Raw genomic sequence first — 57,671 nt, 5'->3', positions numbered from 1 at the left:
CGCAGGTAATTTTGAATGGAGGAGTACTACAGCAGTTTACAAATATAGATTTAGCTGCTTACTTTCAACCTAATAATTTAATAGGTATTTCACCTCAGCAGTATAATAAACCTTTGCCAGAAGGAATGTACTCCTTTTGTTGGGAAGTGTACGATGCATATACAAATCAACAATTAAATCATCCTACAGCGGGTTGTTCAAATGTTTATTTATTACTAAACGATCCACCGTTTTTAAATTTACCTTATAAAGGAGATCAAATAGTGGCGCAAGATCCGATGAATATTATTTTTCAATGGACGCCAAGACATATGAATGCTACTAATGTATCGTACGAATTTGAGTTGCGAGAGTTGTGGGATACGCAAATAAATCCGCAAGCAGCTTTTTTAGCATCGCCTAACTATTACTCAGAAACTACGTATACAACAACATTATTATACAATATAGGGAAACCTACCTTATTACCTAATAGAAGATATGGTTGGCGAGTAAAAGCCAAATCTACTACAGGAGTTAGTGAAAACTCAATTTTTAAAAATGAGGGTTATAGCGAAATTTATTACTTTACCTATACCAATGCCTGTTATCCACCAACTTTTGTATTGTCAGAAGTAGTAGCCAAAGATAGAGTTAAACTTACTTGGCAAGGACACCCAGACCATAAAAAATACCATGTACAATATAAAAGAGCAGATATACCCGATGCTGAATGGTTTGAAATATATACTTATAACACACAAGCACAAATAAGTAATTTACGAGCAGGAAAAACATATATGTTTCGAGTTGGAGGTACTTGTAATGAACTGACAGATTTTGACCAAAACTATTCATACAGTCATATGAGTCAGTTTACCATGCCTGCAAAAGACGAAATGGGGAGTAGTTATAACTGCGGAATTATTCCAGAAATACAAATTGATAATAACGATCCACTAAAAAATATAGGGATAAATGAAACCTTCACCGCAGGTGATTTTCCTGTAACGGTGAAACAAGTACAAGGAGGAAACGGAACCTTTACAGGAGTAGGGTACATTGTAGTTCCTTATTTAGGGGATACTAAAATAGCGGTAACCTTTGATGCTATAAGTATCAATACCGATTATCAATTGATAGAAGGTGTGGTAAAAACGACCTACGACCCAACTTGGGGAGATGTAGAAAGTGTAGATGCTGTGGTAGAAGATATTAGTAATTTGATTGATGAAATTGAAAATGTTGTTAGTACCCTTTTTGAAAATGGAAAAATATCAGAAGAAGAAAAAGAAGATGCTTTAACTCAATTAAACGAAGCTACAACAAACCTACAAGCAGCAGAAGAACAACAAAACCAAGCAGACGAAATAAAACAGCAAGCAGAGAAAGCTGAAAGTCCTGAAAAAGAAAAACTACAAGAAGAAGCTGAAAAACTAGAAAAAGAAAGTAAAGAAACACAACAGCAAGTTAGTAAAGCCCTTAAAGAGTTACAAGAAAAGTTTGGAGTTAAAGGAAAAGAAGGTAGTTTAGAAATAAAAACAGACGCCTTTTTTGATGGAATTATTAGCTATGGAGAAGGAAAAACTATTATTACGCATAAACGTTTAGATGGAAATGGAGAAATTTCTATTAATACAACTGACCCAAACAATAATATTCCTGATGCAAGTGATTATAATTTTACTCATAACGGAAAACAGTACAACATTATAGTAACACATTCAAATTCTACAATTGAAGCTATAAATGAAGCCAAAGAAAAAGCAGTGAGCCCAAGTACAGGAATTATTATTTATTTTCATTACGATTTAAAAAATGAAAACTTAGGTTATACCGTAAACTTTGCTCGGGATTACTTTGATAATTTACCTAATAAAGATTTTTTAGAAGTTCAACAATTGCATAAAGAGGCTTTATTAAACCTGTTAAAACAAGAACAATCATCAGAAGACATAATTAATGTAATTTATAATAATGTCTTAGAAATTAATACCCTTTTCCAAGAAGCATTAAACAAAATACAATTGCCTGAAGCTATTTGGAATCCTGATGCTGAAAATTATGCCAGTAATGAATTTCATTTTGAACCATTAGAAGCAGGTCTAATCGATGGTGCTATCGAAGAAATTAAAAGCATTCCCTTGCTTATTAGTTTAGCCGTAGATTATAGTACCAACCCAAAAACTAGGGAAAAAATAAACAAAGCTTTTTCTGATTTTGATTTTACAGAAGCCATGAAAAAATGGTATGAAAGCAGAAAAAACCTTTATACTACAGAAACAATACATAAAATTGAACACCAAACAGGAAAAGATGTTGTAGAAGTTGGAACATTAATTGGTACAGGAGGTCTTGCCACTTTGGGTAAAATTAAAAAAGGAGCAGACTTTGTTGAAGGGTTAGCAAGTGCTGTTAAAAAATTTACTCCAACAAGTGCTAATTTAACAGAGTTTTTAGCTAAAAACTTATCAAAAAAATTAGATGATATAGCAGAAGCTTGGAAAGCTTACTATCCTCAAATATTTTTTGAAAGAAAGCTTTTTGAAGATATAATGGGACATTTTAGATATAAAAAAGCAGATGGCTGGAAACATACCAGTGATATTTCTAAAAATTTTGAAGCTATTGATTTTTATAAGGTTGCTTCAGAATTAGAAGATAAAATTTTCGCCAGTGTTGTCGTTTCAATGAAAACAACAACGGTTACAGATGTCAATAAATGGCTAAAACACGCTGCTATTAAAAAGAATATAAACGAATTAAAACGAGAATTTGGTGTAGAAAAAGGTTTTACAGGAAAAGGCAAAACTATTATTTATGATAAGGCAGAAATACATATTTATTTTCCCAAAGAAAAATTTACGGATGTACTTAAAAATACTTGGGGAAAAGTTTTAAAACAAAAACACCCTGAAATAAAATTTAATTTATCATCATTAGAAGAATATATAAAATAATTATGAAACTAAATAAAATACGAAATATTGAAATAGCCAAAGAGAAATACGAATGGGTTAACGATGTTAAAATTAAAGTTGACTACAAAAAATGGGTTGAATTTATAGACAATAATCAAGATTACTTTATTTGGGATGAAAACACAAAAAGTGGAATCCATCTTAGGGAAAATATGGATAAAGTGCCTAAAAATTTTAGAGTCCCTTTAAGCAGTATAAGTAAAACTAAAGCTCATTCAAATTATAACGAAAAAGAAGAATATTATGAAACCCGAATTCTCTACCATAAAGAATTTGGAATTATTATAATTAAGTTTGAAAACAAGCCTAAAAGAAGAGATGTTGAAATTTTTATTGAAATGGCAGAATACTTAGAAGCTTATTTATTAATTGATGGCACAAAAATAATTACACGAGAAGATTTAGACAACGGAGAAATAGTGTAAAAGTTTACTATCCTCAAATATTTTTTGAAAGAAAGCTTTTTGAAGACATTATGGAGAAATATCGTTATACTAAATCAAAAGGTTGGTTTCATACAGGAGAAATTTCTTTTAATGTAAAAGGAATTGATTTTTATAAGGGAATAAAGAAAGGAAACGTAATTGATGCTTCTACTGCCGTTTCAATGAAAACTACAATACAAACCAATGTAGATACTTGGTTAAAATACCCTTCTATCCAAAAGAATATTAAATTTTTAAGAGATGGTTTAAGTAGTAAAGGTCTGTCAGACCCTAATAACAAGCTAAATATGTTTTTTGAAAAAGCTGAAATTCACATTTATATGAAAAAAGCTAATATTACTGACAATTTAAAGACTGAATGGATAAATAAATTAAAAACTGAATATCCAGATATAGACTTTGAAATAAAAACACTAGAAGATTATATTAAATAGAACAAAAATGAAATTTACAAAAGGAACACGTTTTACAATTGCTAAAGATAAAAGACCAAAAGCAAATACAAATTTAGAACCTTTAGATTATGAAAAATGGGTTGAATTTATAGATAACAACCAAGATATTTTTATTTGGAATGAATATACAAAAGAAGGCAAAGAAACCCTTAAAAATATTAATGACTTTTCTGACAGGGTAAAATATAAAATTTTATCAACATTAAATAAAGGTGTTTGTTATTCAGAATTTAATCAAAAAAAGGATAGTTATAATATAGGTGTCACTTTTTATGAAGATTTGAATTACATTAAAATTCAATTTGCACGAACTCCAAGGTTAGAAGATTTAAGAATTTTTATAGAAATGGCTGAAAATTTAGATGCATACTTATTAGTTAATGATAAAACAATAATTACACGAAAAGATTTAGAAAACGGAGAAATAGTGTAAAAGTTTATTGTTCTTAAAATATTGTTTCAAAGATTTATTTTAAATATTATAGAGACGAGTAATTTGCTAAAAAAGAATTTACATATAATTTCACTCTTACTATTTCTACTTTCACAAGGAATAGTTTTCGGGCAAGAGTTATCTACTCTTACTATTGTTATTTCAGATGTGCAGATAGATCCGAATGGAGATATATTAGTTATAGGAGAAAACGGAGAAGTAGTAGAATTACTGGGGGGTGAAGATACTGTAATTACTGATAGTAATGGACAGGTTTGGACAGTTGATGAACAAGGAAATGTTAGCAACGAAGGAACAGTAGCCGAAGGAGGTGCTAGCAACCCTGAAAACACCAATGGTGTTAATAGCAACGGTCAAGCTACTGCCATATCAGCCAAAGGGGTACTAGTTACCTTTACAAAAGCACCTAATAGTAAATATGGATTTGACACTTACGAAAGTAGCCATAATGCTACGAAAGATTTATACAAAAAATTAGGTAACAATTATTATGTTCCTTATAAAGCTGTTGCAAAAAACGATACAGAAACTATTGTAGCGAATTTAGCTATTACAGATAGCAAAATTAAACCTCAAGACATTGTTTTTAAAACAAAAGAAGGAGTAGCGATTACAAAAATAGACAGTACAGCTACTTCTTATACCTTACAATTAAAAGGTGTTTTTGATGATGCCGAAATAGAAACCCAAGCTTTAGTAAAACAAGGAACTAAGTACGAGGTTGCAGGAGCATTTATACAATATCAAGCAACTCCTAAAAACGTAAAAGTAGTAGTAGTAAATACCTCTAATACTAATGTACATACAATAAAAGAATCGTTACAAAACATATATCAACAAGCAATGGTAAACCTTACCATTACTGAAATTAACGATTTTAAAGACGATTTAGAAGCTTTAATTCCAAATGGTACTATAGAAAGTGGAGAAAGTGGTTTTGCAGCTCAGTATACCGAACAACAACGTCAAATAAATAATAAGCTAAAGCAGCATCCACAATACCAGCAAGATGCTTATTATTTGATTGTAACAGATAAAACACCTTCTTCTTCTAGCGAAAAAGGTTTAATGCCATTAGGTAGACAGTTTGGGTATGTGTATACGACCAACTGTTCAACTGCAAACTGTGCAGCATTAACTGCTGCTCACGAGTTAGGGCACGGAGCCTTCCAGTTAAAGCACCCCTTCTCTTCACAGAGTTATCAATATGCGCAAAAAGCTACCAATTGGTTACTTGATTATAAAGACGGAACAAAACTTCCTTTTGTACACTGGCAAGCCATACATAACCCTAAACTACGTATAGGGGTTTTTGATAGAGATAGTGAGGGGCAAAGTACTGTAGTTTCAAGTATTCCAAAAGAATTTGTAAATTCAGATAAAAAGACACTTACTTTTATGACTCTTAATGGTAGTTATATAACACTACCTAAAGGAGTAAAAGAACTTACGTTTAGTACTGGTTTAGATAATTTTGACAAGTTTATTGAGTATCCAGTTGGAGCATTAATAAAATTTAATATAAATGATGTTACTTTTAAGGCAGAAGTTACAAGAAGTAGCGTACTATCGGATATAGCAAAAGGAGATTTAACCTTTACATATAAAGGTTTTAAATCTCTAGGAGATGGTCATTTTTACGGAACGGAAAAAGAAGAAAAGGATTATAATAAGTTTGAAGAAGGGAAAGTAATCGCACTGATTCCTCATTATACTACAAAGTATAATGATCCTTATAATTTAAGCGGAACAATAGAATCGGGTTATCAGTTGATTAAAATTCCTAGACAGGATTTAAGTTTTTCACCTAAAACAGGAGAACAAATTACGTTTAATTTACTAGATGACTATACCAGTATTTCCAAGTTTTTTAGTGGTTATAAATCAAACCCAAAACCTTCAAAGTCGTATACTTACAAAGAGATTCCTTTTAACTCTCAATTTGAGTTACAAGCTGAATATGTGAATCCAATATTAAAAGATTTTAGTTGGACAGATAAGCATGCAATTTTAGCAAAGTATGCTGTTTTAAACAATGCACAACCAGAATTATTTAAATCGTTTTTTAAACAAAAGTATGGAGGAAAAAGCTATACAGATATTTTTAAAGAATTGAATATTGATAAGTTAAAAGAGACTTATATAGATTTAATTAACTCTTTTTCTAAAGAAAGAGATAGTTTAATTGAAGAGCTCCATAATTTATTAGCAACTGTTAAAGTAACTACACCATCTCTTGTAGCTGTAGAATCAGTTAGAATTAATGAAATTTTAAAACAGCTTACTACTGAACAAATTAAGAACTATATAAACCCTAATCAAAGAGAGACAGCTGTAGAACTTTTACTATCAGTTAATGGAGAAACACACTATGAGAAAGGAAAAGGAGTTGAGAATAAATTTGACGAACAAATATTAAAGCTTGTAAAGTTTGTTAGAGAAGGAGATAAAAAGGATGCCTTAATTACTTTAACCCAAGATGATTATAAGTTATTCTGGAAATCAATTAAGAGATTAGATGAAGATATTATTCCTGATTTTCTGAATTTATATACTGAATATGTAAATAAAAAAGAAAGTGATAGAATAAAACATAGAACAGATATTCTTACAAAATTATCTGATGCTAAAGAAGACGATTGGGGTAACAAAACAGAAAAAGTTTTTGCTAGCATTATTTCAAATTTAGATAATAGGTCACAAGATCAGGCTGACTTAGTTGCGTTTTTTGAATCAAAACCAGAAGTGTTAAAAAATGCTTTTACAGCGCTTGATAATTTTGTAAAAGTAGAAGAGTTAGCAAATTTTGTATTTACTATTTGTTCATGGAAAGTAGAATTAGGAGACACTTCAGGAATCAATGAAGAGGCTTTTATAGAATATGCAGAAGTTGATTACTTAGCAGGTACAAATTATAATGAAGTTAAGTATATAAAACCAATAAATAAATCACATAACTATATTCCATATTTCAGGGAAAGTTGGATTAAAAGCGCACAGAGAGGAGATAATTATTACTTAGATACTGAGTTTACCGATAATAAAATTAATTTAGAGTTATATAGGTATGGACACGAAATTATAAAAGATAGTTATTCTCCACTTGAATATGTATATGTACATTTTAGAGAAGATAGTTCATATAAAACTCATCAATTCAAAAAAGGAACAGGTTTAAAAGTACCCGCAATATTTATTCATTGGTTAGATGATAGTGTAGATGATGATCAGAATATGGCTGTAGCTAGAGTTGTAGGAAATATTATAGCTATAGCTGCTGCCCCAAGTACTTTTGGTGCAAGTTTAGCCCCATTTGTAGTAAATGTTGAGGTTGCAGCAAATCTTATAGATATTTATGTAACGGTAAATAGGCAAGAGTTAATAGATACTGGTTTACAAGAAGAGTTAGCATATTGGGATGCAGCATTTGCTATTTATAGCTTAAAAGATTTACCAGACGCTATTATAGGGCTAGGAAGAGCTGGTAAAGGATTTATCAATACGATAGATAACTTTGCTGGGGCAATTCAGCAAAATAGAACAATACTAAAATCTGAGAACTTAAATAATGCAGTTGATGCATTCCATGCGATTGAAAGTACGGCGAAAAAAGAAGAAGTTATTAAGGTATTAGATGAGATGCTTTATGTTTTAAAGTATAAAAACCCGCAAAAATTAGATCCTGTTTCAAAATTAATTAACTACAGAACATATTTTAAATTTAGAACAAAGTTAGCAACAGAGTTTAAAAAAGGAGCCCCTACTATTATTGATATAGAAGCTTCAGGGGTTGATTTTAAGCCATCGTTAGTATATACAAATGGAAGCTCAAAAGTAAACCTAGGAACTTTGGAGTTTAATTCAAGTAATGTATTAGTACTTTCAGACTCCAAGAGACTCTTACCATCTGGTATCACAAATACAGAAGAGCTAGCTACCATTAAAAATGTGTTAGTAGAAACTACAGCGGGTTCTAAAGGAATTAAGAACATAAGTGTTGTTAAAAACCTTGATGATGGTGAAATATATCTTAGTTTAGTTGGAGGACTTAGAGAAGACATTATAAAACTACAAGTAGATGAGTTACTGGCGTTGAGAGATATTCATAATCCTAATAAGCTTAATCACAATTGTTTTACTTGTGCTGTTAAATACCAAAATGAATTTACAAAAGGTACGAATGAAGTTATTGAAGAAATAGCCAAAAAGTACCATGCAGGTGTTGCTCCAGAAGAGATAAATAAATTGATTAATGATGTATTTGGGTTTGATAATGTAAAAACTAGCACAGCATTTAATTTTGATGATTTAATAACAAAATTAAATGGTATTCATCAAGAAAGTGTTATCCTTATAGGATCTATAAGAAAGTCTGAGATAGAAGAATTTGCTTCACACCATGCTTTTAATGCTAGGAGAATGGCAAATAGGGAATGGGAAATTATCGATATACAAAACGGAGCAAGGTATGATAAGAATACTATAAATAAATATTTTATTTCTACTGAAATATTTGAAATCTTATATAAAGACCATACATATATATCTAGAAATATTTTAAAACGAGATTTACCTAAAGAGATACATGTATGGGTAGATAACATGCCCAAAGAGTTTCTTAATACTTTAGAAGGATTACCATATACAAAATTACAGCAATTTGTAAGAGAGTTTGATAATAAAGTAGAAATATTATCAGAGTTTAATAAGGATCCACTTTTATTTAAGGTATGGGAAACCATGGAAAGAAGCCCAAATATACCTGTAAGTATTAGAACCAAAATAGCAAACTTACAAAGTGCAAAACGTGTAATATGTAAATAAATAAGTTTTGATTATGACCATAGAGAAATTAGAAATATTATTAAAAGATATCATTGAAGAAGGTAAATATATTTATAAGACATATGAGGATAAGGATTATATATATGTGTTTACTAAATTAAAGACATTAAAAGGTATAGATTATGATGATAGATATGCAATCGTAGGGGGGCTAGGACCAATATTAGTGGATAAACAAACTAAAGAGTTCAAAAGAATTCATTTTATGGATGTGCCTTCGGAATTGCATAAAAAATATTATGTTGAACCTACGATTGATAGTATTGCTAAAGGGATTATAAAAAGACAATATGTAAATAAAGGGGATATGTTAAGTTTTGTTGAAATCTATTATAAAGGAGAGAGGGATGAGTATTTTGATTATGGAAAAGTATTTTATGATTATAAGTTTGAAAAAGAATTCATCAAGGTTAATTTTAAAATAAAAGAACTAAGAGATAAGTTTATTTCCTTTTTAGAAGTTCTCAATGTAAAATGTAAGGTAGAAGATGATGGTTGGTTAGTCATAACAAGAGTCCCGGAGCAGTCTTAAAGAGGTAATATGACAATTGAAGAACTAGGAATATTATTAAAGGACATGATTCCAAAAGATGAATACATATACGATACCTATGAAGATGAAACCTACATTTATGCATTTACAAAATTAGAAAAATTAAGAGGGATAGACTTTGATGACAGGTATGGAAAAGTTGGAGGACCTGGTCCAATAAGAGTAAATAAAAAAAATAAAGAGTTTAAAAGGGTTTCTAATAGGGATGTACCTTCACATTATTATGATAAAAATCGTGTTGAACGGACTATTGATAGTATTGCTAAAGGTATTGTAAAAAGGCAGTATGTAAATTTTAATGATACGTATAATTTTTGTAAAATTAAATTTAAAGAAAAAGATGATTCAAAATTTAATTTTGGAAAAGTTCTAGAAGATTTGAAAAGAGAGACTACAGATATTATTAGTTTACAGTTTAAAGATGAAGAAGTCAGAGATAAACTTATATCTTTTCTTGAAGTTATAAATGTAGATTGTGAGTTAACAGATGATGGTTGGTTATTTATAACAAGAGTTCCAAAGCAGTCTTAAAGAGGTAATATGACAATTGAAGCGTTAGAAATATTATTAAAAGACTTTTTTATAGAAGAGGATATAATAGGAGATACTTATCAAGATGAAAAGTATTTGTATGTTATTAGAACAACGAAAGAATTACAAGAAAACGGGCATGATGATCGTGTTGTTCCCGAAAGACATGCTATTTTTCGTATTGAAAAAGAAACTAAGCAGTTTGAAGAGATACACCCTTTGTTTTTTCCGCAAAAATTGTTACCTAAAAAAGCACTCCCAACAATAGAAGGAATTAGAGAAGGAATAAAAAAAAGAAAGTTTATAAATAGATTTGATGTACTTAATGTTGTACAAATATTCTATGGAGGAATTGATGACCCTATATTTAATTTTGGCAACATATTTTTTGATCATAAATATGAAAGAGAAATCATTAGACTTCACTTTAAGAGTGATGAAATACAAGAAAGATTTGTGAAGTTTTTAAAAGATGTAAATATTAAAAGTTTTGTAAATGAAGAAGGTTATTTGATACTTGAAAGAGTTCCTGAGAAATAATAAAATGTTATTTGAATGAAAATAAGAGAATTAAAAAGAAAACTAGTTGTATTACTAACAATATTTAGTGTAGTTTTTTCTTTTGCCCAAACAGACTGTGAACTCAAATGGTCTCGCTTTACAAAAGATATTGATGTTACCACTGATATAGGGAAAGCTTTAGTAACAGCTATAGATGAGAACCCTGAAACTATTACTAGTTGGTGGGTGTTTGATACAGTTGGAGAAGATGCTTTAAGAACAAATTTAGAAGAGCTAAGTTTTGTAACAACACATCTAAAAACTAAAAACAAAACAGCGGAAGTAATTGTAGATGAGATCAAAAATGCTGGTGGGTATGTTAATTGGAAAAACTTAGTTAAGAAGGGGGCTAAAGTGTTTAAAACATTTTCTAAACCAATAGAATTTGGTGGTGACATTGTTAAAAATGCAGGAAAAAAATTGAATATTATAGGTAGAGTAAACCCCAGCGGTTCTATGGGAACAAAAAGATTATTCAACGCTTTGAAAAGGCAAGGTATTGAAGAGTCTGAAATGACAGGGTTATTTAAACCTATGCCAACAGAATGGGTAGATATGAAGGTTATTGATATGAACACAAAATATTGGAAAGAAATTAATGCTCCTCATATCGATGACGTTATTGCCAATGGTGGTGATATACGATTTATTCATGACCCTAGGTTGGTTAGGAATCAATATAATTTGGTAAATGATATGAGTGATAAGAATCCTTTTAAGGCTAAATGTATAAAGGAAGGTTTAACAAAGATTAAAACCTTTATGAGTATGGAATATGATTATTTGGTGTCTAAAGGCTATACCTTATTAGATAATGGATTAATGGTAAAAAAATAATTATGTGGGATTTAGATTATAATACTTTTTTTGAAGATTGTGATGAAGTATTTAAAGACTTTTTAGCAAAGTATGGTTTCAAAGATATAGGAGGAGACGAAGAGGAGTATGAAAAATTTTATAAGAGTGAACATTGGATACTTGAAATTAATATGCTATCTAATTTTCCTTGGATTGGTGTTTCTAGTAATTTTCTTAGTCTATCAAGAATATATACTAAGCCTAGTCTAATAGATAAATTTATTGAAAATATGTCTATTTCAAAATTTTCTCCAAACTCTTTTGAATCTAGAATTAACAAAAATGATTACAAAGGCGAAATGCTTTATATCCGTGAAAATTTAGAAACATTCTACAAACCTATTCTTACAGGAGAATTTACTTATGAAGATTACAAGAAGTTTGAAGCTTTATTGGGTGAGGATGTTTAAGATAGTTCTATTAAGTTAAAAATAAGCATAGTTTGAAAACAATAAGACATAAATGTATAAAGGAAGGTTTAACAAAGATTAAAACCTTTATAAGTATAGAAAATGATAAATATGTTTACTGATATAAAAGAGCTATCTAAAGATAAAATGTTCTTGTTATTAAATATAAAAGATTTTAATGATAAAGGGTTTGAAAATGTGTTTCAAAATTTATCTAAAAAACAAAAATTAGATTTTGAGAAATTTGAATTATCACAAGAAGCTAAAAATTACAGATGTCAAAGAAATGTAAAATGTAAGGGTATAGATTTTAGAAATTTACCTGAACATTTTGATAATCATATTCTTAATGATCTTGTATTGTGTTATAGAGATAATTTAATTTGGTTATCTGTAAGTGAGTTGTTTACTCATGAACAGCTAAGGCAGGTTTTCGATAAAGACATTGAACTTCAATATAAAGAAGAAGAATCTCGAAAAGCTGCAATGACGGAAGAAGAAAAAGCAAAAGAAGCTGCTATTTGGAAGAAAATTAGAGAAGATTCTGAACCTAAATTTTATGGTAATATGGGTGAACCAGAAACTCCAGAAGAATTTAAAAGAAAATACGGTTATGATCCTCGTGGAGCTGAATATAATAAAGAAGAATAGATTAAGTTGATTTTCTTGTGGTGAATTATTATATAAAATAACAGCTATATAAATGATATTTCTGATTATGGTAAATAATATGACAGAATTATGAAAATTATTAAACACCTTATTATTGAGTTAATTCAAATACAGTAATTATTAATTATGGTTGATAAGAACATAAAAATTGGAGATTTTAAGGAGTTATTAAATGAATTAAAATATATAAACCTTAATAGTGATGAAAACTATATTAATTCACTAAATAGCTTGTTGTTATCTGTAATGCAATTTGATTCTAGAAAGGATTTATTCGAGATGGTAGTAGAAGAATTAGAATTGGTAAGAAAAAAGGGATTAGAAGAATATTTGAAGAAAAGACCTGATTTGAATAAACAATCTTATATTGATAAAACCTTTATTGATAGAGTGATTTATTGGTCGGGAAGATTACATCAACAAATGCGCTGGCAAGTAGAGAGTGGTCTAGATCCTTATTCTATTTATACTCCAGAGTGGTATCAATCGACAAAGAAATTTGAAACTAATTTTGATAAGATTATGGATGAAGTATTTTCTAAATATTGGGGTACTGGTGCAGATTGGAGTAAAGAAGAATATTTGAAAAGAATAAAAAATGAGAATAATTAGGTTGTCTATATAGCAACTCTAAAAAATGTAGATCTACTTTGTAGGTTAAGGAATTGTATAAGGGACAGAATTATGATGTTCAAAAAAAACACACAAGAGGAAATATCAAAACTTTCTTCTGATGAGCTGAGATTGTATATGGATTCATTCAGGTTATTTAATGAGAAAAAAAAAGATGAAGAGTGGAAGAAAATGTCACGGGAAGAAAAAAAGAAGTCAATTCTTGGTGACTATGAATTTATAATCAACCAAAGAGGTATTGAGGGAATTACTTTAGAAGAACAAATTGAGTTTGCATTAAATAGCGAACCGTCTGAAAACACTAATTATGTAACTCCTTTAGTTGAGCACTATCATGCAATTAAAGAAAATGAAAAGTTTACTTTTTTCTGGGAAACCAAATCTCCTTTTTCTCAATGGCATAAATCAAAATTTACGGCATCTACTTGTCTAATAGAAGGGGCATGTATGAATAAAAATAAACGAGAATATGTACTCCAAGATAAGTTTCCTTACCCTGATCAAGAATATTCTTCAGCTGAACAGTTTATGATGTATCATAAAGCAATCATTTTTTTAGATGTTGATTCAGCCAAAAAAATAATGAAGACAAACAATGTTCGAAAAATTAAAGAATTAGGACGAAATGTTTCTGAGTTTAATGAAGAAGTATGGAAATATTATAGAAGTAAAGTTGTTTATGAAGGAAATAAGGCAAAATTTACACAAGATGAAGAATTAAAAAATAAATTATTGTCTACAGCAGGTACAACCATTGTAGAAGCATCTCCCAATGATAAGATATGGGGCATTGGATTAGCAGAAAACGATATAAGAGCACAAAAAAGAGAAACTTGGCAAGGGAAAAACTTATTAGGGGAGATCTTAACTAAAATTAGAGTTGATATAGCAGGAAGTTATTAATGAATTGTGTAGCCAGTCTAATTATAGGAGGAGTGAACTGATTGGAGTAAAGAGAACATTTGAATAGAAGAAAAAGAAGTATTGAAAAGGGGGAAACAGTACATATTAGTAAGCTTACTATGTTTAGTAAGTAGCATAAGTTTAGCGCAAAATTTAGATATAGAGTCCATTACAAAATCTACCAAGGTTAAAGTAAGCGGGAATGTTAATGCCAATATGGTGTATTACAATGCAAATACCCGTAATGCACGTATTCCGTTTACGTATTTTTTACAAGGAACTGTGAATGTAAGTTGGTTAAGTTTTAACATCCCTTTTACCTATAGTTTTTCTAATCAGGGAGATAACTTTGACTATCAATTACCTTTTAAATTTAACAGGTTGAGCTTACACCCAAAATACAAATGGGTACAAGCGCATATAGGAGATGTTACCATGAATTTTTCTCCTTATACCTTAAACGGGCATCAATTTACAGGTGGGGGTATTGAATTAACTCCTAACAAGCCAATAAAGTTTAGTGCCATGTATGGACGTTTATTAAAAGCAACAGAAGATGACGGAAATCCGCAAACTTTACCAGCTTTTGAGCGCACAGGATATGGAGCAAGAGTAGCTTGGGAAAAACCAAATTATAAGTTAGGACTAATAGGTTTTTATGCAAAGGATGCAGAAAACTCTATTGCAGCAATACCAGAAGAAAGAAATATCAAGCCCAAAGAAAATTTAGTGATAAGTCTTACGGGAGAAACCACTATTGCAAAAAAATACACCATAAGAGCAGAATACGCATCAACTGCCATTACACAAGATTTAAGAGCAGATAAAAGTAGTAATACCTCTAACAATTTAGCAGGTTTTTTATTTAACAATCGTACATCAACCGAGTATTACAATGCGATTAAAGCAGATTTAGATGTAAAATTAGGACAAATGAAAGTAGGTTTGGGCTATGAACGTATTGATCCTAATTATGAAACCTTAGGTGCCTATTATTTTAATAATGATTTTGAGAATATCACATTAAATATGGCTCGATTATTATTTAAAAATAAGTTGAACTTATCGTTTAATATAGGATACCAAAGAGATAATTTAAACAATCAAAAAGCACAATCTACAGGAAGAAATATAGGGAGCGTTAATGCAACGTATCAAATGACAGATGCGATTACTTTATCAGGGATGTATTCTAATTTCACCACGTTTACGAACAAAAGTTTAAATCAGTTTGATGATATTAACGACAATGATTTAACAGATGAAGAACAAGAAGCATTAAATTTTAAGCAACTGTCACAGAATGCCAATGTAAACTTGAATTGGATGTTGGCTAAAAAGAAAAATATTACACAGAATCTTAATTTAAACTATTCTTTAGCATCTTCAGCAAATAAAGAAAATGGGATAATACGTATAGGACAAGCTAATAATTTTCATAATGGGAATGCTGTTTATACCATTGGTTTTCCTGAAAAAGCGCTAACAATTTCACCTTCACTTAACTATAACTATAGCGATATTGGTAGAGATGATAGCAAAGCATACGGCACCTCGTTAAATATAAATAAACTGTTTTTTAAAAACATATTAAATACCACTCTAGGAGCTTCGTATAATAATAATGTAAACAAAGAAATTACAAGTAATGTTTTAAATTTTAGGGCAAGTGCTTCTACAACTATTGCACAAAACCATAATTTAAATTTAAATGCAATACAGTTATTCAGAGAAGCCACACAGCAAGAAAAACTAAGTGAATTAACTGTAACTTTTGGTTATAGTTATAGCTTTGGCTTGAAAAAACCGAAATTCAGATTTGAAAAAAGAGAAAGAAACAAAAAAGTAAAAGAATTTTCATTCTCGTATAAAGAGCATACTTTTAGTGGAGAACACTCTAAAATTACCTCAGAGATTAAGCAGTTAGTAGATAATCCTGTTTTTGCAAGTATAAAAAATATAGAAAAAGTAAGAAACGATTTAAGTTTGTTAGAAAAAGATGTTGTAAATAATGAAAATGTAAGTAATAAACATTATAAGAAGGCAGCAGTAAATTATTTAGACTATTTATATAAACACAAAGATTTTATAGATACGTATCATAAGTTAGCGTTTAAAAGTTTAAAGAAGCTTTACGATCAAGCAGTCTTACTAGATGAAGAAGTAAAAGCTAGTTATAATCGTTTACTACACTTGATGAAGCAAGAAGTGAAAAGTGGAAACTTTATATCTAAAAGTGATAAAAAAGATTTAAAGACTAGAAAAATAAAAATGGAGGCACATCAATGGATGCAGTCAGAACTGCAAAAGTTAACATATCAGGATGTTGTGACTAATAATGGAATCCTCAATGAGTTTAAAAATAATCATATATCAACCATTTTTAAAATGATAGAAGAAAAGAAAACAGAACAGGAAATTGAAAACTTTTTAGCTTTAGAATTTGCTAAATTCTATCATAAAAAAGCTTTAGGAATACATAGAAAGTAAGAATAAAAAGGATGAAAGAAATTATATTATGTGCGTAAAATTTTCTCCATTTTACGTCCTTTAGCTAATTCATCAACAAGTTTATCTAAATAACGGACTTGTTTAGTTAGTGGAGTTTCTATTTCTTCAATCCTATAGCCACAAATAACACCAGTAATTAAATTAGCATTAGAATTTAGAGTAGCTTCTTCAAAGAAAGTTTTAAAAGTAACGTTTCGATCAATCAATTCGTTTATTTTTTCATCATTAAAACCAGTTAACCATTCAATTACTTGGTGTAATTCCTTTTTTGTTCTATCCTTTTTCCCAATTTTAGTAACATAGTGAGGATAAACAGAAGAGAAAGTCATTTTAGCTATTTTTTCGTCGTGTTTTGGTGTTGTTTTCATATTTTAAGTTAATGAGAAACTACTTTGAGTCCTATGATTGACATAATTAAGGTACTAATAAAAATGAGTCGCCAAAACGTGGCAGGTTCTTTAAAAACTAAAATTCCTACAAGTACCGTTCCAACAGCGCCTATACCTGTCCAAACAGCATAAGCAGTTCCAATAGGTAGCTCTTGCGTAACTTTTATAAGGAGCAACATACTTATTGATAAACAAACTAAAAACCCAATATACCAATACGTAGCTTCTACTCCTGTAGTTTCTTTCGCCTTTCCTAGGCAAGCGGCAAATGCGACTTCAAAAAGTCCTGCAATAATTAATAAAATCCAATTCATTTTTGTTAAGAAAAAACAATAAATTTATTACTGACGAAACCAAAGTAATTAATTATTAAATACAAATTAAGGTCTGTTAAGTGTTTGTTTATGAGTTTAATAAGATATCTTTATTTTGTGTTTTAAAAAGATTAACAGAATAGAGCTTTAGTCTTAATTTACTTTTTTAAAGAAAGTAGCAGATACAGTTTCAGTATTTCCAACATTGTCAGAAACTACAATTTTAAAAAGATGCTTGCTTCCTTCTAATTTTTTATCACTAAAATCATAGGTTAAAATTCCTTTTTTGTGATTTAATTCCATTAAAATCCACTGACCATTAATAGTAGCGCGGTAGTTTTTTATACCAGTTTCGTCATCTTTAATTTTAACTTTTAGGGTCTTGTTTTTAGAAATCCACTGATTATTGCTAAAATTATATAGTTGAATGGTTGGTTTTTTGGTATCAAAACGTAAAGCATAGCTTCCCAAAACCTTAGTAGTGGTATAAACCTTGTCTATTTTTTTCTTTGTAGCGGTATATCTAGGATATTTAGGATTGGTAACATTAGCAATGTATACATGTTGTTTTTGATCTTCGGATAAAAAAGATGTTTCAAAAGTAAGTGTATATCGTTTGTCTAATGGAATTGTAGGTTCATGAATTTTTGCTGTACCGTTTTCTACCTTGAAGTCGATGAAACAATCAGTGTAAAATGTGTTTTTAGGAAAGGCTACAGTAACATTTTTTTGATGAAATTTATTGAACTCAGTAGCAGTAATTTTGTAATTAGTAGTGTCTTTTTCCTTAAAAACTAAATTACTTTTTACTCCCTGTACCGGAATCCTAATTTTAGAGGTGTTATCCTCAAAATCTTTGGCAATAATTTCAATATTATAATTCGCTCCATTTTCAATATGAATTTTACCATTATTTATAAGGTCTTCATATAGGCTAAGTCTATTGGCCGCTACTTTATGAGTTTTTTGAAGACGATTTTTATATTTTTTATAATGTTTATAATCAATTAGTAAATTAATATATTTACTTTCTGCAAACGAAAAGGTTTCTACGTCATGGTAGTATACTCTTTTACCATTAACTTTCATTTCTAGGCTGTATATACCATTTTTATTGTAGGCTCCATTTAAACGATCAAAAACACTAATACCAAAACCAATGGTACCGCTCGCTATAATTTTTTCTGCAACGTAATTACCATTACTATTGTTTTTAAAAGAAACAATAGACTCTAAAGAAGAATTATTAATTCGAGCATCATCACTTAATGGATAAGCCATTAATTTTTGAATGGTAGGAGGAGTGTCGTCATGTGCTGTTAATCCAAAATGCATAGGATTAATAATGTTTTCTGTTTCTGTGTCTCTAATTTCGTAGTGCAAATGTGGGCCTCCAGAACTACCAGTATCACCAGTATATCCTATGAGTTGTCCTTTTTTAACAGGAAATTTATCAGAAGAAAGAAAAAGATTCCCAGTGTTATAATCTTCTTTTTTGTACTGAATGCCTTTTACATATTTTTGAATTTTTGGTTCAAAATACTTTAAATGAGCGTATACAGTAGTATAGCCATTAGGGTGGGTAATGTATAGCGCTTTTCCAAAACCATATTGTTGCACTTTAATACGAGAAACATAACCATCAGCAGGGGCATAAATAGGAATACCTTCTTTACCTTGTGTTTTAATGTCAATACCCGAATGAAAGTGATTGCTACGTAATTCACCAAACGTTCCTGATAGCACTACAGGGATTTTTAAAGGGTTAGAAAAATAGTTTTTAGGGTACGGTGCCTGTGCATTAACAGTTGTAATAAATAAGAATAAAATAAGTGAAAAATAAAGCTTCAATGTACAATAGTTTTCAAACAAAAATAGTAAAATAATACTAAGTTGTTAAAGGGTTAATAAACAGTGTTTTGGTAAAAAACACTAAAAGAGTTGCTAATTATAAGTTATATTAATAACTTTGTGATTATAGTTTTATTCTCTACAAATAAATGAGTAACCCTTTAGAAGCAATTCATTTACTGGAAGATAAGTTGAAGAACTTACTTTCTAACTATGAATTTTTAAAAGAAGAAAATCAAGTATTACTTCAGAATAACGCGGAGTTACAAGTTTTATTACAAGAAAAAGAGAAGCAATTAGAAAAACAGCAAAAAGAATATGCTTTGTTAAAAGTTGCCAAAACTATTGAAGGCAGTAACGAAAGTACAAGAGAAACAAAACTCAAAATAAATACTTTAGTTCGAGAGATAGATAAATGTATTTCTCTTTTGAACACATAAAAGGTTCTTTACATGGCAAAAATAAAAGTTAATGTAGTCATTGCAGGAAGAACGTATCCGTTGAGTGTTAATGATACCAATGAAGAAGAAGGGATGCGAAAAGCGGCAAAAAACATTAATGAATTAATAGCTAAGTTTGAACAAAATTATGCGGTAGCAGATAAACAAGATGTATTGGCAATGTGTGCATTGCAATTTGCATCAAAAGCCGAAATAGTATCGTTAAAAAATACTAAAGAAAATACCGAAGTATTGGAAAAAATAAATGAATTGACTAAATTGCTAGAAAATCATTTATAATACGTTCTTTAAAATATAATATTTAAACATACTGCCTACATTAGTACATCGTTTGTTAAACTCAACGTTATTCAATTATAAAGGATGAGTCATGGTTAGTAAAGCATGCCGATTTTACCTCGGATCCTTGATCAGCCAGTTAATCCTAAACTTGTTTTTTGGAGTTTATGATAACCCTATTAATGTAGGCTTTTTTTATATAATCAAATCACAATTATGGAGGGAATATTATTTCCTGTTTTAGCAGGAATTATAGGTATAGCAATAGGTTTTTTTATTGCTAAGATGTTAGAGAAATCTAACGCGAATAAATTAATACAAGAAACAAAAAAAGAGGCAAATAGCATTTTAAAAGAAGCTAAAGTTGAAGCCGAAGCAATAAAGAAAGATAAGATTTTACAAGCTAAAGAAAAGTTTATAGAATTAAAATCTGAACATGAAAAAGTAATCTTATCAAGAGAGAAAAAAGTTTCTGATGTAGAAAAGAGAATAAGAGATAAAGAGAGTCAAGTATCTTCAGAGTTAGATAAAACCAAAAAACTTAATAAGCAATTAGAAAAGAAAGAAGCTGATTTTGACTATAAAATTGAATTCTTAGAGAAAAAAGAATCTGAAGTTGAAAAAATGCACAAGCGTCATGTAGAAATGCTTGAGCAAATTTCAGGATTATCAGCAGATGAGGCTAAAACTGAACTAGTAGCTTCCTTAAAAGATGAAGCAAAAGCAGATGCGATGTCTTTTATTCAAGATACAGTTGAAGAAGCTAAAATGACGGCGCAACAAGAAGCTCGTAAAGTAGTATTAAACACGATTCAACGAGTAGGAGTGGAGCAAGCAGTAGAAAATTGTGTATCGGTATTTAACTTAGAGTCTGATGATGTAAAAGGAAGAATTATTGGTCGTGAAGGACGTAATATTCGTGCATTAGAAGCAGCTACAGGTGTTGAAATTATTGTTGATGATACTCCAGAAGCAATCATTTTATCTTGTTTTGACCCTGTTCGTAGAGAAATTGCTCGTTTATCAATGCATAAATTAGTAACTGATGGAAGAATTCACCCTGCTAGAATTGAAGAGGTTGTTAAAAAGACCGAAAAGCAAATTACTCAAGAGATTATTGAGGTAGGTAAGCGTACTGTAATTGATTTAGGAATTCACGGTTTACACCCTGAATTAATAAAAACAGTTGGACGTATGAAGTATCGTTCTTCTTACGGTCAAAATTTATTACAACACTCGCGTGAAGTAGCTAATTTATGTGGTATTATGGCTGCAGAAATGGGCTTAAATGCTAAAGCAGCTAAACGAGCAGGATTGTTACATGATATAGGTAAGGTACCAGAAACAGAAAGTGAATTACCACACGCATTATTAGGAATGCAATGGGCTGAAAAGTATGGTGAAAAACCTGATGTATGTAACGCTATTGGAGCGCACCACGATGAAATTGAAATGAAGAGTATGTTGTCTCCAATTGTTCAGGTGTGTGATGCTATTTCTGGTGCAAGACCAGGAGCTCGTCGTCAAGTGTTAGATTCGTACATCCAACGTTTAAAGGATTTAGAAGATATTGCTTTTGGGTTTAACGGAGTACAAAAAGCGTATGCTATTCAAGCGGGACGAGAGTTAAGAGTTATGGTTGAAAGTGCTAAAGTAAACGATACTAAAGCAGCTGAATTATCATTTAATATTTCTCAAAAAATTCAAAATGATATGACATATCCAGGTCAAGTAAAAGTTACCGTAATTCGTGAAACAAGAGCGGTTAATGTAGCTAAATAATTACAAAGTATAAATAGAAAAAAATCCCTCATCAAATTTGATGAGGGATTTTTTGTTTAATCATGGTTTCTTCTTGATTTACCTCTTTGCTCAGGCTTCCCTTTTTTGTAGTATTTGTTTTCTTTATTCTTACGTCTTTTAATTATTTTACTCTTTTTACCAATCTTAGCATTTGGTACGGCTCTGTAGTAGTAAAAATCGTTATCTTCTCTAAACTGACGATAGTTTCTAGTAAAATCTTTTCTGTAAAAATATACATCGTTATAATCAAAAATATCACCAATGTTTATATCAATACTTACATCAACTCCGTCATCATAATAGTAATAATCATCATCGTAATGATTGTGGTGGCCTGGTTTTACAAACCCTCTATATCTAGGATTACCCCATCTGTCATATTGAATACGTAAGTTACCAACCTTAAACAAATTACCAAACTTGTACTTCATAAAAACACTACCAATTCTGGTAACATTACCTCTACGATCATAATTAATGTGAACATTACCCACACTTCTAATACGTCCACTTCTGTCTCGGTTAATTCTTACTCCATAATCAGAGTATCTGTTATAATGTGTGTTAAAATCGAAATCACCATTTAAAAATACATGAAATTGAACTCCTCTTTCAACAAAGGTAACAGCGTCGTTGTGGCGAATAGTAACCCCAATTTTGCTAGTTGATTTTGTAATGTTGTCGTTTGCTTTAACTGTGCTTAAAGACATCATTGCTAATAATAATAGTATCCCTGTTCTCATAATTGCTAATTTTAGGGTTATGCTTACTCTATATGCTTTTCGGCTTCCGCATTTGTTTGATTAATTTTCAAAGAACGTGCCAAAAAGTCAAATGGGTGTTTTTTTGAGTTAGACTTTAAGGTTAGTTTGTTAGGTATTTTCTTGCAAATCAATTTGTTATTTTGGTTTTTAAAATAATTTACATTCCAAAGTAAAAAGTTCTATATTTATACGACTTACTTTAAAACTTATATATAAGAATGGTTGAAGCTATTGAGAAAAATTTACAACGAGGAATTAAACTATTAACAGCGATAACAGATGAACAGTATAGTGATAAATCAATACCTCCTTACTATTCGAGTATAGGGGCTAATATGAGACATATATTGGATGTTTTTGCTTGTATTTTTAATGGGCTCGAAAAAAAGTGTGTAGATTTTTCTGATAGAGAACGAAATAAATTAGCGGAAGAAAAAACAGCGTTTGGAATAGCTTACTTTAATGAAGTAATTGCTGGATTACACTGTTTAAACATTGAGGATTTTGATAAAATAATCTCTGTTACTGATGATTTAGGAACAGGAAAGGTTACTGCAAATTATACTTTAGGAAGTGCATTAATACAAGCGCATAGCCATGCAATACATCATTTTGCAAGTATAGGGTTTATCATAAATCAATTAGGGATTGAATTACCTGATGCAGATTTTGGCTATAATCCAACAACTCCTAAGAAAGTGTTTGCCGAGTAAGTATTATCGGTTAATATACACCCAACCTTTTTTAAGTTTTTGATAGGTGTTAGGTTGATCACCTAATTCTAAATAATAGAAATAAGTAGCAGAAGGAAGTTTATCTTCTTTGTTAATAGTAGATCTTCCGTTAGAAGTACCGTCCCAATTATTTTTATAATCTTCTGTTTGATAAACAATAACCCCCCAACGATTGTAGATAACTAGTTTATTGTGAGTATATTCATTAACTTCATCAAAAACTAAATAATCGTTTAGGTTGTCTCCGTTCGGAGAAATTAGAATATTATTATTATTATCATCTTTAATTTCATCACTCATTAAAGAACCAATAGTAATAACTTCATAATTATTAGGAACAAAGGCTGCAGATGTAATAGTTCCTTCAGACAAATTTCCTGTAACTTCTAAAACATCCAAGTTTTCCCATTGGTTTTCGGTCTTACTCCAACCAACCACAATGAGTTGAGAAATATTGTTTGCTAAAGTAGTAATATCACTACGAGAATTCCAAGTTAAGGTAATACGAGTTTCATTTCTACCATCAAGGTCCCAAAACTCTGTTTGACTAATGTTTTCAATAATAGCCTGTTTTTGATCTGTTAAAAAATTACCTGTAAATGTTGAAGGAAAATTAGGGTCTTCGTAAAAATAAGCACCTTTAAATGTATAATATCTGTTGGCATTTGGAATACTCATCGAACGTAACATAGAGCCATCTCCGATAGGAAATATAAAATCTGAGGTGTTTTTATTACCTTGTTTAATAGATGAGTATCCATTTACATGTCGTTCGTTATCTTCACCTGCATAGAAATCATAATCGATAAAATCGAGGGTGATATTGGTGTTATTTCTAGGAGTAATTACTTGTCCGTTAATAAAATCTAATTGATTACGAACTCCTAGAGAGTTGTATAATTCTAGATTTTGTAGCGCATCAATTTCAACATTAAAAAAAGTAATTTTGTTAGTTCCTGAAATAGTTCTAATTTCAGTGTCAGCATAAAAACCAGCAAAACCAGTATAATTATCTAAAGTACCTTCGTTCACCACATTGGTATGAAAACCTATTTGAGCACCATCGTGTAGTTGTACATTTCCTGTGTTTAAAAATGCGTTTTGAGCAATAGTAACAAAACTACTCAAGATAAAAATAAACGATATGTATTTTTGATACTTCATTATTTTTTTACTCTGTAGGTTATACGGCGGTTGGTAATTACTCTACATCCGCTAATAATTACATTTACCGCTAAACGATCTGAGCTTTCACAGTTTGTATCTGATTGGCTAGCATAATAGGTATTGGTGGTTAATGGAGTTGTATTAGCTAAAGCAGTACCTCCTGTAGTACTGGTATACCATTGTATGTTAGTTCCTGCAGCTGTTAAATTAGCTACCGTAGGATTGTTTGCTGAACAAAATTTTTGTTCGGTATCGCCTGTTGGGGCAATAGGTAATGAGTTTATGGTTAGCGTAACTGGAGTTCTTGTACTGGTACAAGTACCATCTGAATATTCTGCATAATAAGTTATTGTGTCTTCAGTAGCCAATGTTGGATTACTAACAACATTTCCACCAGTCATAGCATCGTACCAGGTAATAGTACCTGCAGATGTAATAGCATCGTTAGCATCTAAGGTTTGTATTGGGCTTGCAGCACATTCCGATATATTACCAGAACTGATAGGGGGGCTTGGAGAGGTGTTTACTGTTACAACAATTGTTTTCGTGTCTGTATTACCATTCTCATTTGTAACAGTTACTTCAAAAGTGTAGTCTCCTGAAAGTGAAGGAATATAATTATTAGGGTTTTCTGATGTCGATGTATATGTATCTGAGTTAGGAGATGCTATTAAGTTCCAAGAAAAGTTTTTAGTACCAGGACCAGAGGGGTTAGCAGATAAAAAAACAGTATCTCCTAAACAAATAGGGCTGTTAGATGTAGGACTTACAGTAAGTGAACCTCCATTGTTATTTAAATCTGAAAATGAGTAGTCAGCACTATTTGAATTCTCATTACAAATAGCATATTTTACAGATCCTAAATAAATAGATTTACTTGCACTACATGGTTTAGCTATTTCTAATCCATAACCAGAATCATTAGATTCAATGTAAATATCAGTATCAGAATCAGGAAATGTTAAGGCGACATTTTCCCATGTTACATACCCGTCATAAGCAATTGTAAAACTAGTGGTTTTCAGGGTTGAAGAAGTGGCAATATGTAGAATAGCTTTATTGTTTCTGTCCCCGTCTCCTACAGTTATAGAGTTTATATTTTGAGGAGGGGAAACATTTAAATTAATTGTGTTTCCACCAATTATTGTAACATCATTCGTAGCACCGTTACCAGGATAGTAAGGGGCAGCCACCCAAGAAGTACCATTATAATACTCCCAATTATTTACATCGTTCCAATCACCGGAGTTTACACTTCTAAAATCATGAATATTTTGACTAATTGAAATATTAGAAATTAATACAAAAAAGAAAAAAATATATGTTTTTAAAAACTTCATAAGCTTTCTTTTTAGTATTATTTTACTACAAAGACTACATTGATAATTGTGTTATCATCGGTTGGAGTTGATGATACTGTATAATTTAAAATTCCTGTTGAAGAAATAGTCATTCCTGTAACATTTGTACCATCACCAAATACATCAGGATCTGCATCAGTTACAAAATAATATAACTCATCTCGTTCATAAAAAGGTATGGATGCGGTAGCATCAGATTGGGCTATAGGACTTGTAAATTGATCGCGATACATTTGATATAAATCAATAGGAGTTTGAGCTCCAATTGTAGAAGCAGGAATTTCAATTGAAGGCGGATAAAACACTCTAGCAGCTTTTGTTGGAGCTATCATATTCCACTCAGTACCATCAAAAACATAATATACCTTTTCACCATTGGTAGGTTTATATATAAATGTATCGTTTTCTATCGGCGAAACAGGAAAAGTCCCGTCTGGTTCATTTTGAATAGTGTCTGTATCGGTTGACACTGTAACCGTATTTTGTTGGCTGTTTGCCCATTGAACTCCAGTTCCTGTTGAGGTTAATACTTGACCAGAAGTTCCAGCTGAGTTATTAATATCTAAAAGAGTTCGGTCAAATTTTGTTGGACTTTGTAAAGTAATATTACCTAGAGCTGATAGTTGCATGGTAGTACCAGCAGAAATACGAGTGCTATATGTACTAGATATGGTTAAATCTCTAATTCTTTCCATATTTAGTGAGTATAAGTCAAATCCGTCTAGTCTACGACTACTTGTTAACGTTCCATCAGCAGTATAAATGTTTTGAGATGCTAATGTAGAGGTGATTAATTTCCAACCGTCTACAGTATCATATATTTTTATTTGATTATTGGTAGTATCAAACCAAACATCATTTTCAAGAGGAAGGGTTGGTGCATTTGTAGAGGTTATTACAGTATTGTTATTAACCGTTTGTATAGTTCCTTTATTATCAATAACCCTAACTTCTTGTGCATTGGCGCTAAAGTTTAGTAGCACCAATGCAAAAGTTAGTATAAAAAAATTTATATGTTTAATGTTTTTATGCATTAAGAATTAGTTAACCCATTGTATTTCAATAATGTCACCAGCGTAAGTAGTCCAGTCATTTGGAGCTGGTGCACTCGTATCAAGAGTAATAGTATTGTCAGCCGTAATTGTGTAATCTATACCAGCTCTTAGTTTAGCACCATTTCTGTATACAGATACATTATTAATAGATGTTCCTGCAGCTAAACCATTTGCAGTTACGGTAACATCTCCATCATTAGCAATTGGAAATTCATCTCTTCCTGCTGTAACTTGAAAAATATTTGAAGCTAACGTTTTTCTTACTACACCTGTAGCTTCATCTCTAACTAAGACAGTGAAACCAGTATTTTCAATACCGTCAGTAGTGTCTGTTGCATCAGCAATAGCTGCGGGACCATTCTCAGCATCGGTACCTAGTAAAGTAAATGTATTTCCATCAATAGTAAAAGTATTACCATCTAAACCAATCGTAGTAGCTGTATTTAAAGTACCTCCTAATTGCCATGTTGTAGTTGTTTTGTCATTTGTAGTATTTACAATTTGTGTAATACCATTGTTAGACTGTAAATACTTGATAGTACCCTTGTTATCAATTAATCTAACAGCCGTAGCTCCTTTAGCTACATCAGATGTTGATTGTGCGCTCACAGTACCTACGGCTAGGAAACCAACAGCTACTAAAGCGACTTTTAATTTGTTTGTAATTGTTTTCATAATTTAAGAATTGATTGCGTTATTAATCTTTTTTAATTTTCTGTTATGTATTAATATAATTGAACTATTCGTATTTCATCACCTGCATAGCATATAGCCTCAGGTTCTATGGTAATGGTGGTAGGGTTGTCAACCGTAAAATCTATTCGTACACCGTTTCTATACACGTTAATTTTATCTGTGGTATATAGTGTTAATCCAGTAAAGGTTACTTGTCCGTCAGTAGCTGTAATTTTAGTAACTTCTTCTCTTAATAAATTACTAGCAGAAGTTCTTTTTAAAATTCCTGTAGTTCTATCAACAGTAACAACATCATCAGTTGTTATATCTCCGTTTTCTAAGCCAGTTATAGCTAAAGTATTGTTAGTATCTGTTCTAATAATGGTAGGTTGTATTAATACACCACCTAATTGAATAGTGTTTGCGCTTACTGAAAGTCCATTATTGGCAGAAGTTGTTGTGTTAGATGTAGCCCATGTAGTACCATCATAAGCGTAAATAACTCCAGAAGTACTATCTACATAAACATCTCCAGGTGTTGGATTTGGAGCAGTACTCGCATTAGGAGGTCCGTTGCCTCTTCTTGGATTGTTATCTATAGCAATCCAGCTACTTCCATCCCAGATGTGTGTTTTGTTATTTTGAGTATCGTTAATCCAAAAATCTCCAATAGCATTATCGGTTGGAGGTGTAGGAGAAGTAGTAACCTTAATAGCTTCTCTAACATTACTAGAGCCATTGCATAAGCTTACCCATGAGCTTCCTTCGTACACAAACACACAATTTTGGTCTGTATTAAAAACCAAAGCACCTCGTAGCGGTTGAATAGCGTTCATTTGAGTATCAGTCATTCTGCTAATAACTAATACTTTGTCTGAGCTTTCTAGTTCTAAAATGGAATTTGGGTCTATAGATGAAGGATTCTCTCCAACTTTTACCTGAGAAAAAGAGGGGAGTACCATGCAAATAAGAATCAAAGAAAAGAGTAGTTTTCTTTCCATTCAATGAGTTAGTTAATTGGTTTTAAGACTCGGGGGGATTCTTATAATACAAGGACTTGTATCGAGGACAAAGATAAAAAAAGAATTTTTTATTTAGAGAAATGTTTTATTTTTTTTGTGTATTTTTTTAAAACGATGATTTCGTTTAAGAAGTGAAAAGGATTTTTGTAAGGGGTGTTAAAATGAGTATGATTCGTGGTTGCGATGTTGAAAAGAGACTTCCAATGTGTTCTAATTGCTTTTAAAGCTTTTAAGTATGTATAGTTTTCTGAATCGTAAATATGTGTTGGTTCAGCAATAATTCCGTTAATTTCTAAGACTTTAAAATCGGTACCATTTTCTAACTCTTCAAACGTATTATATTTTAAATCTACTCTTCCGTAGTACCATCCAGGAATAGATTTACTCAATTGATCAAAAGTGCTAATCAATTTTTTAGTGATAAGATGATTACCGTTTATAAATTGTGTTCCTTTAGAGTGATTTCCTACTGCAGTAAGTTTTATGATTTCGTTTTTCTTCGGAATAGAGTCAAGTTTTTCTTTATGTATTTCAGCAAATAAATCTAGGTATAATTTAGCTCTGTTGTCTTTAAGAATTAACTCTTTTAGGCTAGATGTACCATCTCCAGTTACCGATAAAAAATGTTTTAACGTTAACGAAGAGATTTGACCCGTGTTTTCATTTGGATTTCTATGGTAAAAAACTCCGCATTCATTTTCATAGTCTAGAAACTCCTGAATAATGATGTTGATAGGATACTTTTTAAGATAGTTTTTAAGTTCTTTTTCAGTAACTATTTTTTGAACTAGTAAGCCTCTAAAACCTACATCTGGTTTGGCAATTAAAGGAAAAGCTATGCTTTCCTTTTCAAGAGCTAGAAGAATATTTTTAAACTTTGAGTTAGGTTGTACTAAAACCGATTTTGGACGATGTTTTTTTGGGACTAATAAAATGGTTTCGTACTTGCTTTCTGTTCCGTTTCCTGAACTTTTTATACACGGATTTGTAGCACTAAAAAAAGCTAAATGTTTGGCTCTTAGTGCTAAATAAAAAGCATAAGGCAGGTTAGGGAGATAAAACATAGGTGAAGGCCAGTGTTCCCAATTGGTAAGCTTTTGTATGGTGTTACTTTTTTTCAAAAAGGTAATCTAGTAAGGTTTTAAATGTTTTAAAACCGAAATATACGGTAAAAAGAGTTAATGAAACTCCAATCGTTAATAAGCTATAAGCAAAGAAAACTTTTGGTGCTTCTTTAAAAATACGTAACGCTTTAAAAGCGATACTTAATACCAGAGGAGAAGCAATAAGTAATCCTAAAAAGATTAAGAGTTTTTTTATGCCTTTTTCTAAAGTAGAATCGTTACCCATTGTTAAAATTTTTAATAGCTTCTCTAACACTTCCGTGTTTTTTTAATAAGTCTGCTGCAGTTTTTTGATCTATTTGTAATTCAGTCATTAGCATTTTTTCACCTCTGTCAACTAGTTTGTTGTTAGATAGTTGCATATCTACCATTTTATTTCCTTTTACTTTTCCTAATTGAATCATGCTAGCTGTAGAAAGCATATTTAGTACTAATTTTTGTGCTGTTCCTGCTTTCATTCGGGAACTTCCAGTTACAAATTCAGGACCTACAACAACTTCAATTGGAAATTGTGCAGTGAGTGCTAAAGGACTTTCTTGATTACAGGTTATACAGCCTGTGACTATATTGTTTTCGTTACATTTTTCTAGAGCCGATATCACATACGGAGTAGTCCCAGAAGCAGCAATACCAACAACAATATCTTTGGATGATAAGTTGTGTTTTTGTAAATCTTCCCAACCTTGTGTAGTTGAATCTTCTGCAAACTCTACTGCTTTTCTAATAGCATAGTCACCACCAGCAATTAAGCCAACAACCAATTCATGTGGTACGCCAAAAGTAGGAGGACATTCACTTGCATCAACAATTCCTAATCTACCACTAGTTCCTGCTCCCATATAAAACAATCGTCCACCTTCCTTAAGCTTTGAAACAATTTGTTGGGTTAGTTTTTCTATTTGTGGTAAAGCTTTTTCAACAGCTAAAGGAACTGTTTTATCCTCATTATTAATGTTAGTTAATAACTCAGAAATACTCATTTGTTCTAAGTTATTGTACTTAGAATCTTGCTCGGTCGTTTTGATAAACTTCATGCTTCAAATTTACTAATTAAAAAGTTTAAGAAAGAAGCGTGACGTTTATAATTTTTTAGTGTCCAATTATATAAAACCGAACGATATTTATTTGGGATTATAATTAATAATTTGGGGAAGTTGTTATTTAATAAATTGTTTAGTTTCCTTATTTAAACAAAAAAGCAGGTGATTTCTCACCTGCTTTTTTGTTTATTAAAAGTTGTTATACTGATTAAATACTCTGTAAAATTGTATTAAAAGTAGTGCTAGGTCGCATAACATCATCAGTTAAAGTATCATTAGGTTCGTAGTAACCACCTATATTTACGGTCTTTCCTTGAACAGTGTTTAGCTCATTTACAATTGTAGTTTCTTTAGTAGCCATTTTTTTAGCTATTGGAGCAAACTGAGCTTTTAATTCAGCATCTTTGTCCTGAGTAGCTAAAGCTTGAGCCCAGTACATTGCTAAATAAAAGTGTGAACCTCTGTTGTCTAACTCTCCAGTTTTTCTTGAAGGCCCTTTTTTGTTGTCTAACAACTTGCTTGTTGCATCGTCTAAGGTTTCTGCTAAAACTTTTGCTTTACTATTGTCATTTGTTTCACCTAAGTGTTCTAAAGAAACAGCTAAAGCTAAAAATTCACCTAAAGAATCCCAGCGTAAGTGGTTTTCTTCTACTAATTGCTCAACGTGTTTAGGAGCAGATCCACCAGCACCCGTTTCAAACAATCCACCACCATTCATTAATGGTACGATAGATAACATTTTTGCTGAAGTTCCTAATTCTAAAATAGGGAATAAGTCAGTTAAGTAGTCACGTAATACATTTCCTGTTACTGAAATAGTTTCTTTACCTGCTTTAACTCTCTCTAAAGTATATTTAGTAGCTTCTACTTGAGATAAGATTTTAATTTCTAATCCAGTAGTATCATGATCTTGTAAGTACTTTTCTACTTTTTTAATAATCTCTCTATCATGAGCTCTTTCTTCACCTAGCCAAAAAACTGCAGGTGCTCCTGTAGCTCTTGCACGAGTAACAGCTAATTTTACCCAATCTTGAATAGGTGCGTCTTTTGTTTGACACATTCTCCAAATATCACCAGCTTCAACAGTATGCTCTAATAAAGTAGTCCCGTTGGCATCAATCACTTCAACTTTTCCGTTAGAAGTAATTTCAAATGTTTTATCATGAGAACCGTATTCTTCAGCCTTTTGAGCCATTAAGCCTACGTTAGGAACTGTACCCATTGTAGTAGGATCAAAAGCACCATTCTTTTTACAGAAATCAATAGTTTCTTGGTATAAACCAGCATAAGAACTATCAGGAATTACAGCTTTAGCATCTTGAGGCTTTCCTTCTTTATTCCACATTTGACCTGAAGTACGAATCATTGCCGGCATAGAAGCATCAATAATTACGTCAGAAGGAACGTGTAAATTGGTAATTCCTTTGTCAGAATTTACCATTGCAACATCAGGGTTACTAGTGTAAATAGCTTCAATATCTGCTAGAATTTCTGCTTTTTTATCAGCAGATAACTCTTCAAGGTTACTTAGTAAGTTACCAAAACCGTTATTTACATCTACACCAATTTCTTTAAAGGTATTACCATGCTTAGCAAATAAATCTTTAAAGAAAACACGAACAGCATGACCAAAAATAATAGGGTCAGAAACCTTCATCATGGTTGCTTTCATATGTAAAGAGAATAATACTCCTTTGTCGTTAGCGTCTTTAACTTGTTCTTCTAAGAAAGTTAATAATGCTTTTTTACTCATTACAGAAGCATCAATAACTTCTTTCGCTAATAATGATAAGTTATCTTTTAATATAGTTTTGTTTCCATTATCATCTGTATGTACAATTTGTACATTAGTTGCATTTGGTAGAGTAACTGATTTCTCACTATGTGCAAAATCACCTTCTGTCATTGTTGAAACGTGAGTTTTAGAGTCAGAACTCCAAGCTCCCATTGAATGAGGGTTCTTTTTTGCGTAATTTTTTACAGCTTTTGGAGCTCTACGGTCAGAGTTACCTTCACGTAAAACAGGATTTACAGCAGAACCTTTTACTTTATTATAACGTGCTAAAACAGCTTTTTCTTCATCAGTTGTAGCTTCTTCTGGGTAATCAGGTAAAGCATATCCTAAAGCTTGTAGTTCTTTTATAGCCGCTTTTAATTGAGGAACAGAAGCTGAAATGTTAGGAAGTTTAATAATGTTAGCTTCTGGTTTTTTAGCTAGGTCACCTAAAAAAGCTAAAGCATCTTCTACTTGTTGTTCTTTTGTTAAGTAGTCTGAAAAGTTAGCAAGAATACGACCAGCAAGAGAAATATCTTTGGTTTCTATTTCTATGTTAGATGATTTTGTAAAAGCTTTTACGATAGGTAAAAACGAACGTGTAGCTAATGCTGGAGCTTCATCCGTTTTTGTATACATAATTTTAGCAGTCTTATTCATATTTATATGTAATAATTAAATTATATTTTGAAGTGAGGCAAATTTAAGAATTACGAATGAGTTTTTTGCTGATAAATTATTATTAATTAAGGTGTTTTATTGTGAAAATAATAATATAGCTGCTTAAAATGAAGATTTTGTTATTAAAAAAAAAGCCATATCAAAACAATTTCTTGTAATTAACATGGCTTTCCTGAAATAGTAAGGGCACTGACTTGTATTGCTACATCATCAAATAAAACAGTGTTTATGTTTTTTCCGTAGAAAAAACTACATTACTACTTCAAATTTGAAGTTTCATTTTATAAAAAATCTATTTATAAAACTACTACTTCGATGTTTTTAAACAGGTTCGCTAAATTTAAAACCAATAATACTTATAACTAGAAAATTCTAAATTACTAATAACTTACAATTAATCAAAAATTACGATGGTACTTAGCTCTTTAGTTTAAAAACAAGATATATAAAGAACGTTACTTTAAATGGTTTACTTTGTGTGATTAGTATAGTTGAACTATTTTCTGACGTCACTTATTTGTAAACTCTTTCTCAAAGATAAGAAGTTTTTGTGTAATTACAATGTTTTTAATCTATTAGTTATCAACAGATTGGGTGTTTGGGTTTATTAACAAAATGTGCATAAAAAAAGCACTGTAATAATACAGTGCTTTTACTTCTTGAATGAAAGAAAATCTTAGTGTCTTCTTTCTTTGATTCTTGCTTTCTTACCAGTAAGATCTCTAAAGTAGAAAATACGAGCTCTACGTACTTTACCTCTTTTGTTAATTTCGATCTTTTGAATAGATGGTAAGTTGATTGGGAAGATACGTTCAACACCTACAGTACCAGACATTTTTCTGATAGTAAATGTTTCAGAAGCTCCACTACCTCTTTTTTGGATAACAACTCCTCTAAAGAACTGAGTACGAACTTTATCTCCTTCTCTAATTTCGTAGTACACTGTAATAGTGTCTCCAGCTGCGAATTCTGGTAATTCGTTTTTTGTTACAAATTCGTCTTGAACAAATTTTACTAAATCCATTTCTATAATTATTTATGGTTGTATAAAAGTAACATACACGATTTTTTCGTCAGAGGTTAATTTTAGTGGCTGCAAATTTAAGTTTTTTATTTTGATAAAAAAAAATAAATAAAACGCTGATTATTAGTTAATCTAACAAATCAGGGCGTATTTCTTTGGTGCGTTTGTATGCTTGTTCAGAACGCCACTCTTCAATTTTTGGGAAGTTACCAGATAACAAAACTTCTGGTACTTTCATTCCTTCATATTCAGAAGGTCTTGTGTATACTGGTGGTGATAGTAAATTATCCTGAAAACTATCTGTTAAGGCTGATGTTTCATCTCCTAAAACTCCCGGAATTAATCGTATTACTGCATCGCATAAAACAGCAGCTGCTAATTCTCCTCCAGTTAATACATAATCTCCAATAGATATTTCTTTAGTAACAAACTTATCACGTACACGTTGGTCAACACCTTTATAATGTCCTGTTAAAATAATTATATTTTCTTGTAAAGAAAGTGTGTTTGCAGTAGCTTGATTTAAGGTTTTAGCATCAGGAGTCATATAGATTATTTCATCATACGTTCTTTCAGATTGTAATTTATTAATACATTTAGCAATGGGTTCAATCATTAAAACCATGCCTGCACCTCCACCAAATTGGTAATCGTCTACTTGACGATAATTACCAAAACCGTATTCTCTTAAGTTGTGAAAATGAACTTCAGCTAAGCCTTTTTCAATAGCTCTTTTCATCATTGAGTTTTCAAATGGGCTTTTAATTAAGTCTGGTTCTACTGTGATAATATCTATTCGCATGCGGCAAAGATATATCTTTTGAAGGATATTTTACTGTGAGAATATTTTTTTGAATTTCTTAGGAAGTTCTTTTGTAATCGTTATTTTTTCTTTAGAAAAAGGGTGTGTAAAGGATAGGGTAGATGCATGTAAGAATAACCCCTTTCTGTGTAAGACTAAATCTTCTAAAAAGTATTCTTTATCTCCTAAAATCGGATTACCAATACTAAAAAGATGCTTACGTAATTGATGCTTTCTTCCTGTTTTTGGGTGTAGTTTTACCAGATTTAGATGACCAAATCGAGGAGAGGTAACTGTTTGAATAACTTCAAACAAGGTTAAAGCATTTTTATCGTCAATAGGTAAATCGATTTCTCCATTTCGTTTCATTTTACCAATGCAAACTGCATGATACGTTTTTTGAATTTCTTTTTGTTCAAAAAGTTTATTAAGAGAAATGATACTTTCGGTTGTTTTTCCAATGAGTAGTAATCCGCTAGTAGGATAATCTAATCGGTGTACTGGTCGGGGACGAGTAGCAGTTGGTAAGGTGCTTTTTTGTAGGTTTTGGGTTAGTGCATTGTCAATCGTGGCAAAAGAGTTTCCACTAACTAAAATTCCAGCAGGCTTATAAATAATCGCTAAATAATCATCTTCAAAAAGAATTTCTAAAGGGAAATTGAAGTGTTTTTTAAAGGTGTTATCTTCAGCTTGAAATAATTCAATGGTTTCGTTTCCTTTAATAAATAATGCGGTAGTAGAAGGTTTTCCGTTAACAAATATTAAGTTGTTTTTAATAGCTTTTTTTAGCCCAGATTTTGTGGGTAATGAAGCAAAAATACCAACGCCATATTCTTGTAATCGAATAGGTTTATCTAAAGGAGGAACTTTATGTGTTTCAACTAAAATCATTAAAAACCAATAGCAGTATCATCTCCTCTAGGGTCGGCACCACCTTCTAATTTTCCGTTAGGAAGTACTAAAATAGCATCCACTTTTCCAATAACAGGTGAGTTTGTTTCATCTAATTTGTATCCTAATTGTTGTAAGTCTTTTTTTACTTGTTTGTTAAAACCTTTGGGCTCCATTTTAATAACATCAGGTAACCATTGGTGATGGAAACGTGGTTGATTCACGGCTTCTTGCATTCCCATGTCAAATTCATGAACATTTAAAATGGTTTGTAGTACGGAAGTAATAATTGTTGAGCCTCCAGGAGTTCCTACAACCATATGTAGTTGATCATTCTTCTCTACAATAGTAGGAGTCATAGAACTCAACATACGTTTTTCAGGTTCTATTTTATTAGCTTCAGCTCCAACTAAACCGAACATGTTTGGTACACCTGGTTTGCTTGAAAAATCATCCATTTCGTTGTTTAAGAAGAACCCTAAGTCAGCGCAATATAGCTTAGAACCATAAGCACCGTTAATTGTTGTGGTAGCAGAAACAGCATTTCCAAATTGATCAACAATAGAGTAGTGGGTAGTTTCATCACTCTCAATCATAGTAATACTTCCATGAGAGACATCGGTAGAAGAAGTTGCTTTCTTAAAAGAAAAATCATTCATTCGATTTTTTGTGTATTCTTTACTTTTGAGAGTTTCAATTGGAATTTTTACAAAGTCTGGATCACCTAAATAAAAACTTCTATCTGCGTAGGCTCTACGTTCTGCTTCTGTGATAACTTGTATGGACTTTGTTGAGTTATGCCCAAACTTGTCTAAGTCAAAAGGTTCAATTCCATTCATAATTTGTGCTAAACAAATTCCGCCACTGGCAGGTGGGGACATAGAAATGATACGTAAATTGTCGTAGGTAAAGGTAATTGGGGTTCTCCATTTAGCTTCGTATTTAGCCAAATCTTCTTCAGTTATAATTCCGCCATTTGCCTGCATAAAAGTAACGAGACGTTTTGCTGTTTCACCTTTATAAAATTCGTCTCTACCATTTTGTGAAATACGCTCTAAAGTTTTGGCTAAAGCAGGATATTTAATAGTGTCACCCTTTTTCCAAGGTTTATCAAAAAGAATAGGGTTTTTGTTTACTTCTAAAAAATAATGTTGGTATTTTTTTATACGGTCTTCTTGTTTTTGAGTAACAATAACTCCTTTTTTAGCTAAGGCAATGACTGGTTTTAAGATTTCTTGAATAGGTAATGAACCGAATTTTTTATGTGTAGCAAAAACACCAGCAACTGTTCCTGGGATTCCTACTGCCATAGCCCCTAATGTACTTTTGTTTTTAATTACATTTCCTAAGCTATCTAAATACATATCTTTATGAGAAGCAAGAGGCGCTTTTTCACGATAATCTAATGCACCAATTTCTCCTGTGTTTTTTCGGTATACCATAAATCCACCACCACCAAGATTTCCAGCATATGGATATGCTACAGCCAACGCTAATTCAGTGGCAACCATAGCGTCAAAAACATTACCTCCTTTTTGTAAAATATCTGAACCGATTTTTGAAGCTTCTTTACGAGCAGAAACAACCATTGCTTTTTCGGTTATTACCCCTGTAACTTTATCTTTTTTACAACTATATAATGTTATAAATACTGTAAGAAGTAAGAATGTTTTTTTCATGAGTTTTAACTTAATTCTTCTAGTTTTTGATGCGAAAAAGTGCGTAAATCTTCAAAAAATGTGGTAAAATCGTTTTCAAAAATAGTATAATGTTCTAGTAAGTCTTCTGTAGCTAAATTCATATGAGATTTACCATTCGTGCGTCTGTTCATTCCGCTTAATACTTCTTGAATACCTTTGGCAAACTGATAGTTGTATAGCCAGTTATACTCAATCATGTAAGGAAGCATATCCTGAGTTTTTTGAGGAAGAATAGTGATGTTTTTTTGTAGTAAATTATAAACAGAATCTACATAAACGTCTAATGGAATTTGTGAATAATTTTTCCAGTTTTTAGCTAAATAATGATCGTAAAAAATATCAATAATAACTCCATCATAATGGCGGTACCTTTCGTGAAGTCGACGTTTGCTAATCCTAACAATTTCATGCGCATCTGTGTAAGTGTCTATTTCTCGGTGTAGTAAAATACCTTTTTGAATATCTTCATGATAGTGAGAGAAGTTTTTTCCTTTTACATGATCGGCAATAAAGTTACCAATCATTACATTGGTGTTATTATCGGAAAGGTATAAATGCGCTAAAAAATTCATTTTATAAATGTAAACAAAAAACAAGGAATTAGTCCCTTGTTTTTTAATTTACAAAAAAGCTATGTTTGTAAGATACAAAATTTCCTGTATTTGTATATCCTTTAAGGTTGACTTCGTATTCTCCAACAATATCAGAGGTAAAAAAAATAATTTCTTTGTTTTTTAAATTAAAATTTGGATTCCAAAACAACTGTGTTCTAAAGTCAGGTATTCTTTTATTGTTACTATTAATACTATCTTGAAAGAAGTATGTTTTTTTGTGTTGTATTGGTTCTATTTGAAAAAGATGAGTGTGAGTGTTTTGTGAATTAAAATTATTTTTAAAAGTTTTTACAATAGCTATTCCTTGATAAATAGCATTACCATATAAATATTTATCTTTAATAATTGAGATAGATTTTATTTTGTTAGGATCAAAGTTCATTAAGTCTTCATGATTATCAATAATAAACCCATCAATAATTACAAGAGAAGGTAATAGTTTTAAGTCTTTATAAGCTTCTGGGTCCAAAATATTAAGTTCATGATTTTTTCCATTCCTATTAAACCCGGCGTTAGGAATAACTTCAATAAATGTTTCATTAACAGTTTTAAATCTTTTGTACTCGTCTAGTAAATAGGTAGTCCCTTTGTTGCTAAGTAATGTATTTTTGTTAAGATCGTTTATTATTTTATTTCCTTTTACTGAAAAAAAGGCATTTTCAATTTGTGAATAGATACTTCTCCTTTGAATTGTTTTAATTACAGAATCATTGAAATATAGATTAGTAAAAGTGTCAAAATTAGGTTTGAAGTGATTTTTAGAATCTATAATTACCTTGAAATGTTTTTTATTTTTATCATGAACTTGAATTAATAAGTTTTTAGTATTTGGGGTATTGATGTTAAAGTAGAACTTACCTTCTTTGTTTGTTAAAGCACTAATAGGTAGATTGATGTTTTTATGAGATAGTGAAATATTGATATTTGAAACTGAAACATTTGGTGATTTTGAAACTAATCTTCCTTCAATGAGGGTACCTCTAAGTTCTGGTAGGTAGAGTTTTTCTTTTTGTTTAATATATATATTATTTGTATTATTTTTAGGTAAGGAAAAGTTAAGTTTTTTTCTTATTGAAACTGAAAAATGTCCCTTAAGTTTTGAAAACTCATTTGTAAGTTTTAAAGACACTTTTTCTCGTTTAGAATAGGAAGATTTAGGGCTAGAAGTTATTAAGTTATCTATGTTAGTTCTAATTATTAAACTATCTGAAAGTTTATTTGAATTATTCATATCAACTATAGAGTCTGTAGTTGATAATTTATTTGAAAAAGGGTTAACAATAAAAATATCTTTAGAGAATACATTACTTCTATTAAGCATCCACTGAGTATAAGAAACAAGTTTATAAGTTCCTGTTTCTAAATTAGTATTAATAAAAATATCTCCATTACCATGTCCATTTTTTAATGAAATAGATTGTTTTACTAGACTTTTATTGTTTTTGTCAATTAACTCTATATATGCTACTTTACTATAAAAACTATAACGATTTAAATTATTAAAACAATGTATAGAGTATAATAGCCTGTCTCCTGTAAGTAAAAAGTCATTATTGTTGTGTAAATAAATTTTTTCAGAGGGAAACTTTTCTATATTTTTTTTAAAACTACCTTCTTGTTGTTGTGCTTCAGTAAATTGTGTTAGAAACACAAATATGATTGATATAATTTTTTTCATTGTCATTTTCTTTTATTCAACCCAAAAGTCAGGAGGTGATATAGAACCTAAATGTTTGCAATCACCACAAGTTTCTTTAATTACTATGTAAGGATGGTTAGGGGGAATTATTGGAGGGTCACCTTCAGGCACACCAAGATATACCCATCCTGATCTTAATAATTCTAATAAAGGAGAGCTTCCATCAGTATCAAGTATAAAAGGGTTAAGAGTTAAGCTACAATTATAACCGTCTGTATAATTTTTATAACCTGTAGTTGTGATTTCGTCACGATTAATAAAGATTCTTTTAGTACTCACAGATGAAACTTCGAAAAACCCCATGACTTTATTTAGGTCAGGGTTATTGTCTGAAGAGATATTACTAGGGATGTTTCCAACTTGTATTTGAGTGAATACATCATCAGGATCAGAAAATTTATTTAATAGACTGTAAAAATCATAACTTTCCTCATTAAGTACATATTGTTTAACTAAAATAGAGTACCTAATGCCTATACGGTAACTATTAAGCGGGATTTTACAAACAGGAAAATTAAGAACTTTATCTTCACTAAGTGTTTTAGTTTCAGTAAGTATTATGTTGCTTGATGAGTTATTCACATAGCATATACCTGTTCCGTCAATTTCTGGATTTTTATATACAAGTTCAAATTCATAAGGAGGGGTGTCAGAAATTATTTCAATTTTTTGAGGGTTCCAAAAATTTGATATAACCTTAAAAGTTTCATCATATTCATATCTGTAATATTTACCTTCTTCAGATAGAGGAGAACTATTTACTTTAAAAACAAGATCAGGAAAATCACTATCAAGGTTCTCTTCAATACTAGTGTTTATTTCAGCTATTTCAGAAGAGCTCGGTAAGCTTTGTGGTTTAGAGGAATAAGACTTTCCATCAGAAGTTTGTATTTTTAAAGAATAAGACTTTCCTTCTTCTGCACTAAAATTTAAAATTGAAGTATAAATACCAGGTTCTTCTTCTTCAAAATTATAAACAGTTCCATTACTATCTGTAATTGAAACTAGTGCATTTTTTTCAGGGTTAATTTCAGTTGAATCTATCGAAATTGTTCTTGATAACTCTATTGAATGTTTTCTTAATTCATCAGTAAGCACAGATCTAACAACTAAGTGTCTTTCTGAGCTTTCGGGTTTAAAGTCAATAGGCTCTATGCAACTATTAATAGAGAATATTATTAAAGTTAAATAAAACCACTTTGTATATTTTTTCATAGTTTTTTAAAATTTAAAATTATAGGTAATTGTAGGTATTGGACGTGAAAAAATTGAACTTTGGTAAGCTTTAATATTTCCTGAATCAGATGTTTTGAAGAATACAGAATAGGGGTTGTTTCTACCTAAAACATTGTAGACTGATATATTCCAAAAACTATGAGCAAATTTTTTAATTCTATGATTGCCTTCTATATTCAAACCAATATCAAGTCTAAAATAGTCAGGTATTCTGAATTGATTTCTATTACTATACGTTAAATATTCGGCTCCTTGGTAGGTATATTTACCTGTAGGATAGGTTATAGGTCTACCAGATTGATAGGTGAAATTTGAAGATAAGCTGTATCGTTTTGTAAATTTATAATTTAATACAAGGTTAACATCGTGAGGTTTGTCGTAATTAGTAGGAAAAAAATTTCCGTTATTAACTCTTTCTTCATCAAACATACTATTTAATTGAATTAATGAGCGTGAATAACTATAAGATAACCATCCGTTTAGATTTCCTTCCTTCTTTTTAAGTAAAAATTCAACACCATACGATTTTCCTTTTCCTTGAATTACTTGAGTTTCAATTTTGTCATTTAATAAAAGTGTTGCACCTACTTTATAGTCAAGAAGGTTTTTATATTTCTTATAGTAACTTTCTAAACTTACCTCATATTTGTTACCATTAAGGTTTTTAAATAATCCTAATGATATTTGTGTTCCTTCTTGAGGTTTAATATTTATATCAGAAAGTCTCCATGTGTCAATAGGAGTAGCTGTAGTGTTGTTGTTTAAACGATGAATATATTGGAAAGACTTGTTAAAACCAGCTTTTAAAGCTAAAGTTTTGTTTAATTCATATCTGCCGGCTAATCTATAGCTCAATCCATTATAGGTTTTGAATATTTTATTATTACCATATTCGGTTGTTTTTTTTAGAGTAGATTCGTTTTTTGGGTTATTGTCTTTATATTCTCTTTGGGTTGAAGGTCCTAAGGCTAAGTATTGATTAAAACGTATCCCTAGATTAAGGTTTAATTTTGGATTTATTGTGACTTCATCAGAGATGAATAAGCTGTTTTCGATTGCTTTTTCTTTATTAATTGTTAACGGATTGACTTGTGAATTATCGCTATTTGGGGAGATTTCCCCAGGATTTATATTGTATAGCTTTGATTCAAAACCGTAATCAAACTTATGATTTTTAGAGTGTATATATTTCATTTTTAGTTTGAAATTAGCCTCATTAATTTTATATTTAAGATCAAAACCATTATTTGTGTTTTCCGGTTTATAATCCATATTAAATCCGTAACTACTATTGGATAGAATTAGATGGCCTCTGTTTTTATCATTGAATTTATGTTCCCAATTTAAGGAGAACATAGTGTTTCCATAACTGTTTATAGTGTCAGAAGCTATTTGGTATTTGTCTTTACTGTAATAACCTGTTAGTTTTAAAGTATTGTTTTCATTAACTAAATGAGTATACTTAGCAATGACATCATGAAAAGAAACACTACTTTTCTTAAAATCTTTATTATCTACAAGATCTAGAACCCAATCAGAATAAGTACTTCTAAGGCCTAAGTTTAATCCAGATTTATTTTTTATAATAGGAACTTCCAAGTTAATACTTCCAGTGACAGGACCAACTGAAGCTTCTCCTTTAAACTGTTCATTACTTGGGTCCTTTGTACTAAGATCAAAAACAGATGAAAGTCTACCTCCATATTCTGCTGGAATATTACCTGTATATATTTTTAAGCCATCTGTGGTAAAAGGATTAATAGCAGAGAATAAACCTAAAAAGTGAGTAGGATTGTAAATAACACCATTGTCTAATAAAAATAAGTTTTGATCTACTTTTCCTCCTCTTACATTTACTCCTTCAGATCCTTCACCTGTTGATTTTATGGAAGGAAGAGTGGCTGCCACTTTTAAGATATCTCTTTCACCTAAAACTAAAGGTATGGTTTTTATTTCTTGGACTTTAATTTGATTTATACCAGCAATAGTTTGCCTAATATTTCTACCTTTATTAGCGTTAATTACTATTTCATCAAGTTCTTCTAGTTTGGGTGTTATTAAAAAGTTTAATTTACCGTTGTTGTAGAGGATAAAATCTTTTTCCAGAGATTCAAAACCAACGAAAGAAGTTTCTATTAAGTTTTTACCAAAAGGAAGTTCTATAGTATAATAACCTTTTTGGTTTGATGTAGTGTATATTTTGTTGTTTTTTTCAACTATGGTAGCTCCCTCAATAGGTTCTCCATTTTTGTCATTAAGTATAAAACCCGATAATAAATAAGTAGCTTTTTTTTGTTTTTCTTCTTTTCCAATTTTAATTAGAGTAGTATAGGTTTCGATTTCAGAATCAACCAACACAGGAGAATTATTGTTCAAAGTGTTGTTTTTATTTGTTTCATAAACACTTTCTCTAATTAGGTTTCCGTTAGTTAAAATTATTTTTTTATCTAGTATAAAGTAATTTATATCACTTCCTTTGAAAAGATTTTTTAGAACAGTTTCAATATTTACATTTTTAAATGCGATGGTTTTTTTTTTATTATCAAACCATTTATCTAAAAAATAAAATTTATAATCTGTATTTTTTTCAAGAAGTTCAATTACTTGTTTTTTATTTAGGTTATCTATGTCTAAAGAAAGAAGTTTCTTAGTTTCTTGTGAAATAGCAGGTAAAGTCATAATTACAAGAAGTATTGTAATGACTATTTTAATTTTTGAATCAGTCATAATAAGTTAAGCTAGCAATTGTTTTGTTAGTTTCGTAGCAAATTTTGCAAAATCATTTTTTAATAAAAATCGATTTTCCTTAAAGAATTGTATGATTTCTTTTTTATTGTTAGGAAAGATTTTAATAAAATCTCTGTCTGTTTTAATGGAGGAATATTTTCCATCGTAATAAAGATAATATTGTTCGTTTTTCTTTTTAAAGGTATGATATATAAATCTTCTATCTCTATTTTCTGTACTAGTTTTATGGTGTTTCTTTAAAATAGAAAATTCATCAGAAAGAGTAAGTAGCTCTAAATACCCGATGTTTTTTTTATATGAGTTAACGAATGTATGGTTATCCAATTTGAATTCAGAAATGAGGTTTTTTTCAGGGGATATTGAAATTTGGCTATGATCATTTTTAATTTTGATAATTAAAATATCATCAACAATATCGTATTTTAAATCTATATCGTAAAAGTGCTCGCCTTGATAAACAATAGTACTTTTAGTAAAAAAATCATGCTTAAAATAATTATGGTTATTAGCGAGTTTTCTACGGTATTTTTCTGTAAAAACAACTCCATAGCTAAGATTAGTATTATTCATTCCTATTATCCTGTCAAAGGAAGTGAATATTAATTTATTAACTTGTTTTGTTTGAGATATTGTGGTGTAGATGTTGAACAACAAAAAAGTGAGGAATAGTTTTATTTTCATTTTCAAATAGGGAGTTTTCTTAATCAATTTTTTGTAAAAATATTATTTTTTTAATATAAAAGTGTTAAAATGATGTTTTTTTGCTTTTTTTGTTGATAGGGTTTAAATAAGGTTAGTGTTAAATAAGTTTTTTAATAAAGGTATTTTAGATTTATAATTTGGGGTAGTATTGAAATGGTTTAAGTGTTAAAAATTAAAGGAGCTTTGGGGTATTATTAATACTTTTGGTGAATTGAATTATAAAATTAATAGTATAGAAGTAAAATTTGGTAAAATATAAAATAGCTGCTGGTGATTATACTATGAAGATAAGGTAAAATGAGAGAAGTTTTATGTAATGCTGAAAATAAAAAAGCAGCATTTAAATGCTGCTTTTTTATTTATTTTAGTTTTTTACTGGAGTGTTCTTTAAAATCTCTAATAAAAACTTCCAGAATTTTTGTGTTGATGATATTTGTGCGCGCTCATCAGGTGAATGAGCACCTTTAATATTTGGTCCGAAAGAAACCATGTCCATTTTTGGATAGTTTTGACCTAAAATACCACATTCTAATCCTGCATGACATGCTGCTACAATAGGTTTTTCGTTGTGTAATTCTTCGTATAAGTTAGTTACAGTTTTTAATATTTCAGAATTTACGTTTGGTAACCATCCTGGGTAAGAACCTGAAAATTCTACATCAAAACCAGCTAATTCAAAAGATGAACGTAACGAGTTAGCTAAATCCCATTTATTAGTTTCAGAAGAAGAACGTGTTAAACATCCAATTTTAATAGCTCCGTCTTTTACAATAATACGAGCAATATTATTTGAAGTTTCTACTAATCCTTTAATATCAGGACTCATACGGTATACACCATTTAAAGCAGCGTAAACAGCTTTAATCAATCCTTCCTGAACACCTAAGTCCATTACGTTTTCTGGAGTATTAATCTCTTTTAATTCAATAGTAAGGTTAGGTTCTAATGTTGAAAACTCAGCTTTAATATTGTTAATAAGCTCATGTATTTCAAATAAGAAAGGTTCTTTAGAAACAGCATCAATAACTATAGTAGAAAAGCTTTCACGAGGAATAGCATTACGTAAACTACCTCCATTAATTTCTGCAACACGTAATCCGAAGTTAGTAAAACCGTCAAATAATAAACGGTTCATAATTTTATTCGCGTTTCCTAAACCTTTAATAATATCCATTCCTGAGTGACCACCATTTAATCCTGTAACAGAAATTTCATAGGCGATTGTATTTTCAGGAGTAGCCTCTTCATTATAACTTCTAGTAGCAGTAACATCTACACCACCAGCGCATCCCATTCCTATTTCATCATCCTCCTCAGTGTCAAGGTTCAATAAAATTTCACCTTCTAATAATCCACCTTCAAGCCCCATAGCACCAGTCATACCTGTTTCTTCATCAATTGTGAATAAAGCTTCGATAGCTGGGTGAGCAATATCAGTAGACTCTAAAACTCCCATAATAGCAGCAACACCTAAACCGTTGTCAGCTCCTAACGTAGTTCCGTCAGCTTTTACCCAATCACCATCTACAAACATTTTGATCCCTTCAGTGTCAAAATCAAAAACAGTATCAGCATTTTTTTGGTGTACCATGTCTAAATGACTTTGCATAACGACTGTTTTTCTGTCTTCCATTCCAGTTGAAGCAGGCTTGCGAATAATTACATTCCCAACTTTATCAACCATGGTTTCAAGATTTAATTTCTTACCGAAATCTACCATAAACTGAATTACTCTTTCTTCTTTTTTAGAAGGGCGAGGTACAGCGTTTAAGTCGGCAAAATTTTTCCAAACAGCTTTTGGTTCTAGGTTTCTTATCTCTGAATTCATGTGAATTGAAGTTTTAATTTTAAAGCTACGAAGATACTTAATCCTTATCGAAAAATTGTAAATTCGCAACATGGATTTTTCGTCGAAATTATTAGAAAATGCAGTAAATGAAGTAAGTCGGTTACCAGGAATTGGTAAGCGTACAGCACTTCGTTTGGTGTTACACTTATTAAAACAACCGAAAGAAAATACGAAGTATTTAACAGAGGCTTTAACGCATTTACGTAACGATGTAAAATCGTGTAAAAAATGTCATAATATTTCTGATACAGTGTTATGTGATATTTGTAGTAATCCGAAGCGAAATGCAGAGATTGTATGTGTGGTAGAAGATATTCGTGATGTGATGGCGATTGAAAATACTGCACAATACAGAGGTTTGTACCATGTGTTAGGGGGTAAGATTTCTCCTATTGAAGGAATTGGTCCTCAAAACTTACAAATAGAATCCTTAGTAGAGAAAGTAAAAGAAGGAGAAATTAAAGAGCTGATTTTTGCGTTAAGTTCTACCATGGAAGGTGATACCACCAACTTTTATATTTACAAACAGATAGAAAAATACGGAGTAACAACATCAACCATTGCTAGAGGAATCTCGGTAGGAGATGAGTTGGAATATGCAGATGAGGTTACGTTGGGACGTAGTATTATAAATAGAATACCTTTTGAACAGTCAATAAGGGGATAATTTTAAAAGAAAGAGGAAAGACTAGTTAAATAAAAGTTACTACTTCTAACTATTTATCATAATATACTACAATAGAAGATTGAAAAACTATTTTTTAGAGAGTATAGTGTTGAAAAAATATTATTAAATATTTATAGAGGCAAGGGCTAGTTGGGTAGTAAAATTTGATATTTTGTAGAATTTTTATTTTCTCTAAGTTCAATAGAATTAACTTTAAAGGTTATGTGGTTTTTGTTAGATAACTCAAATGAAGAATTACCAAGAGCTTTCCAAGTGCCAGTTATTTCTTCGGTTAAAACACAATCAATAGTAGATTCGCCCATGTTATATATTTGAGCATTGTATGTTTTGTCTTCTTTGAAAGAAAATGATGTTAAAGTTCTACAATAGGGTATAGGTATTTCTCCTGTTTCATCGTGTATAAATTTTAAGTTCCAATTACCAACTATAGAATTGTCAACTATTTCGTTGTTAGAAGAACAAGAGTGTAATACACTCGATATAATAATTGATAAAACTAAAATCTTTTTCATAGTGTTATTGTTTGTGTTTTCTTTTATATAGAGTTATTTGTTTAATTTTTTATCCTCATCAATCAACTCTTGTTCGTATTTATCCCACGATTTTTTGGCTCTTACTTTTTTATAGTAACGAATACCAATCATCAATAATACTCCAAATAAGATAATTCCTACCACACCCCAAATCCAGTTAATTGCACTTTTTAAAACGACTAAAAATACAACAGCGAATAAAATTACAGTTGGAATTTCATTAAACATTCGAAGTTTATTAGGTGTGTATTTAATCTCATCACGTTGTAGTTCTTTGTAGATTTTATGGCAAAATCCGTGGTAAAAATACAGTGCTAATACAAAGGCTAATTTTACATGCATCCACGGCATTTTTAAATAATAAGGGTTTTTATATAGCATCCAAAAAGCAAAAAAACTTGCTAAAAATAAAGAAGGCCAAGTAATAATATACCATAAACGTTTAGACATTAACTTGTATTGGGTTTGTAATATAGACTTGGCTGGTTCGTCTTTTTTTTCTGCCTCTACATGGTAAATAAACAGACGGCCTATATAAAATAATCCTGCAAACCAAGTTACTACAAATATGATGTGTAATGCCTTTACGTATAAAAAGTCCATAATTAATTTTTATTGAAATCGTTAATCCATCCTGCTAAAACATCTACCCATTCATCATTATCATTAATACAAGGAACAGTGTAAAACTCTTCACCACCAGCTTCCAAAAATTCATGTTTACCCTCCATTGCTATTTCTTCTAAAGTTTCTAAACAATCAGAAACAAAAGCGGGAGTTACTATCGCTAGTTTTTTTATGCCTTCTTTTTCAGCTTTGTTAACAATAGTTCTGTCGGTATAAGGTTGTAGCCAAGGATCTACACCTAAACGTGATTGAAATGAAGTTGATACTTTATTTTCGTCTAGACCTAATTCAGATATCACATTTTTAGTGGTTTGATAACATTGGTGACGGTAGCAATATTTATGAGCTTCAGAAGAAGTATTACAACAACTTAAATTTCCTGCCTCAGGGTTACAGTGCGATTTTGTAATGTCAGATTTTCTGATGTGTCGCTCAGGTACTCCATGATAAGAGAATAAAATATGGTCGTAATCTTTATCAGATAAATAATCTTTTATGCTATTAGATAATGCTTTGATGTATTCTGGTTTGTTATAGAAAGCAGGTACATCGGTAATTTTCATGTTAGGAAAGAATTCTTTTCTTAACTCTTCAGTCAATACCAAAATAGTTTCAGTAGTTGCCATGGCAAACTGAGGATATAACGGAACTAATAAAACTTCAGTAACCCCCTTATCATGTAATTCTTGTAATCCACTTTTAATTGATGGATTTCCATAACGCATTGCTAAAGCAACAGGGAGTTCTGTTTTTGCTTGTACTTTGTTTTGTAAACGTTCTGATAGTACAATTAAAGGAGAGCCTTCTTTCCACCAAATTTTTTGATAGGCTTCTGCCGATTTTTTAGGACGAGTATTTAAGATAATACCTCTAACAATAAATGCACGCAGCCAAAACGGAACATCAATTACGCGTTCGTCCATTAAAAATTCATCCAAGTACTTTTTTACATCTTTTGGGTTTGTACTTTCTGGTGATCCAAGGTTTACTAATAAAACTCCTTTCATATTTTTCTGAATTTATTTCAGGTTCTTTTCTTTTAACTGATTTGTTGTTTCGTATAAGGCGATAGCTAAACTATGAATTACATTCATGCTAGAATTACGCCCATACATTGGTATAGCTACTGTTGCGTCTACTAAATTAACGTTTTCTATACCGTTTCTTTCGCTACCCAAAAGTAACACAATTTTAGAATGTGGACTAAAATCATAATCGCTAATATTTATACTTTCATCGGTAATTTCAATACCAATAATGGTGTTTCCTTCTTCTTTTAATTGATGGATAAGTTGTTCAAAATCCCCATAGGTATCATATGGTATTTGTTGAATAGTATTTCGAGCAGTTTTCTTAACAATTCTGTTATCTATAGCAGGAGAACTTTCATGTAAATAGATTTTAGACACTCCAAAACTTTCAGAAATACGAAAGCACATTCCTATATTCTCAGGAGTACGGATAGCATCACATACAATAGTTACTGGAAAATCTTGCTGATTGTTTTCTATATCGTGATGAGTTAGTTGTTTCATTTTTTTTTTCTGTTTTCTTTTATTGTTGTAAACTCATTACATACTGTTTAGGTGTAGTGCCAAACTTCTTTTTAAAAGCAGCAATAAAGTGGCTAGAAGTGCTGTATCCAACATGTAATCCAACCTCATTTACATTATATTGATTACTTTCTAAAAGTTTGCGGGCATGATCCATTTTGTAGTCAAACAAAAAGCTATATACTGTATCTCCGTAAATTTGCTTAAAGCCTTCTTTTAGCTTTTTAAGATTTAAACCTACTTCATTTGCAAGGTCTTGTAAACTCGGTGGTTCGCTCATTCTTGAGATGATAATATCTTTTGCTTTTCTAATTTTTGAAACCTCTCTGTCATCTACTAAGAAAGGACAATATTCTTCATTGGTGCTTTCACCGCTATCAAAATGTAAGCTCAATAATTCATATGTTTTACCTTTAATATAAAGATCTCGCATAGAACTTTGGTTTTGAGCTGTTAAAATTTGCTGAAGCACAAACAATACATTAGGGTTTATTTCGGCATTGTCATAATATTTTTTGTTCTTATTGTTTTCGCTTAAAAAAGGAATATAGCTAGCTTCTTTAGAAAAGAAAGTATGGAATTTTTCAATAGAAATCAATACAGAAACTAGTGAGGTTTTTGGTAAAATCTCTAAGTTAATAGGGAGATTTTGTTGCGGGTTGTATAAGAAAATAGAATGCTTATCTAATACATTAAAGGTATAGCTGTTGTTGTTGAAGTGAAATTTACAATTACCTTTAACACAGTAGTGTAGTTGTATGTAAGAGTTGTCAATATCTCTTTTGAAAAACTCAGTTTCATCAGAGTTATTTTGGAATTTTAGTACAAAAAAACCCTTTTCTAATAGAACTTCTCTAAATGTACTTTCTGCGATATTTTTTGACATAGATTCTATATGTTTTTAAAAACCTGTTATTTAGAATGATTCTAAAATAATATACCTATACAAGCCTAAATTACTGCAAAAATACACTTTTGTATAGGTTTTAGGTATGTTTTTAAGTGAAAAAACAAATAGCGACATTAAAAGTTCTTTTAGCGATACTTTTTTTTATTCAATATTTATATTTTTGACCGACTTTTTTGAAGAAGACTCAATGACAGTAGAAAACAAACAACAGAGCAACTTATACAATATAGGCGTTAGTTACAAAAAAGCTGATGCGGCAATTAGGGGGAAGTTTAGCATTTCTAAAGAAAATCAAAAAGCACTTTTAAAAGAAGCAAAGCAAAACGGTGTAGATGGTATTTTTGTATTGTCTACATGTAACAGAACAGAAATTTGTGGTTTTGCAGAGCACCCTTTTCAGTTAATTAGTATGTTGTGTAAATATTCAAACGGAACTGTTGAAGAATTTGCAGACGTATCAAACGTATATAAAAACAAAGAAGCTATAAACCATTTATTCAGAATGGGAACTGGTTTAGATAGTCAGATTTTAGGAGACTATGAAATCGTAGGTCAGTTACGTCAAGCTTTTAAACAAGCAAAAAAGTTAGGAACTACCAATGCGTATTTTGAGCGTCTGTTAAATCACGTTATGCAAGCGAGCAAGCGTGTTAAGAACGAAACAAAATTAAGTTCAGGTACAACTTCAGTATCGTATGCTGCAGTGCAATACATTATCAATAATTTACCAGATTACAATTCGAAAAATATTTTAGTTTTCGGGTTAGGTAAAATGGGGAAACATACGTGTAAAAACTTAGCAGAGTATACCCAAAACAAATCGGTAAGTTTAATTAATAGGACAGAGGAAAAAGTTTCCGAGTTTGTAAAAGAACATCCGTTAATTAGAAATGCAAAGTATACTGATTTAACTGCTGAGGTACATAATACAGATGTATTAATAGTATCTACAGGAGCGAGCTTTCCTACAATTACTAAAGAACACATTTCTACAGATAAAGAATTACTGATTTTAGATTTATCAATGCCTGCGAATGTAGCCAAAGAAGTTGCTGAATTAGAAAATGTAACAATTGTAAATGTTGATGATTTATCTAAAGTAACTGATGAAACATTGGCAATTCGTCAACAAGAAGTTCCAGTAGCAGAAGCAATTATTGATACTCACAATCAAGAGTTTCAAGAGTGGTTAAATCATAGAAGATTTACACCAGCTATTACAGCGTTAAAAGAATCGTTACAAACGATTCAGCAAGATGAAATAGCATTTCATAAAAAGAAAATTAAAAATTTTGATGAAGAACAAGCAGAGATATTAACATCAAGATTTATTCAAAAAATAACTACACAATTTGTAAAACACTTAAAAGACGAAGAAACTTCGGTAAATACAAGTATTGAGGTAATGGCTAAAGTGTTTGGGGCAAATTTAGAATCCATCCATGCAGAAGATAATTAGAATAGGTACACGTGATAGCCAATTGGCTATGTGGCAAGCAACAAAAGTTCAAAAACTTTTAGAAGAATTAGGACATGAAACTAAAATAATACCCGTTAAATCAGCGGGTGATTTAATTTTAGATAAACCCCTTTATGAATTAGGAATCACGGGGATTTTTACTAGGAATTTAGATATCGCAATGTTAAATGACGATATTGATATTGCGGTGCATTCCATGAAAGATGTTCCTACAGTATTGCCAGAAGGTATCGTGCAAGCAGCGGTTTTAAAACGTGCTAATTATAACGATATTTTGTTGTTAAAAGACAATGAGGAATTTATGTCGCAACCAAATGGAGTAATTGCAACGGGTAGTTTACGTAGAAAAGCGCAGTGGTTAAATCGCTACCCAACTCATAAAGTAGAAGGTTTACGAGGAAACATTAACACACGTTTACAAAAATTAGAAGATAATAACTGGAATGGAGCTGTTTTTGCAGCTGCAGGATTAGAACGTGTAGGTTTACGACCAAAAGGAGCAGTAAACTTAACTTGGATGATTCCAGCTCCGGCTCAAGGAGCAATCATGATTACTGCTTTAGATGAAAATGAAGAGATCAAAGAGATTTGTGCAGAGTTAAACGATAAAGATACTGAAATCTGTACAGGTATAGAACGTGAGTTCTTAAATCGTTTAGAAGGAGGTTGTACAGCCCCTATTGGAGCGTTGGCTTTTATAAATGAGAAGGAAGAAGAAATTAACTTCAAAGGAATTTTACTAAGTAGAGATGGTAAAAAGAAGATTGAAGTTAGTAAGAAAGTAAAAGTAGGAAAGCATAAATATGTTGCAAAAGATTGCGCAAACTATGTGATTGATAAAGGGGGAAAGCTAATTATGTTGGAAGACGAAGGAATTGAAAAGCAGTTTTCAATTTATTCAACAAAAAAACTATCAGAAGCGCAAAAGAAATTATTACCAACACATATGAATGTTGAGGATAGCGATTTTATTAAAACCCGTTTTAATAGAATTGCTCCTAAGGTGATTAAGAATGGAATAGAGAATGTAATTATTACGAGTAAAAATGGAGTAGAAGCAATTTTAAACTCTTTTACTTCGGAAGAATTACAATTTAAAAACATTTACTGTGTTGGTCGTAGAACCAAAAAGTTAATCGAGCAACGTATTGGTAAAGTAACACATTCAGAAAATAACGCTAAAAAATTATCTGAATACTTATCAAAAGAACTAAAAGGACAAGAGGTTACTTATTTTTGTAGCGATTTACGTTTAGATACGCTTCCTATGCTTTTAAAAGCGAACGGAGTTACGGTAAATGAAGTAGAGGCTTATAAAACCATGTACAGTCCAACTAAGGTTGATGAGAAGGTGAATGGAGTGTTATTTTATAGTCCGTCAACAGTAGAGAGCTATATGGAGGAAAATGCTGCTGATAAAATAGCTTTTTGTATTGGTGAAAGTACAGCTAAAGAAGCCAAAAAACATTTTAAAGAAGTACAAGTAGCAAAGCTACCAACAGTAGAAAGTGTTATAGAGTTAGTTAATTTACACTTTGTAAAGGAATAAAATGAGAAAGGTGTTTTATTTTACATGTTTTCTATTTCTTTTTAGTTGTAAGAACAAAAAGACAGAAAAGGTTATATATCCACGTCAAGTAGGAGATATTACTTATGATGTAAAATTAGACAATCCAAATTTTATCCCATGTAATGGAGATGATAAAATACTTCAATATTTCAATACAGGTAAAGGAGTAGAATATAGAGGAGGAAAAAAAGAAATAAAAGATTTATTTGAGAAAAACTATACTCATGTAAAAGTGGATGAAAGCGGACTGATAAGGATTCGTTTTATTGTTAATTGTAAAGGAGAAACAGGAAGGTTTAGAGTTATACAAATGAGTGATAACTACGAACAATTTACTTTTGATGATAGAATTACTAATCAGTTATTGATGATAACTCAAGGTTTAGATGGTTGGAAAGAAAAAGAAAACCACGGAACTAAAATAGATTATTATCAATATTTGACTTTTAAAATTGAAAAAGGAAACCTTATTGAAATTTTACCATGAGAATTATTATAGTTTGTTTGTTAATTTGTTTTACCAGTAATGTTTTTACTCAAAACTGTGATGCTTATAAAAGGCAAGGTGAGATTAAAAAATATGAGGCTTGTAAAAAACAAAAAGAAGCATATAAATTTTATCAGTTCACTAAAGAGTATCAAGAATTATTAGATGAAGCTATACAAATAGATTCTACTTATGATAACGCTTATTGGGCAAAATCAATAGCATATTTAAAAAGTGGTGATTTTTTATCTTGGAAACCATTAATAGATAAAGCTGTTGAGTTAAATCCTCAAATGCATTTAGGTTATAGGGGTTGGTGCCGATATCAATTTTTTAGAGATTATAAAGGAGCTATAAGTGATATTGAGGAATATGAAAGAATCATAAAAGATGATATAGGTTATTGTCAAAATGGAGATTACCATTTACTAATAGCAAAAGCAATATGTTATAAAGCAATTGGAGAAAAAGATAAGGCAATCAAAATAATAGAGGATTATTTAAAAGATAATGATGAAGAATCGGATTTGTATAACTATTATCATCTTGGAGTTTTGTATTTCGAAAGAGGAGACTATAATAAAGCTTTAAGTAACCTTGAAAAGCAAAAAGAGAGTAATAATCTAGCAGACAATAGGTATTATATGGCAATGTGTTATAAAAAAATGAATAACACAAACAAGTATAAAGAAACAATATTAGAAGCAAAAAAGCTGTTTGAAGAAGGGTATTTATTAAATGACCCATATACTCATCATTATGATAAAGTGTACTTGTCTCAAATAGAAGAAGAAATTAATAAAAGTAAAAGATTTAATCCTTAAACTTTTAAACCAAAATCATGTTTAGAACACGCAGACTAAGAAAAACAGAAAATATCCGTCGTTTAGTTCGAGAAAACAAACTATCGGTAGATGATTTTATATACCCATTATTTATTGAAGAAGGAACAGGTATTGAAACAGAAATTCCTTCTATGCCAGGAATCAATCGTTATTCGTTAGATACCATTTCTAAAGAATTAGACGAAGTTGTAGCCTTAAAAATTCCAGCAGTTTTATTATTTGGAATCCCATCTAAAAAAGATGATGAAGGCACCGAGACTTGGAATGATAATGGAATTATGCAACAAGCTATACGTTTCATTAAAAAGAACTATCCAAGTTTATATGTAATTACAGATGTATGTTTTTGTGAATATACCTCACACGGTCATTGTGGAGTTATACACGATAATGATGTAGATAACGATGCTACTTTAGTAAATTTAGCGAAGCAAACTGTATCACATGCCAAGGCCGGAGCAGATATGGTAGCGCCATCAGGAATGATGGATGGAGCTATTGCTATGATGCGCGAAGCGTTGGATAATACTGGTTTTGCAAATTTACCTATCATGGGATATTCTGTAAAATACGCATCAGGATTTTACGGACCTTTTAGAGAAGCGGTAGATTCAGCACCATCATTTGGAGATAGAAGAACTTATCAAATGGATCCTTCTAATAGAGATGAAGGATTACGTGAGGCAACTTTTGATGATGAAGAAGGAGCAGATATTTTAATGGTAAAACCAGCCTTATCATACTTAGACATCATTAGAGATTTAAAAAATAATTTTGATAGACCAATCGCTTGCTATAATGTAAGTGGAGAATATTCAATGATAAAAGCAGCAGCTGAAAAAGGTTGGATTGATGGTGAAAAAGTAATGATGGAGAGCTTACTTTCTATGAAAAGGGCAGGAGCTGATATTATCATTACCTATTTTGCGAAAGAAGCAGCGAGATTATTGTTGAAATAGTAACGTCATTACGAGGAAGAATGACGAAGTAATCTTTTTAATGAGATAGCTTCACTTTGTTCGTAATAACAATAAAAATAAAATATGGAATTCAAAAAATCACAAGAATTATATAACAAAGGATTAGAAAACTTAGTAGGAGCAGTAAATTCACCAGTGCGTGCATTTGCTTCAGTAGGAGGGAACCCTTTATTCATAAAGAAAGCGAAAGGAAGTAAAATTACCGATGTTGATGGTAATTCGTATATCGATTTAGTATTGTCATACGGACCAATGATTTTAGGTCACCGTCATAAGAAAGTTCAGAAAGCAATAACCAAAGCTTTAAAAAATGGTTATTCTTTTGGAGCATCAACAAAAGGTGAAATTAAATTAGCAAAAATTGTTTGTGATGCTTTCCCAGGAATGGATAAAGTTCGTTTTGTAAATTCTGGTACTGAGGCGGTATTAAGCGGAATTCGTTTAGCGAGAGCGTTTACTGGAAAAGACAAAATTATAAAGTTTGCTGGTTGCTACCACGGACACCAAGATGCCTTATTAGTGGCTGCAGGTTCAGGTTTAGCTACGTTGAGTTTACCAGGAAGTAAAGGAGTGCCAGAAGGAGCGGTAAAAAATACCTTAATTGCTAAGTACAACGATTTAGAAAGTGTAAAAGCACATTTTGAGGCACACGATGATATTGCTGGCGTAATTTTAGAACCAGTTGCAGGAAATATGGGAGTGGTAACACCACAGAACAATTTCTTAAAAGAGTTAAAGGAGTATTTAAAATCAAAAGGAGCCTTATTAATTGTTGATGAGGTAATGACAGGTTTCCGTTCTAAGTTTGGAGGAGCACAAGAAGTATTAGGTGTGGAAGCTGATATTACTTGTTTAGGAAAAGTAATTGGAGGAGGTTTTCCAGTAGGAGCGTATGGAGCACGTAATGAAATTATGGAAATGGTGGCTCCATTAGGAGGAATGTACCAAGCAGGAACATTAAGTGGTAACCCAATTGCGATGGCAGCGGGAATTTCAACTTTAACAGAATTAAAGAAACAAAATCCGTATGAAAAATTTAATGAGATTGCTCAAATTATTGAAGTGTTCTTGTTAGAGTCGGCAAAAAAATATGGAGTAGAAATTACAGTTAACCGATTTGGTTCGATGATCAATCCATTCTTTACCAATAAAAAAGTAACCAACTTTGAAGAAGCACAAACTTCAGATACAAAGAAATATGCTACTTTCTTTTGGGAAATGACTAGAAATGGTGTGTTTTTACCTCCAAGCCAGTTTGAAGCTTGGTTCTTATCATCAGCTTTAACAGAAAAAGATATTCAAGAGATAGCAAATGCCATTGACAAGTCGATGGAAGCAATATCAAAAATGTAGAATAAATAATTGTCATTACGAGGAAGAATGACATAAAGATAGACATGATAAAAAACGATTTATTTTTAAGAGCGTTAAAAGGAGAAACAGTTGA

Annotated in this window: 54 protein-coding genes and 1 other RNA gene (2 of these 55 only partly in view); 27 read left to right on the top strand and 28 right to left on the bottom strand. The window is 30.9% G+C overall.

Going from position 1 to position 57,671, the window contains the following annotated elements; translation table 11 throughout:
- From C8N26_RS09770 to C8N26_RS09705, 14 genes are all read left to right on the top strand, one after another.
- Positions 1 to 2,939 carry the 3' portion of a hypothetical protein gene (locus C8N26_RS09770; protein ID WP_120187121.1) on the top strand. Its footprint begins 286 nt before the window's first position, so only the last 2,939 of its 3,225 coding nucleotides appear in the window; its start codon lies off the left edge, out of view; its stop codon occupies positions 2,937 to 2,939.
- 2 nt (positions 2,940 to 2,941) lie between these two features.
- Positions 2,942 to 3,385: a hypothetical protein gene (locus C8N26_RS09765; RefSeq protein WP_120187120.1), complete on the top strand. Its 444-nt coding sequence runs from the start codon at positions 2,942 to 2,944 to the stop codon at positions 3,383 to 3,385.
- A gap of 50 nt (positions 3,386 to 3,435) precedes the next feature.
- A complete protein-coding gene (locus tag C8N26_RS09760) occupies positions 3,436 to 3,840 on the top strand; it encodes a hypothetical protein (RefSeq protein ID WP_120187119.1) in 405 nt (134 codons plus the stop codon).
- Positions 3,841 to 3,847: 7 nt separating this feature from the next.
- Entirely contained in the window at positions 3,848 to 4,294 is a 447-nt protein-coding gene (locus C8N26_RS09755) for a hypothetical protein (RefSeq protein ID WP_120187118.1), read from the top strand.
- Positions 4,295 to 4,315: 21 nt separating this feature from the next.
- Positions 4,316 to 9,139 carry a hypothetical protein gene (locus C8N26_RS09750; RefSeq protein ID WP_147418498.1) on the top strand — a complete coding sequence of 1,608 codons (4,824 nt, stop codon included), beginning with the start codon at positions 4,316 to 4,318 and terminating at the stop codon, positions 9,137 to 9,139.
- A gap of 13 nt (positions 9,140 to 9,152) precedes the next feature.
- Positions 9,153 to 9,692 (top strand): hypothetical protein, encoded by a 540-nt coding sequence (locus C8N26_RS09745; RefSeq protein WP_120187116.1) that lies wholly within the window; start codon positions 9,153 to 9,155, stop codon positions 9,690 to 9,692.
- Positions 9,693 to 9,701: 9 nt separating this feature from the next.
- Entirely contained in the window at positions 9,702 to 10,244 is a 543-nt protein-coding gene (locus tag C8N26_RS09740; protein WP_120187115.1) for a hypothetical protein, read from the top strand.
- A 9-nt stretch (positions 10,245 to 10,253) separates the two neighbouring features.
- Entirely contained in the window at positions 10,254 to 10,784 is a 531-nt protein-coding gene (locus C8N26_RS09735; protein WP_120187114.1) for a hypothetical protein, read from the top strand.
- Positions 10,785 to 10,799: 15 nt separating this feature from the next.
- Positions 10,800 to 11,642, top strand: coding sequence for a hypothetical protein (locus C8N26_RS09730; protein WP_120187113.1), 843 nt, complete (start codon positions 10,800 to 10,802; stop codon positions 11,640 to 11,642).
- Between the two features lie 2 nt (positions 11,643 to 11,644).
- A complete protein-coding gene (locus tag C8N26_RS09725; RefSeq protein ID WP_120187112.1) occupies positions 11,645 to 12,073 on the top strand; it encodes a hypothetical protein in 429 nt (142 codons plus the stop codon).
- A gap of 102 nt (positions 12,074 to 12,175) precedes the next feature.
- Positions 12,176 to 12,724, top strand: a complete 549-nt coding sequence (locus tag C8N26_RS09720) for a hypothetical protein (protein ID WP_170141644.1) — start codon at positions 12,176 to 12,178, stop codon at positions 12,722 to 12,724.
- Positions 12,725 to 12,871: 147 nt separating this feature from the next.
- On the top strand, positions 12,872 to 13,357 hold the full coding sequence (locus C8N26_RS09715; RefSeq protein WP_120187110.1) for a hypothetical protein: 486 nt from the start codon (positions 12,872 to 12,874) through the stop codon (positions 13,355 to 13,357).
- Between the two features lie 72 nt (positions 13,358 to 13,429).
- On the top strand, positions 13,430 to 14,281 hold the full coding sequence (locus C8N26_RS09710; RefSeq protein WP_211327800.1) for an NADAR family protein: 852 nt from the start codon (positions 13,430 to 13,432) through the stop codon (positions 14,279 to 14,281).
- 81 nt (positions 14,282 to 14,362) lie between these two features.
- Entirely contained in the window at positions 14,363 to 16,771 is a 2,409-nt protein-coding gene (locus C8N26_RS09705) for a hypothetical protein (RefSeq protein WP_120187109.1), read from the top strand.
- A 26-nt stretch (positions 16,772 to 16,797) separates the two neighbouring features.
- Here the strand turns inward: C8N26_RS09705 and C8N26_RS09700 are convergent, their stop codons facing one another.
- The 3 genes from C8N26_RS09700 to C8N26_RS09690 all read right to left on the bottom strand — a co-directional run bounded on the left by C8N26_RS09700 (position 16,798) and on the right by C8N26_RS09690 (position 19,346).
- Positions 16,798 to 17,160: a DUF2200 domain-containing protein gene (locus tag C8N26_RS09700; RefSeq protein WP_120187108.1), complete on the bottom strand. Its 363-nt coding sequence runs from the start codon at positions 17,158 to 17,160 to the stop codon at positions 16,798 to 16,800.
- A gap of 8 nt (positions 17,161 to 17,168) precedes the next feature.
- The gene (locus tag C8N26_RS09695) at positions 17,169 to 17,495 is read right to left on the bottom strand and encodes a DMT family transporter (RefSeq protein ID WP_028890927.1); all 327 of its coding nucleotides are present in this window, start codon (positions 17,493 to 17,495) and stop codon (positions 17,169 to 17,171) included.
- A 153-nt stretch (positions 17,496 to 17,648) separates the two neighbouring features.
- Entirely contained in the window at positions 17,649 to 19,346 is a 1,698-nt protein-coding gene (locus tag C8N26_RS09690) for a M23 family metallopeptidase (protein ID WP_120187107.1), read from the bottom strand.
- A gap of 149 nt (positions 19,347 to 19,495) precedes the next feature.
- Between C8N26_RS09690 and C8N26_RS09685 the strand changes: the two genes are divergently transcribed.
- The 4 genes from C8N26_RS09685 to rny all read left to right on the top strand — a co-directional run bounded on the left by C8N26_RS09685 (position 19,496) and on the right by rny (position 21,868).
- Positions 19,496 to 19,786 (top strand): hypothetical protein, encoded by a 291-nt coding sequence (locus C8N26_RS09685; protein WP_028890929.1) that lies wholly within the window; start codon positions 19,496 to 19,498, stop codon positions 19,784 to 19,786.
- A gap of 12 nt (positions 19,787 to 19,798) precedes the next feature.
- Positions 19,799 to 20,086 carry a cell division protein ZapA gene (locus tag C8N26_RS09680; protein WP_028890930.1) on the top strand — a complete coding sequence of 96 codons (288 nt, stop codon included), beginning with the start codon at positions 19,799 to 19,801 and terminating at the stop codon, positions 20,084 to 20,086.
- 59 nt (positions 20,087 to 20,145) lie between these two features.
- A non-coding RNA gene (ssrS, locus tag C8N26_RS09675) (6S RNA) lies at positions 20,146 to 20,253 on the top strand.
- 49 nt (positions 20,254 to 20,302) lie between these two features.
- Positions 20,303 to 21,868, top strand: coding sequence for a ribonuclease Y (gene rny, locus C8N26_RS09670; protein WP_028890931.1), 1,566 nt, complete (start codon positions 20,303 to 20,305; stop codon positions 21,866 to 21,868).
- A gap of 56 nt (positions 21,869 to 21,924) precedes the next feature.
- Here the strand turns inward: rny and C8N26_RS09665 are convergent, their stop codons facing one another.
- Positions 21,925 to 22,632 carry a hypothetical protein gene (locus C8N26_RS09665; RefSeq protein WP_120187106.1) on the bottom strand — a complete coding sequence of 236 codons (708 nt, stop codon included), beginning with the start codon at positions 22,630 to 22,632 and terminating at the stop codon, positions 21,925 to 21,927.
- A gap of 239 nt (positions 22,633 to 22,871) precedes the next feature.
- Between C8N26_RS09665 and C8N26_RS09660 the strand changes: the two genes are divergently transcribed.
- Positions 22,872 to 23,366, top strand: coding sequence for a DinB family protein (locus C8N26_RS09660; RefSeq protein WP_120187105.1), 495 nt, complete (start codon positions 22,872 to 22,874; stop codon positions 23,364 to 23,366).
- Positions 23,367 to 23,369: 3 nt separating this feature from the next.
- On the opposite strand, the gene C8N26_RS09655 is transcribed toward C8N26_RS09660, so the two are convergent.
- From C8N26_RS09655 to C8N26_RS09565, 19 genes are all read right to left on the bottom strand, one after another.
- Entirely contained in the window at positions 23,370 to 24,551 is a 1,182-nt protein-coding gene (locus C8N26_RS09655) for a gliding motility-associated C-terminal domain-containing protein (protein ID WP_120187104.1), read from the bottom strand.
- Complete coding sequence (locus C8N26_RS09650; RefSeq protein ID WP_120187103.1) at positions 24,551 to 25,894, bottom strand: Ig-like domain-containing protein; 1,344 nt, start codon at positions 25,892 to 25,894, stop codon at positions 24,551 to 24,553. Before C8N26_RS09650 ends, C8N26_RS09655 begins: the two co-directional genes overlap by 1 nt.
- Positions 25,895 to 25,911: 17 nt before the next feature.
- Entirely contained in the window at positions 25,912 to 26,949 is a 1,038-nt protein-coding gene (locus C8N26_RS09645; protein WP_147418497.1) for a hypothetical protein, read from the bottom strand.
- 6 nt (positions 26,950 to 26,955) lie between these two features.
- Positions 26,956 to 27,645, bottom strand: coding sequence for a hypothetical protein (locus C8N26_RS09640; RefSeq protein WP_120187101.1), 690 nt, complete (start codon positions 27,643 to 27,645; stop codon positions 26,956 to 26,958).
- A 50-nt stretch (positions 27,646 to 27,695) separates the two neighbouring features.
- Positions 27,696 to 28,646: a hypothetical protein gene (locus tag C8N26_RS09635; protein ID WP_147418496.1), complete on the bottom strand. Its 951-nt coding sequence runs from the start codon at positions 28,644 to 28,646 to the stop codon at positions 27,696 to 27,698.
- Between the two features lie 89 nt (positions 28,647 to 28,735).
- Positions 28,736 to 29,788, bottom strand: coding sequence for an ATP-grasp domain-containing protein (locus C8N26_RS09630; RefSeq protein ID WP_120187099.1), 1,053 nt, complete (start codon positions 29,786 to 29,788; stop codon positions 28,736 to 28,738).
- Entirely contained in the window at positions 29,775 to 30,017 is a 243-nt protein-coding gene (locus C8N26_RS09625) for a DUF6095 family protein (RefSeq protein ID WP_028890937.1), read from the bottom strand. Before C8N26_RS09625 ends, C8N26_RS09630 begins: the two co-directional genes overlap by 14 nt.
- Complete coding sequence (gene murQ / locus C8N26_RS09620; protein ID WP_120187098.1) at positions 30,010 to 30,825, bottom strand: N-acetylmuramic acid 6-phosphate etherase; 816 nt, start codon at positions 30,823 to 30,825, stop codon at positions 30,010 to 30,012. The genes C8N26_RS09625 and murQ overlap by 8 nt, the downstream gene beginning before the upstream one ends.
- A gap of 214 nt (positions 30,826 to 31,039) precedes the next feature.
- Positions 31,040 to 33,265, bottom strand: a complete 2,226-nt coding sequence (locus C8N26_RS09615; RefSeq protein WP_120187097.1) for an NADP-dependent isocitrate dehydrogenase — start codon at positions 33,263 to 33,265, stop codon at positions 31,040 to 31,042.
- A gap of 697 nt (positions 33,266 to 33,962) precedes the next feature.
- A complete protein-coding gene (rplS, locus tag C8N26_RS09610; RefSeq protein WP_028890940.1) occupies positions 33,963 to 34,310 on the bottom strand; it encodes a 50S ribosomal protein L19 in 348 nt (115 codons plus the stop codon).
- A 127-nt stretch (positions 34,311 to 34,437) separates the two neighbouring features.
- A complete protein-coding gene (trmD, locus tag C8N26_RS09605; RefSeq protein ID WP_120187096.1) occupies positions 34,438 to 35,112 on the bottom strand; it encodes a tRNA (guanosine(37)-N1)-methyltransferase TrmD in 675 nt (224 codons plus the stop codon).
- A gap of 30 nt (positions 35,113 to 35,142) precedes the next feature.
- Positions 35,143 to 36,003, bottom strand: coding sequence for an RluA family pseudouridine synthase (locus C8N26_RS09600; RefSeq protein ID WP_120187095.1), 861 nt, complete (start codon positions 36,001 to 36,003; stop codon positions 35,143 to 35,145).
- Positions 36,003 to 37,682, bottom strand: a complete 1,680-nt coding sequence (gene ggt / locus C8N26_RS09595) for a gamma-glutamyltransferase (RefSeq protein ID WP_120187094.1) — start codon at positions 37,680 to 37,682, stop codon at positions 36,003 to 36,005. Before ggt ends, C8N26_RS09600 begins: the two co-directional genes overlap by 1 nt.
- A gap of 5 nt (positions 37,683 to 37,687) precedes the next feature.
- Positions 37,688 to 38,275, bottom strand: a complete 588-nt coding sequence (locus C8N26_RS09590) for an acyl carrier protein phosphodiesterase (RefSeq protein ID WP_028890944.1) — start codon at positions 38,273 to 38,275, stop codon at positions 37,688 to 37,690.
- Between the two features lie 43 nt (positions 38,276 to 38,318).
- Positions 38,319 to 39,995 carry a hypothetical protein gene (locus tag C8N26_RS09585; protein WP_120187093.1) on the bottom strand — a complete coding sequence of 559 codons (1,677 nt, stop codon included), beginning with the start codon at positions 39,993 to 39,995 and terminating at the stop codon, positions 38,319 to 38,321.
- A 12-nt stretch (positions 39,996 to 40,007) separates the two neighbouring features.
- On the bottom strand, positions 40,008 to 41,231 hold the full coding sequence (locus C8N26_RS09580) for a DUF4249 domain-containing protein (protein ID WP_120187092.1): 1,224 nt from the start codon (positions 41,229 to 41,231) through the stop codon (positions 40,008 to 40,010).
- Between the two features lie 6 nt (positions 41,232 to 41,237).
- Positions 41,238 to 43,979, bottom strand: coding sequence for a TonB-dependent receptor (locus C8N26_RS09575; RefSeq protein ID WP_120187091.1), 2,742 nt, complete (start codon positions 43,977 to 43,979; stop codon positions 41,238 to 41,240).
- A gap of 6 nt (positions 43,980 to 43,985) precedes the next feature.
- Complete coding sequence (locus C8N26_RS09570; RefSeq protein WP_120187090.1) at positions 43,986 to 44,570, bottom strand: hypothetical protein; 585 nt, start codon at positions 44,568 to 44,570, stop codon at positions 43,986 to 43,988.
- Between the two features lie 496 nt (positions 44,571 to 45,066).
- On the bottom strand, positions 45,067 to 46,530 hold the full coding sequence (locus tag C8N26_RS09565; protein WP_120187212.1) for an aminoacyl-histidine dipeptidase: 1,464 nt from the start codon (positions 46,528 to 46,530) through the stop codon (positions 45,067 to 45,069).
- A gap of 70 nt (positions 46,531 to 46,600) precedes the next feature.
- Here C8N26_RS09565 and recR point away from each other — a divergent pair, with 70 nt between their 5' ends.
- Positions 46,601 to 47,218: a recombination mediator RecR gene (gene recR, locus C8N26_RS09560; protein ID WP_120187089.1), complete on the top strand. Its 618-nt coding sequence runs from the start codon at positions 46,601 to 46,603 to the stop codon at positions 47,216 to 47,218.
- 146 nt (positions 47,219 to 47,364) lie between these two features.
- Here recR and C8N26_RS09555 read toward each other — a convergent pair whose 3' ends face one another.
- Genes C8N26_RS09555 through C8N26_RS09535 form a run of 5 tightly spaced genes read right to left on the bottom strand, consistent with a single transcriptional unit; the run spans position 47,365 to position 50,838 of the window.
- Entirely contained in the window at positions 47,365 to 47,751 is a 387-nt protein-coding gene (locus tag C8N26_RS09555; RefSeq protein WP_120187088.1) for a lipocalin family protein, read from the bottom strand.
- A 33-nt stretch (positions 47,752 to 47,784) separates the two neighbouring features.
- Entirely contained in the window at positions 47,785 to 48,375 is a 591-nt protein-coding gene (locus C8N26_RS09550) for a CopD family protein (RefSeq protein WP_120187087.1), read from the bottom strand.
- A gap of 2 nt (positions 48,376 to 48,377) precedes the next feature.
- Positions 48,378 to 49,406 (bottom strand): ferrochelatase, encoded by a 1,029-nt coding sequence (gene hemH, locus C8N26_RS09545; RefSeq protein WP_120187086.1) that lies wholly within the window; start codon positions 49,404 to 49,406, stop codon positions 48,378 to 48,380.
- Between the two features lie 12 nt (positions 49,407 to 49,418).
- Positions 49,419 to 49,934, bottom strand: coding sequence for a TrmH family RNA methyltransferase (locus C8N26_RS09540; protein WP_120187085.1), 516 nt, complete (start codon positions 49,932 to 49,934; stop codon positions 49,419 to 49,421).
- Between the two features lie 19 nt (positions 49,935 to 49,953).
- A complete protein-coding gene (locus C8N26_RS09535; protein WP_028890951.1) occupies positions 49,954 to 50,838 on the bottom strand; it encodes a helix-turn-helix transcriptional regulator in 885 nt (294 codons plus the stop codon).
- Between the two features lie 211 nt (positions 50,839 to 51,049).
- On the opposite strand from C8N26_RS09535, the gene hemA reads away from it, so the two are divergent.
- The 7 genes from hemA to hemE all read left to right on the top strand — a co-directional run.
- Positions 51,050 to 52,321: a glutamyl-tRNA reductase gene (gene hemA, locus C8N26_RS09530; RefSeq protein ID WP_120187211.1), complete on the top strand. Its 1,272-nt coding sequence runs from the start codon at positions 51,050 to 51,052 to the stop codon at positions 52,319 to 52,321.
- Positions 52,305 to 53,891, top strand: coding sequence for a hydroxymethylbilane synthase (gene hemC / locus C8N26_RS09525; RefSeq protein WP_120187084.1), 1,587 nt, complete (start codon positions 52,305 to 52,307; stop codon positions 53,889 to 53,891). The genes hemA and hemC overlap by 17 nt, the downstream gene beginning before the upstream one ends.
- 1 nt (position 53,892) lies before the next feature.
- On the top strand, positions 53,893 to 54,399 hold the full coding sequence (locus C8N26_RS09520; protein ID WP_028890954.1) for a hypothetical protein: 507 nt from the start codon (positions 53,893 to 53,895) through the stop codon (positions 54,397 to 54,399).
- On the top strand, positions 54,396 to 55,223 hold the full coding sequence (locus C8N26_RS09515) for a tetratricopeptide repeat protein (RefSeq protein ID WP_120187083.1): 828 nt from the start codon (positions 54,396 to 54,398) through the stop codon (positions 55,221 to 55,223). Before C8N26_RS09520 ends, C8N26_RS09515 begins: the two co-directional genes overlap by 4 nt.
- A 17-nt stretch (positions 55,224 to 55,240) precedes the next feature.
- Positions 55,241 to 56,203: a porphobilinogen synthase gene (gene hemB / locus C8N26_RS09510; protein ID WP_120187082.1), complete on the top strand. Its 963-nt coding sequence runs from the start codon at positions 55,241 to 55,243 to the stop codon at positions 56,201 to 56,203.
- A gap of 84 nt (positions 56,204 to 56,287) precedes the next feature.
- Positions 56,288 to 57,577 (top strand): glutamate-1-semialdehyde 2,1-aminomutase, encoded by a 1,290-nt coding sequence (gene hemL / locus C8N26_RS09505; RefSeq protein ID WP_120187081.1) that lies wholly within the window; start codon positions 56,288 to 56,290, stop codon positions 57,575 to 57,577.
- Between the two features lie 44 nt (positions 57,578 to 57,621).
- A protein-coding gene (gene hemE / locus C8N26_RS09500; RefSeq protein ID WP_120187080.1) for a uroporphyrinogen decarboxylase crosses the window boundary here: on the top strand, positions 57,622 to 57,671 show its start. 982 nt of this gene lie beyond the right edge of the window; 50 of the gene's 1,032 nt are visible here — the first part of the coding sequence; it begins with the start codon at positions 57,622 to 57,624; its stop codon lies beyond the right edge, outside the window.

This window comes from Tenacibaculum lutimaris (assembly GCF_003610735.1).
In the GTDB taxonomy this organism is placed as follows: Bacteria; Bacteroidota; Bacteroidia; order Flavobacteriales; family Flavobacteriaceae; genus Polaribacter; species Polaribacter lutimaris.
Note: the sequence above shows the minus strand (reverse complement) of the source record. Positions and strands in the feature narration are given on the sequence as shown.

Coding starts and splice junctions, on each gene's coding strand:
- C8N26_RS09765 (WP_120187120.1), top strand. CDS start 2,942: ATGAAACTAAATAAAATACGAAATATTGAAATAGCCAAAGAGAAATAC.
- C8N26_RS09760 (WP_120187119.1), top strand. CDS start 3,436: ATGGAGAAATATCGTTATACTAAATCAAAAGGTTGGTTTCATACAGGA.
- C8N26_RS09755 (WP_120187118.1), top strand. CDS start 3,848: ATGAAATTTACAAAAGGAACACGTTTTACAATTGCTAAAGATAAAAGA.
- C8N26_RS09745 (WP_120187116.1), top strand. CDS start 9,153: ATGACCATAGAGAAATTAGAAATATTATTAAAAGATATCATTGAAGAA.
- C8N26_RS09740 (WP_120187115.1), top strand. CDS start 9,702: ATGACAATTGAAGAACTAGGAATATTATTAAAGGACATGATTCCAAAA.
- C8N26_RS09735 (WP_120187114.1), top strand. CDS start 10,254: ATGACAATTGAAGCGTTAGAAATATTATTAAAAGACTTTTTTATAGAA.
- C8N26_RS09730 (WP_120187113.1), top strand. CDS start 10,800: ATGAAAATAAGAGAATTAAAAAGAAAACTAGTTGTATTACTAACAATA.
- C8N26_RS09725 (WP_120187112.1), top strand. CDS start 11,645: ATGTGGGATTTAGATTATAATACTTTTTTTGAAGATTGTGATGAAGTA.
- C8N26_RS09720 (WP_170141644.1), top strand. CDS start 12,176: ATGATAAATATGTTTACTGATATAAAAGAGCTATCTAAAGATAAAATG.
- C8N26_RS09715 (WP_120187110.1), top strand. CDS start 12,872: ATGGTTGATAAGAACATAAAAATTGGAGATTTTAAGGAGTTATTAAAT.
- C8N26_RS09710 (WP_211327800.1), top strand. CDS start 13,430: ATGATGTTCAAAAAAAACACACAAGAGGAAATATCAAAACTTTCTTCT.
- C8N26_RS09700 (WP_120187108.1), bottom strand. CDS start 17,160: ATGAAAACAACACCAAAACACGACGAAAAAATAGCTAAAATGACTTTC.
- C8N26_RS09695 (WP_028890927.1), bottom strand. CDS start 17,495: ATGAATTGGATTTTATTAATTATTGCAGGACTTTTTGAAGTCGCATTT.
- C8N26_RS09685 (WP_028890929.1), top strand. CDS start 19,496: ATGAGTAACCCTTTAGAAGCAATTCATTTACTGGAAGATAAGTTGAAG.
- C8N26_RS09680 (WP_028890930.1), top strand. CDS start 19,799: ATGGCAAAAATAAAAGTTAATGTAGTCATTGCAGGAAGAACGTATCCG.
- rny (WP_028890931.1), top strand. CDS start 20,303: ATGGAGGGAATATTATTTCCTGTTTTAGCAGGAATTATAGGTATAGCA.
- C8N26_RS09665 (WP_120187106.1), bottom strand. CDS start 22,632: ATGAGAACAGGGATACTATTATTATTAGCAATGATGTCTTTAAGCACA.
- C8N26_RS09660 (WP_120187105.1), top strand. CDS start 22,872: ATGGTTGAAGCTATTGAGAAAAATTTACAACGAGGAATTAAACTATTA.
- C8N26_RS09655 (WP_120187104.1), bottom strand. CDS start 24,551: ATGAAGTATCAAAAATACATATCGTTTATTTTTATCTTGAGTAGTTTT.
- C8N26_RS09650 (WP_120187103.1), bottom strand. CDS start 25,894: ATGAAGTTTTTAAAAACATATATTTTTTTCTTTTTTGTATTAATTTCT.
- C8N26_RS09645 (WP_147418497.1), bottom strand. CDS start 26,949: ATGCATAAAAACATTAAACATATAAATTTTTTTATACTAACTTTTGCA.
- C8N26_RS09640 (WP_120187101.1), bottom strand. CDS start 27,645: ATGAAAACAATTACAAACAAATTAAAAGTCGCTTTAGTAGCTGTTGGT.
- C8N26_RS09635 (WP_147418496.1), bottom strand. CDS start 28,646: ATGGAAAGAAAACTACTCTTTTCTTTGATTCTTATTTGCATGGTACTC.
- C8N26_RS09625 (WP_028890937.1), bottom strand. CDS start 30,017: ATGGGTAACGATTCTACTTTAGAAAAAGGCATAAAAAAACTCTTAATC.
- murQ (WP_120187098.1), bottom strand. CDS start 30,825: ATGAAGTTTATCAAAACGACCGAGCAAGATTCTAAGTACAATAACTTA.
- C8N26_RS09615 (WP_120187097.1), bottom strand. CDS start 33,265: ATGAATAAGACTGCTAAAATTATGTATACAAAAACGGATGAAGCTCCA.
- rplS (WP_028890940.1), bottom strand. CDS start 34,310: ATGGATTTAGTAAAATTTGTTCAAGACGAATTTGTAACAAAAAACGAA.
- trmD (WP_120187096.1), bottom strand. CDS start 35,112: ATGCGAATAGATATTATCACAGTAGAACCAGACTTAATTAAAAGCCCA.
- C8N26_RS09600 (WP_120187095.1), bottom strand. CDS start 36,003: ATGATTTTAGTTGAAACACATAAAGTTCCTCCTTTAGATAAACCTATT.
- ggt (WP_120187094.1), bottom strand. CDS start 37,682: ATGAAAAAAACATTCTTACTTCTTACAGTATTTATAACATTATATAGT.
- C8N26_RS09590 (WP_028890944.1), bottom strand. CDS start 38,275: ATGAATTTTTTAGCGCATTTATACCTTTCCGATAATAACACCAATGTA.
- C8N26_RS09585 (WP_120187093.1), bottom strand. CDS start 39,995: ATGAAAAAAATTATATCAATCATATTTGTGTTTCTAACACAATTTACT.
- C8N26_RS09580 (WP_120187092.1), bottom strand. CDS start 41,231: ATGAAAAAATATACAAAGTGGTTTTATTTAACTTTAATAATATTCTCT.
- C8N26_RS09575 (WP_120187091.1), bottom strand. CDS start 43,979: ATGACTGATTCAAAAATTAAAATAGTCATTACAATACTTCTTGTAATT.
- C8N26_RS09570 (WP_120187090.1), bottom strand. CDS start 44,570: ATGAATAATACTAATCTTAGCTATGGAGTTGTTTTTACAGAAAAATAC.
- C8N26_RS09565 (WP_120187212.1), bottom strand. CDS start 46,530: ATGAATTCAGAGATAAGAAACCTAGAACCAAAAGCTGTTTGGAAAAAT.
- recR (WP_120187089.1), top strand. CDS start 46,601: ATGGATTTTTCGTCGAAATTATTAGAAAATGCAGTAAATGAAGTAAGT.
- C8N26_RS09555 (WP_120187088.1), bottom strand. CDS start 47,751: ATGAAAAAGATTTTAGTTTTATCAATTATTATATCGAGTGTATTACAC.
- C8N26_RS09550 (WP_120187087.1), bottom strand. CDS start 48,375: ATGGACTTTTTATACGTAAAGGCATTACACATCATATTTGTAGTAACT.
- hemH (WP_120187086.1), bottom strand. CDS start 49,406: ATGAAAGGAGTTTTATTAGTAAACCTTGGATCACCAGAAAGTACAAAC.
- C8N26_RS09540 (WP_120187085.1), bottom strand. CDS start 49,934: ATGAAACAACTAACTCATCACGATATAGAAAACAATCAGCAAGATTTT.
- C8N26_RS09535 (WP_028890951.1), bottom strand. CDS start 50,838: ATGTCAAAAAATATCGCAGAAAGTACATTTAGAGAAGTTCTATTAGAA.
- hemA (WP_120187211.1), top strand. CDS start 51,050: ATGACAGTAGAAAACAAACAACAGAGCAACTTATACAATATAGGCGTT.
- hemC (WP_120187084.1), top strand. CDS start 52,305: ATGCAGAAGATAATTAGAATAGGTACACGTGATAGCCAATTGGCTATG.
- C8N26_RS09520 (WP_028890954.1), top strand. CDS start 53,893: ATGAGAAAGGTGTTTTATTTTACATGTTTTCTATTTCTTTTTAGTTGT.
- C8N26_RS09515 (WP_120187083.1), top strand. CDS start 54,396: ATGAGAATTATTATAGTTTGTTTGTTAATTTGTTTTACCAGTAATGTT.
- hemB (WP_120187082.1), top strand. CDS start 55,241: ATGTTTAGAACACGCAGACTAAGAAAAACAGAAAATATCCGTCGTTTA.
- hemL (WP_120187081.1), top strand. CDS start 56,288: ATGGAATTCAAAAAATCACAAGAATTATATAACAAAGGATTAGAAAAC.